Raw genomic sequence first — 57671 nt, forward strand, 5'->3', positions numbered from 1 at the left:
TCCTTTGCGTGCGATATGAATAAAAAAAGGTGTGCCGATTAAGGCGGTCATTACACCAACTGGCACTTCTTCTGGCATGATGATGAATCTGGCGCTAACGTCAGCTGCAATCAAAAGAATTCCGCCAAGAAGTGCCGCATAGGGAATGACCCAACGGTGGTCATTGCCAACAAGATAACGTGCGATATGGGGCACTACAATTCCGACAAAGCTGATAGGACCGGCAACTGCAACTGAACCGCCAGCGAGAAATACGATAAGGACGCCAGCCAGAAGTTTAAATAGGAGCGTGTGCTGTCCAAGGCTTTTGGCAACGTCTTCTCCGAGCAGAAAAATATTCAGCTGTCTGAACATCAGCATGGAACCCGCCCATGCGAGAAGAAGATAGGGCAATACAGGATAGAGCCATTCCAGCTTTCTCCCTTGTATGGACCCGGCGAGCCAGAAAAGCACTTCTTCGAGCGCCTTTTCATTGGCCACGAGCATCCCTTGTGTAAGAGAGGCAAACATAGCAGCGATAACCGCTCCTGCAAGTGTCATTTTAACCGGCGTTAAACCGCTGCGCCCGGCCGATCCCAATATGTACACGGCAAGAGCTGAAACCGCAGCTCCTGCAAAGGCGAGCCAGGTGAATTGCTGAAGGGAACTGATGTTGAAAAATGAAACGGCTATGACGATAAAGAAACCTGCCCCCGCATTCAGCCCGAAAATATCGGTTGAAGCGATCGGGTTCCGAGTGATGGCTTGCAGCATTACACCGGCCAGGGCCAGTGAGATACCTACTGCTGCGCCAATAACTGCCCGCGGCAGCCTTGCGTTTCGAATGATCAAATGTTCATTCGAACCATTAAAATGGGTAAAAGCCTCAAGCACTGTTTTCCAGCTCGTATTGGTATACCCGAGCACTACACTTAAGGCCATACAAGCTGCAAGAAGTACGGCCCCTGCAAAAAGGAAGACCGTCTTGTATTTGGTTGTTTGAATAATTCCGTTCATAATTACCTCAATAATTTGAATTTACATTTATAGTGTAGTAAAGGTGATCCCCCATGTCAATGATTTTGAAAATCATTATCAATTAGTATTGACAGTTGTTTTGGACATCAGGTATGATGCTAATTATAAATGAAAATCATTATCATTTGAAGGGGAGAAAGAAATGAAAGCGTTAAAATCTACATATTCAAAATTAGGAATCATACTTACGATTCTATCGGTCATGCTGTTGGCTGCTTGCGGCGGAACGGGTGAAAAAGAAAAAGCCGGAAGTGAGCCGAAAGGATACAGTGTTAAACATGCGATGGGAACGACAAAAGTTAATAGTGCAAAGCGTGTTGTTGTATTGACGAATGAAGGAACCGAAGCCGTATTGGCAATGGGGGTTAAACCAGTGGGTGCGGTGAAATCATGGCTTGGGAATCCCTGGTACGACCATATTAAAGCTGACATGAAAGGTGTAGAAGTCGTTGGGGATGAAAGCCAGGTTAACCTGGAGAAGATCGCTTCTTTAAAACCGGACCTTATCATCGGGAATAAGATGAGACAGGAAAAAATCTATGATCAGTTGAACAAGATTGCGCCAACCGTCTTTTCGGAAGATCTTCGAGGCAACTGGAAAAACAATTTCAAATTATATTCCAAAGCATTAAATAAAGAAAAAGAAGGAAACAAAGTGATCAGTGATTATGATCAGCGAGTGAAAGAGATCAAAGAAAAAGCGGGTGACAACTTGAACAAAGAGATTTCTGTCGTCCGCTTCATGCCCGGAGTTTCCCGCATCTATCTGACAAATACGTTCTCTGGTGTGGTCTTTGATCAATTAGGCTTCAAACGTCCTAAAGTGGAAAGCAAAGATGATTTTGTGGCTGAAGTGACAAAAGAACAAATCCCGCAAATGGATGGGGATGAACTGTTCTACTTCACGTATGAAGCAGGAGACGGCGGAGCGACAAAACAAGAAAAAGAATGGACGAACGATCCGCTTTGGAAGAACTTAAGCGCTGTGAAAAAAGGACATGTCCACAAGGTGTCTGATGCTATCTGGAATACAGCCGGTGGTGTTAAAGCAGCTAATCTTATGCTCGATGACGTCGAGAAATATCTAGTAAAGTAATAGAAGACATTCAAGTCCGCAATGATTTTAATGCGGGCTTTTCTTTATGTAGAAATGGAAGTATTTATGTTGGCTTTCCCGTTTTGTTTGCGTGCGAGTTTTGTGGATTTACGGTCCGCTTTTGGGAGTTTACGGTCCACTTTTCCAGGTTTACGTGCGAGTTTTCGCAGTTTACGTGCCAAACAAAGCACGTTACATGCCAGACAACGCATCAGCCTCACTAACGTCTCATCAGAAGGCAGTCCAGGCACTTGCGCTTTTCAATAAAATGTCACAATTTTCCTTAAGAAAGGATGTCAATTAGCGTATCATGAAGATATAGATACATCCTAAAACGGCAAGGGAGGTATAAATGGTATGAAAGAAAACGAGCTGGAAAAGGAACTTCAGAAGAAAGAAATTCTTATGAAGGATGAAGACACAGGCTGGTATTACGAAGACCATCTAACTGCCATTGTAAAACGTGCCGAAAAAGAAGGGGCCTTTGATAACCTTAAGGGAAAGGGCAAGCCGTTAGTTTTTGAGGACAATGATCTTACGTACAATCCGGAAAAACAGCTGAATAAAATCTTGAAGGAAAACAACATTCTGCCTAACTGGGTCAAGCTTGGAAAGGAGATTGAACAGTTGAAGGAAGAAGTTAAAACCTATACCGTGGAATATAATATCAAAAGAACAGTGGAAGAAATTAATAAAAAAGTTACAGCTTTTAATTTATCATGCCCGCCTTCTGTACAAAAACGCAAGGTTACGATGGAAGAATTTTTACAATGAGGAAAGCGATATCACGTCATCTACTGCCGGTTATGAGATAACCGGCAGTTTTTTTTGAATATTTTTATAAAAAGATAAAAATAGACGGTTGCTTTATTTTGTCTTATAGTTTACTGCAGAAGGAAAACATCCAGGAGGCAATCTATGCTCTTTTTATCACTGCCGCAATCGTTTTTGCAAATGAATACGATATTTATTTCGATTTTAATTGAGGCACTGCCCTTTGTTGTTCTCGGTGTTTTTATGGCGGGAATCATACAAATCTTTGTTTCGGAGGAATTGGTGGCAAGGGTTATGCCAAAAAATCCAATTCTTGCAGTTTTATTCGCCTCGTTTTTAGGCGCTCTTTTCCCAGCATGTGAATGCGGGATCGTGCCGATTGTCAGGAGATTGGTTTCCAAGGGAGTACCCATCTATGCGGGTATTGCCTTTATGCTGACAGGACCCATTATCAATCCGGTCGTCCTTTTTTCAACCTATGTCGCCTTTGGAAGCAACTGGACCATGCCACTATACCGTGCTGGCGGCGCTGTTGCTGTTTCAGTGGTGGTAGGTCTGATTCTTGCTTTCTTTTATAAAGGGGACGGTTTGAAGATCCGGATCGAACACCATCATTCTCTTAAAAAGCTAACGGTTAAACAAAAGATCGGGGAAACCCTGAATCATGCAGTTGAAGAATTCTTTTCGATGGGTAAATACTTAGTAATCGGCTCACTTATTGCAGCGGCTGTTCAAACGTATGTCAAGACATCTACATTGCTTGCCATCGGCCAGGGACAAGCTTCATCCTCTCTCGTTATGATGGGGCTTGCCTTTGTCTTATCCCTTTGTTCGGAAGCAGATGCGTTTATTGCATCCTCATTCAGAAGTACGTTTTCCACAGGCTCCATCGTTGCGTTTCTTGTATTTGGGCCGATGCTTGATATGAAGAATCTCTTGATGATGCTCGGGACATTTAAGACAAAACTGGTTCTGATCGTTGTTACATCCCTGTCTGTTGTTGTATTTTTATATTCATTGCTGTTCTAAGGAGGTGGCACTATGATTCGAGGATATCTATTGATGGGTTTTACATTTTTGATCATGCAGCTTCATGCGTCAGGCAACATCAGCAAGTACATTAATATGAAGTACTCGTACCTGTCATTCAGTGTCATGTTTGCTTTAGCGCTCCTGACCATTGTACAGTTTCGCAATGCCGTAAAAAATGATGGGAATGATGCCAGCTGCGATTGCTGCGATCACAGCCACTCCGTTGAAGATACATGGTATAAAAAGCTGTTCGTTTATTCGATTTTCGCATTTCCGGTGATTACGGGAATCTTCCTTCCTGTCGCTACGATGGATTCTAATATAGTTAAAGCGAAGGGGTTTCACTTTCCTGTAAATCAGGAATCCAAAGGCGATCCGTATGCCCAGAATCAATTTTTGCGGCCGGATACAAGCGTATATTATGGCAAGGATGCCTATGATAAATTGATGAGAAAAGAGAAAAAGAAGTACTCTAAATACGATACCCTTGCCTTAAATGATACGAATTATCTAAAGGGCATGGAAACCATCTATAATTATCCAGGTGATTTTGATGACAAGAATATTTCATTTAAGGGATTTGTTTATAATGATCCAGATACGAAAAAAAATCAGCTTTTCGTTTTTCGGTTTGGAATCATCCACTGTGTAGCAGACTCTGGGGTATTCGGCATGATGGTTGAGATGCCCAATGGTGTAAAGCTGAAAAATGATGAATGGATTACCGTTAAAGGCAAGATCTCGGAGATTTATTATCAGCCTTTTAAAACCAATATCCCTTATGTGAAAGTGGATTCCTGGTCAAAAACAACTGCACCGAAAGAACAATATGTTTATCGGGGCAATAATTAATCGTAAGAAAGCGCAGACCTGAAAAGGGTCTGCGTTTTTTTCAGCAATCAAGAAGTGATGTATAGCTCCAGCGATGAATGTTTTTTTCAATATGAAACAAGCTATAAGAAAAGAACAGGAGTGATGATGTTGGAAAAGCAGCCGTATTACGTCAATGTAGAAACAGGAGAGGTACATAGCGATAAAACAGCTTCCAGTTTTCAATTTGAGATTGAGGCGACAGCTGAGGAGGCAAGCCGGCTTACAAAACTGTTCAGAGAGTGTGACGAAGCAGCCACTGATACCTTTTTAAGATCTCATGTTCCATACGTTCCTTATCATAATGATGCTGATAACCACCGTTACGATCAGATGTTGAAGGACATATACCAATTCATACATGATCATGGACAGCCATTGACAAAAGAGCATATCGAGTCGATGGGGATTCTTGGCGAACGCCAATAAAGAAAAAGCTGCTCGTAACGCCAGGTTTAGCGTCAGGGAGCAGCTTTTCTTATCACGAGTACACGAAGAAAGCGGTGTAAATGATAATAATTACCGCAATTGAAAAGAAGATAAAAGCCAATAAAACTGGATTGAGGACAACGGTATGCCTTGCGATGGCAGCATTAACATTGCCATCTGCTGCATTTTTGGTCCGTTTGGACTGCAGTACTTTCCATGTCCAGACCAACCCGCCGCCGCATAGAATGAGGCCGGCAGCCATGAGTATCCATAATAACACGTGAGTTCAGCTCCTTGCTTTTGTGGTTGTTTCTAGTCTTTTAAAAGCAGGAGCTGATTATTCATAAGTTACAGATGGAAGGGCTCGTTAAACGGTCAGGGGTTCAAGAGAATAGAGTTTTTCCCTTACCAATGTAAGGACTTTCTCAGCATCCTGCTTGTTATGGACATTGTATTTTTTACTTTCGATGATCAAGACAGGCGTTTTCGTATAATTTTGAATCCAGTCTTTATACTTGCCGTGAAGCGTCTTATAATATTCCAGCAGCTCGGGATGGTTTTCTATCTGTTCATATTCCCGGCCGCGGTTTTTGATCCGGTTTAAGGCAGTATCCAAATCACTGTCCAAATAAATAAGGAGATCTGGACGCTGTTTCGGTGAAGAACTGATTTCATTCATTAGCGTTTCCAGCAGATCCACATACGTTTCAAATTCCAGTTTGGTCATATTTCCCGCTTCATAATTCAGTTCCGCGAAGATCAGGTCTTCGTAAAGACTGCGGTCAAGGACATGGTGCTGATCAGACATAGCCTGCCGAATAGTTTTAAAACGTGTATTTAAAAAGTAAATTTGAAGTGGGAAAGCCCACCGTTCAGGATTTACATAATAGTCAGGCAAAATGGGGTTATCGCCTACACTCTCGTAAAAAACCTGGCTTCCGAGTGATTCACTGATCAGTTCAGCGAAGGTTGTTTTGCCAGTTCCTATCATTCCAGCCATTAAAATCACTAAATAAGCCCCCTGTATGTATCCATTTCTTGTTATGTATATTGATTGTGTCTATATATGGTACTATAAGTGCAAACACCTCCTAAATATATCACTTTTGTGGAAAGCTGAATAGTACATTTCTGGCGGCTGCTTTGCTATTATAATAGAAAGAGTATGTTTTCATCACTGATTAACTGCAAGGAAGGTGTGTATCATGACCATCAAACTAAAAGTATACTCTGATTATACTTGCCCATACTGCTACTTGGCAGAAACAGCAATCAAGCGAGCAGTTGAAGGCAAGGACGTTAAAATGGAATGGAAGCCGTTTGAACTGCACCCTTTTCCTTCAGACCGAAAGGCAATTAAAGAATGGAGTGCAGACTGGGAAACTTCTGTATTGCCCCATGCTAGAGAGTTGGGAAGAACAATTCATACCCCCGATCTTCCAGCGTTACCTTATACCGGCTTAGCTCATCAAGGTTTTATATATGCAAAAGAACAAGGCAAAGATCAATTGTATTCACAGCTCGTCTTTTCTGCTTTTTTTGAAAAAGGCAAGGACATTGAAAAGAAAGATGTCTTAGCGGAGATCGCGATGGAAGCGGGGCTGGATCGCTCTGGATTCCTAAATGCTATTTCATCAGAGGAATTTAAAGGAAAATTAATAATTGAACAGAGAGAAGCGAAGGAAAACAACATCACGGCTGCTCCCACGATCGTAATCGGAGAGCGTGTATTAAAGGGGCTGTATCCACAGGCTTCCATTGAAAAAGCGATCCGATGCACGATCAGGGATCAGAAGATGCAATTCTGTGAAGGTGACGAATGCCAATAGAATCATTAACAAAAAAAGAGCCTCACAGGTATGGCCTGTGAGGCTCTTTTTTCATTCTACGATGAAAAAGGGGTTGATAGGGATGAGTACAATATATCAAAGCTTAAAATTGATATAGGGAATGTGTGATTTTTTTGATATGAGTATGAAATATCACGAAAAAATAGAGGTGTTTGTCAATGTTGAAGATATTTAAAGGTGTGATTGAACCGCCTGTCTGAAAAGCAGAAGGGTTTAAGCAAGTTTTTCCTATCTGCTTTTCAGGCGCTTCATTTGTTACACAAATCTGCGGCTCTTATCATCGCCAGCGATCACACCCTACTATATAAAGAAAAAGATTTGAGGGTCTCTTTCAAGCATCAGTATGCGTTAATTGAATAGAGCAAAAAAATAAAAAAAGCCCTGGTCAGAGGCTTTTTTTACGCTTCTATTTTAAAAAAGGGGGGTTACATTCTATTAGACGAATCAACTCTTAAAAAGTTTCAAATAAAGTAAAAAAAGATAGGTAAAGAATGTAAGTCATGTTAAATTAAATTAAAAAGAGAAAAAGCTTCACAATGTAAAAAGATATGGGGTATGCGCGATGAGCAGAAAAACATTTATGCAGCACTGGCATCCTATTGTAACTACTATTATAATGGGGACTTTTTTTTCAAGAGCAGCTTTTTTTATGACGATGCCATTTTTGGCTATTTTTTTATACAAGGAGAAGGGCATAGATCCTCAGACTGTCGGACTGATCATCGGCATCAGTGCACTGACAGGCACCTTTGGCGGTTTCATTGGCGGTTACTTGTCAGATCGTATCGGCAGGTTCCCGGTCATGATTATTGCGATCTTTACTTGGGGCGGTGTTTTCGCGGGTTTTGCGATGGCAGATGCTGTTTGGAGTTTTTTTGTGCTGAATTCCATAAACGGTCTGTGCAGATCGTGGTTTGAGCCCATCTCCCGAGCATTGTTGGCTGATGTGACAACAAAAGAAAACCGGTTGAGTGTGTTTAATGCCCGGTATTTTTCCATTAATGCGGGAGCCGCAATCGGACCAGTGGCAGGTACATATTTAGGCAGTTCAACTTCGATGGCCACCTTTTTTATCACTTCTGCCGTCTATTTTCTTTATGCAGTGATCGTCCTGATGCTAATGAAAAAATATAAAGGAAGTCTTCAGCCGCAGCAGGAGAATAAATTGACCATCAAGAAGGCTGTAAGTGTCATCAGCAAAGACAAAGTTTTGTTGTATTTTCTTCTTGGAAATATAGCAGTCCTGATGGCGCAATCTCAGATGGATTCCACGCTCGCCCAGTATATGGGGAACTCACCCCAATTCCATCATGGAGTGACCTTATTTTCTTATCTAATTGTTACGAATGCTGTGAGTGTTCTAATCCTGCAGTATCCGGTAACGAATTATGTAAAGAGATTTGATCCGATGTTTGCCTTGCGGATAGGAAGCGCTGCTTTCAGCCTGGCCCTGCTTGGTTTCGGATTATCCTCGAACTGGTTATTTCTCGTCCTTTCTATGGTTGTTCTCACTCTTGGGGAGATTATTGTATTTGTGATCAGTGATGTTTTGCTGGACGACTTGGCACCCGATCATATGAGAGGAACATATTTTGGGGCAATGTCCTTCCGCTCTATCGGCTTTAGTGCAGGACCCTGGATCGGCGGCCTTTTACTGAAAACATTTGGTTTTAGCCATGGTTTCTATGTATTCGGATGTTTAACGCTCCTTTCCCTTTTGGCCTTGCCTTTCTTTCAGATAGGACAGAAAGTAAAAAATAAAAACAGGACGGAAAATCAGCACACTTCTAATTTTGCTTGATGAATGGATCAAATGTATGAAAGTGACAGGAGGCGAATGAGATGGACGTTATCAAAGCAATTCTCTCCTTTTTAGATAAAATTGTAATGATTATCGCCTGCCTGTTCACTCTTTATCTGCGGCTGGACGGTATGATGGGGATACTATTAGCCGTAGTGCTTCTTGCCGTTTGTTTTATTTGGTTTATGCACGGATTTTTGGGGCTGATCGTCGGCTCACCTGATAAACGGAAAATGGTATCTCGGATGGGATTAGCGATTGGAGCAGGTGTGGCAAGTGCTGTTCTTTCTTTGTCCAATTATTCCTTTTACTCTTTTTTGCAAGACGGAACGATCAATGCCCAAGTAAAAAAGGATTATTATCAGGAAGCGTTCCTATACAAGTATGATTATTTGCAGCGGAGTATGAGGTATCTTTCTTCTCTCCAGAACAAAACGGAAAAGAATGTGGATATCTATTATCCTGCGGAAGATTCAATCTATGCCAAAGAACTGATCAACCAGAGCCAGGCCGTTGAAAAAGCAGTCAGGGCAGTCCTGCACTTAAATCATGTCCCAAAAGTCAGGGTGATTCTCTACCATAATCCTTTAATCATGAAGCAAAAATTACCGCCAAATCATTATGAATCGTTAAATGGGATGTACGTGCCTAAAGAGAGTACCATCCACCTTCTCGCTCCTCCTGCTCAAACTAAACATATGCGGACGATTAAAAAACTGTTTGCCCATGAATATGCCCACCATCTTATCATTGCGTATTTAACGGAGAGAGGCACTGATAATCAAAATGTTCCAAGATGGCTGGAAGAGGGTCTCGCTGAATATATCAGCTATAAAAGCATTGGCCGGGAACCGGTTTTCAGTCCTTTTGAACTGGTTCCATTCGAACAATTGCGTTCGGTCAAAGATTGGGAAAAAGCGAATAAAATCAATTCGCCTTATAATCCGTATGAGCAGAGTTACTTTGCTATCGACCAGCTGCTTCATGATTATGGAAAGAAAAGCATCTTAAAGCTGTTAGTTACTGGAGATCAGCAATCTTTTTTCCATGTTTTTGAGAAGGAGACGGGAAATACGCTCGCATTCTTTCAATCCAGGTTTCTAAAAGATGAAAATGACATCTATCGGATAAACCGCAAAAAAGTATTTCTGAACCGGTAAAAAAGGTGACCCTATTACAGGATCACCTTTTATTATGGCGGTTTTTAATTTTTCGAAGTACATAAGGAAGGACTCTTTTTTTCCCTTCTCTGATTAAAAAAGCAACCAGGATTCCTTTTACTCCATTTCTTACACGCGGCATACTATCTCTGCTTTCTCTACCATACCCTGAATTTGGCGGAGCAAACCCAGGCAAATACTTTACGGTTTGTAGCCCGATGCCTATACATACAGGACAGGGGGGCATAGGATGATAGGGTAATACAGAAAGGGAGTTGAGAGAATTTGAACGAAAGGCAATTTCAGTTTCCATCATATCCAGGCGGACAGGGGGGGCAGCAGTTTCCGTCATTTCCGGGTGGACAGGGAGGCCAGCAGTTTCCGCCATTTCCAGGTGGCCAGCAGCAAGGCCCAGGAAGCCAGCAAGCTGGGATGTATCCCCCAGGACCTCCTCCAACTGCTGTTCCTCAAGCTTCACCAGCATTGCTTTCCGGACAGCCAGGTACCTTTGCCATTGATCCAGGTGCTATAAGGCCTTGTTTATACCGGTATGTCTATATCTGGTTGAACAATGGACAAAGTTTTTGGGCATGGCTTACGTTTGCGGGATTCCGGTCGGTCGCAGGGTTCAGATGGAACGGATTCAGATGGAACTACTTTGGCATTGATTCAAACCGCATCGCATACTTTGTATGTTCCTAACACAGAGGAAGCCGTTTTTCGGCTTTCTTTTGCTATGGAGCTGACCATAGTTTAGCAGGATTAAAGACTGGATACATAACAGCCGATATAGAAAGAGAGGCACATGACAACACAAGAATGCTGTAACAAATCTTCAACGGATTCGTCTAACTCTATGAGGTGATAAAATTGAAAAATAAAATATGGATTGCGGGGCTGTGTGCAGGGACTCTTGTTTTCGGAGCTGCCGGCTGCAGTTCTGAAACAACAAAAAAAGATGAAGCGGCCCCATCAGAAATAAAAAAAGAAAATAAGAATAAAGAACAATCAGACAAACCAGCTGATACAAAAGCGCAAATGATTACCGATGAGGGAATCTATACAAAGAAAATGGATGATCAAACGATTGAAATAAAAACAGCTTCCAACGGGACTCTCCTCCTGCAGCTGACAGATGCATCCAAGGAGGCTATTGAAACAATAAAAACGGGTTCTACCGTTTCCATATCTTTTCAAGCAGAAGATCATCACTACACAGCCGAGACCATTAAATTGATTAAGGCTCCAAGAGCTCAGCCATCTAAGCCAAAGCCTCGGCCTGAGCAAACCGTTCTTCCGAAAACAAAAACACTTATTGTGAACGTTGAAGGAGAACAAGATAAACGAACTGCCAAATTGGCTGAAAGTGACCAAGGATATTACTTCTACAAATTTGATCATTTTGATTTTACAGCAGAGGAGCCGGGCCGGGACCTATTATACTCTCAGATGGATGAAGAATATTTTGTAAGGATCGAGCCTCTTGACGATGCTGCCAGTTTAGCAGACATTAAATCATTGGGAATTAAAGAGTTAGAAGAGATAGGAAAACCAGATGAGGTTAAGGGATCTGACGTAGATAGCGGAGCGTTCGGCGGGGCGAAACTCGTATTAAAGGCAGCTTCCGATGAACTCATCAAGTATATCATCGTTCAGGAAACAGACGGACATCTAGTGAAATACACCGTTCACTTGCCTGTCCGTGAACCAATTGAAGGAATCGAGCCGTCATTCTGGTCAATGCTTGGTTCTCTGGCGTTTAAAAAGTAAGATAGAGGAAGAAAGAAAGGGCATGAATCATGCTCTTTTTTTATTTTTAAATCTCTGTTACCTTTTTTCACAAATCTGCCGGTTCTTATCATCACCGGCTATCACCCCTTTTTATTGGAGAAAAAAAACTTGAGGGTCTATTTTAAGCATCAGTATGCGTTGTCAAATAAGATTGAAAATCGACAATATGCTTTAACTAAGCCATTTTAAAAAAAGTACAAGTTTGTTGAAAAGGTGTCCAATGTTTTGTTTTAAGCATATAGTGTTTATTAATATTAAAAAAGTTTCCTTGAGGAAAAAGGAGGAAAAGCATGAACTGGAGCAGCCGGATGTCCTTGAAGAAGGTTGAACATTATACCCGTTTTTTACACCGATTAGGTGTATTTAATGAGGTGGAAAAGAAAGAAATTCTGGATAAAATCCATCAATATAAACAGAAAAAGACGGTTTAATTCGTCTTCCTTAGACAGACACAAACGGAGGGCTGTCGGAATAGTTTGTTAGAAACGGTAGAGAGGGGAAATCCCGTATGCGTCAATGGATGTTTCATTTCTTTCTGGCTCTTCTGGCGATCACCTGTTTTGCTGTCTATTATTTTGTTAAGCATGCCAGCTCTTATTTCTACATTATTTCTATAGCCAGCAGCATTCTTTTGACATTGCTGAGTTATAGGCAAGCAAATGAAAATTCTGACTGAAGATGCATATTTTGTCAAAAAATTGAAGGGAAATAGGGAATTCTGAAGAATTATCTATATATTACCGGAGAGGGGGCAATACATGAATGATAGAACATTTGATCATTAACTTATTGGTCATCCTCGTTCCGATACTTTGCCTGCAATTTGTTTTATTCGAGAAAAACACCACAGTAAACCGGACTAGAGCATCGTTTCTGTTCCAAGTTATTAATGCAGGTGTTGTTCTCGTCTGTATGACATTCCCTGTTTCTTTTTCGGAAGGTGTTTTTTTCGATCTTCGTTACGTCCCGCTGTTCATCAGCTTTCTATATGGAGGAATCATACCAGGATGCCTGACAGCTGTTCTTTTGATAGGGTATCGGTTGTTCCTGGGAGGCGAGGGAATGATCATTGCAGTCCTCTTCACCCTGGCAGCCGGGCTAATAACGAGCAGTCAGTATCAAACGTATCATCTGCTTCCGATCAAGAAAAAATTAAAGAAAATTACAGGCATGACATTGGGAATTACACTTTCCAAACTGCTTTTTCTCATGCTTTACTTGGCATTATTCCATTCGTTCAGCTGGGATATGGAGAAGACTGTGATTTATGCATTATATCCTTTATTTCAAACAGCGGCACTTATTGTTGTCATTTCCTTGATTGAAAATATCCGTTATGCACTAAATTTTCGGCTGCAGCAATCTGAAATGCTTCATTCTGTAGGGCAGCTCGCAGCCTCTGTAACCCATGAAGTCCGTAATCCGATGGCTGTTGCGCGCGGGTTTATGCAGATTTTCCAAAAAGAAAAATACATACCTGAAGATAAAAAGATTTTCTTAACGATGATGATTGAAGAAATTGACAGGGCACAAATGATCATCTCTGATTATTTGTCTCTCGTTAAGACCAACTCTTCAAGGATTGAACGGTTGAATGTTTCCGAATTAATATCCTCGTTAAGAAGTGTCATGTTTCCATATGCTCTGTTAAAGGGTGTAGATCTTGTTCAAAAACCTGGGGATGTTATTCATGTGGTGGGAGATCCCGTAAAAATAAAACAAATTTTGATGAACATTATTAAAAATGGGATTGAAGCAACTCCGGAAGGTGGAACGGTAATGCTATCCGCTTTTATAGAGGACAAAGAAGTGATTATCAATATATCAGATACAGGGATTGGCATGGGAAGGGAACAGTTGAAGATGCTTGGGAATCCATTCTTTTCTACCAAAACAAGCGGGACAGGGTTAGGATTGATGGCAAGTTACCGAATGGCAGCTGAAATGAACGGAAGAATTGAAGCTGCCAGCGAAATCGGTAAAGGGACTCATTTTAAAATTGTTTTTCCAAAATAAAAAGGACTGGCTGACAAGCCAGTCCTTCAATTTAAGCTGATTATCTTTTTACAACGTTGGCAGCCTGTGGTCCGCGTGCACCATCAACGATTTCAAATTCAACTTCCTGGCCTTCATCTAATGATTTGAAGCCATCGGATTGAATTGCTGAGAAATGGACAAATACGTCGTCTCCGCCTTCAACTTCGATAAAACCAAAACCTTTTTCTGCGTTAAACCATTTTACTTTACCTGTTTGCATTACTATGCCTCCTAAAACTTTGCACGGTGTGCCTTTATTACCATAGAACCTTTCAAACATTTACTAACAGCACAAAAATATGTAATCAAAGTCTAAATGGTTGGAATTACTATATCATAGAAAAATATCATAGGCAAGTTGTTTTGTCAGAAAAATTAAAAAACCTTTACTCCTCTGAAGGATGATGATCTTCTGATGGACGGGAAAGAGGGTGAGAAGGTTGTACGGCTACTTTTCCTGTAGCTTTTACGATTTCGTTCAATATGTTTATTCTTGATTGATCATTAAAATTTTGTGCTTTTACGTAAGCATAGCCATTTTCATTGGAAACATATCTCGGGGGAAGCTGATTCAGTGTAATGGCATAAACATCGGTCTTGCATAGATCACATTTACATGGGAGTTCGAGCTGCTTCCAATAATAATTTAACGCTTCTTCAACAAGAATTTCCATCGCGTTTCTGACTTTCATGGCTTTATTTACCCCTTTAATAAGATAGAACTAGAATAGCTTATTTTTACTACATCTGTAAATTAATTAGTTAAAGGATGATTCCTTATACCTAAATTTACAAATAATATATGATTTTCTGAAAATTAGATTGAAATCATATATGATTTTCGATTATCATAAATTTATGGAAAATAACAACAAAATCAGCAAACAGCAGTATGCCTATAAGGTCATTAAGTCACGTATTCTGGATGGGCGTTATCCGCCGGGTTACAGGATTGTGATCGACCAGCTGGCAAGAGAACTGCAGACAAGTGCCATTCCAGTTCGTGAAGCCATTCGTAATCTGGAGGCTGACGGGCTCATTCATTTTAAACCCTACAGCGGCGCTGTTGTCACCCCTTTCAATGAAAAAGAGTACCTGGAAACGCTGTCTGTCCTGGCTGTTTTAGAAGGCCATGCTACTGCAATTTCAGCACAGCATTTCCCCCGCCACAAGATTACCGACCTCATTGCGATCAACAACCGGATGAAAGAGTCATTGGATGAATTTGATTTTCTCATGTTCGGAAACTGCAACCGGGAATTCCACAGCTTAACCTACCAATACTGTGACAACCACTTCTTAGTCGAAAACATCAAATCCACCTGGAACAGGCTCGACCGTGTAAGAAAGATGGGGGCGGCCACCAAGCCCTCTAGAGCAAAAAAATCCATAGAAGAGCATGAAAAGATTATTGAGATGCTTTATAACCTTCATTCTTTCTCAGAAATCGAAGCCTATGTCCGGACCCACAAATTAAACACCGTCCAGTCATTTTTGGAAGAAAAAAAGAATCAGGAAGAATTACGGAATTATCCATAAGGAGGAGAAGAACAGAAAGGTTGGCACTAAGCACTGCTGGTGTTCCGTCTTCAGTGTCTATGAGCACTTAACCGGACACTACAGCACTACTTACAAAGGAGAGATGATAATTTTGAAAACTGGTCAATTTGATGAGATAAAAAGCAGGTTGAAGGGGTCTGTTGCTCCAATTATTACGCCTTTTCAAGAGGATGACAGCCTTGATTTGGAAACTCTTCGTGATTTGATCAACTGGCATATTGAAAGCGGGAGCCATGGCATTTCGGTTACTGGCACAACAGGTGAACCGAGCTCATTGACGCTGCAGGAAAGAGAGCAAGTGATGGAAACGGCGATCCAGTCTGTTGCCGGGAGGGTGCCAGTCGTTCCGGGAACAGGGTCAACCAATCATCAGGAAACACTGCATCTGACCAAGAGAGCCCAGGAAATGGGAGCAGATGCCGCGATGGTTATTGTTCCTTATTATAACAAGCCCTCACAGCATGCCTTATATAATCATTTTAAAGCTGTTGCACAATCTGTTGATATCCCATTGATTGTTTACAACATTCCAGGAAGAACAGGTGTGAATCTGGAAGTTAATACACTCGCCAGGCTGAAAGAGGACTGCCCGAACATCATCGGGGTGAAAGAGTCGAACAAGGACTTTGAACATGTGAACCGTGTTCTTCTGAATTGCGGAAGAGACTTCCTGCTGTTCTCCGGGATTGAGCTGCTCTGCTATCCAATGCTTGCGATCGGCGGAAAAGGCTACATCAGCGCAACAGCAAATGTTCTGCCAGGGAAAGTTGCAGAAGTGTATAATGCCTGGGAAGCTGGCAACATTGAAGAAGCCATGCAGCTTCATTATGAAATGATGCCGCTGAATGATGTGCTGTTCAGGGATACCAATCCGGCACCATTAAAGGCGGCATTGGGAATGATGGGTAAAATTAAGCCAAGGCTGAGACTTCCGATGGATCTGCCGTCTGACAGCATTCAAGAAGAAATTCGTACGGTGTTAAACAGTTATGGTCTATTGAATAAAGTTGGGAGTGAGATGCAATGAAACACGCACGTATCATATTCGAGGGCAGAGAGCGGACTGCCACGGTGAAAGATGACCAGCTATTGCTTAGCTGCGGTAGGACCATCTCCCTGGATGAAGCAGAGGCTTGGCTTCCTCCGCTCAAGCCGAAAAAGATGATAGGCTTGGCATTAAACTATGCTGATCATGCGGAAGAACTCGGCTTGGATAAACCCGCTGAACCTGTTCTCTTTATTAAACCGAACAGTTCGCTTGTCGGACATAAAGCACCGGTATATTATCCGGATGGCGCTACCTATATGCATTATGAAAATGAACTGGCTGTGGTCATCGGCAGGGAAGGCAGAAATATTAAAGCAAAGGACGCGATGGAATTTGTAAGCGGTTACACAATTGCGAACGATGTAACGGTTCGGGATTTCGTAAACAACATGTACCGTCCGCCAGTCCGGGCAAAAGGACATGACACCTTCGGACCGCTTGGGCCCTATTTTGTCGATGCGGCGGATATCCCCGATCCTAACAATCTCGAACTAAGAACCTATGTAAACGGTGAACTGAGACAGCAGGGCAACACAAAGAATTTGATCTACACCATATCTGAGCTGATCGAGTTCATTTCTTCCTTTATGACCCTTGAAGTGAATGACATCATCTGGACAGGGACTCCAAAGGGGATTTCTCACATTCATCCAGGTGATACAGTAAGGCTTGAAATCGATTATATCGGAAGTTTGGAAAATAAAATTCTTGATGGCCGCACGACTGGTACCGCGGCAGGAGGGATGAAGCATGAGCAGCAGCTATGAAAAAACCGTCCTTCATTATATAAATGGTGAGTTTGTACCTTCAGCATCAGGAGAAACGTTTACAAATATCAATCCTTTTACAAATGAGGCGATTAATCCCGTAGCAGAAGGAACAAAAACAGAAATCGACTCGGCCGTTAAATCGGCGAAAGAGGCCTTCAAAACAGGAACCTGGGGAAAAATGAAGCTCAGTGATAGGCTGAAACACATTCATAGGATCGCGGACCTCATCGACCGGGATATTGAGCAGGTGGCACATCTGGAGTCCCTGGATACCGGCCTTCCGATCTCACAGACGAAGAAAATGGTTGCAAGAGCTGCGGACAACTTCCGTTTTTATGCCGAGATGGTAAAGAACAGAATGGTCGGTGAAGCCTATCATGTGGACGATGAATTTATCAATTACACCATCCAGAAACCTGTAGGTGTAGCAGGCTTAATCACTCCTTGGAACGCACCGTTCATGCTTGAAACATGGAAAGTTGCCCCGGCTCTTGCTACGGGGAACACGGTTGTACTCAAGCCCGCTGAATGGTCGCCGCTGACGGCCAACAAGCTTGGAGAGATTATTCATGAGGCAGGCCTTCCGGAAGGTGTGTTTAATATTGTTCATGGGTTTGGCGAGACTGCCGGTGCAGCATTGGTCGCACATCCGGATGTACAGCTGATTTCGTTTACCGGTGAGACGAAGACAGGTTCGGAAATTATGCGGAATGGAGCAGATTCTCTTAAACGCTTCTCCATGGAGCTTGGGGGCAAATCACCAATCATTGTGTTTGACGACTGTGATGTTGAACGTGCCCTTGATGCGTGTGTATGGGGGATCTTCTCTTTCAATGGTGAGAGGTGCACGGCGAACTCCAGACTGTTTGTTCAGGAATCTATAAGTGAAACCTTTATCAGCGCTTTAAAGAAAAGAGTTCTCAACATTATTGTTGGCGATCCTTCCCATCCAGATACCGAAGTAGGCCCTCTTATTCATAAGGATCATTACGAAAATGTAAAACGCTATCTGAAAATTGCTGAGGATGAAGGCAGTGAGGTATATGCTGCTGAAGTGCCAAAGCATCTTTCCAAAGGCAACTTTATTCCGCCGACCCTCCTGTTGAATGTGAAGAATGACATGAGGGTGGCACAGGAAGAAATATTCGGCCCGGTCTTAACGGTGATGACCTTTCAGACAGAAGAAGAAGTGGTCGAGATGGCCAATGATGTGAAATATGGTCTTGCAGGCTATGTCTGGACGAACGATATGAAAAAAGGTCATCGTGTAGCGGGTGCCGTTGACGCTGGAATGCTGTGGGTGAACTCACAGAATGTTCGTGATTTGCGAATACCATTTGGAGGTTCTAAATCATCCGGCATTGGAAGAGAAGGCGGGCATTATGCTTTTGAATTTTACACAGAAATGAAAGTCGTTCATGTGGCCGTCGGTGATCACCATATTCAGCAATTCGGAAAAAAGAACATAGCTGCTTCAGCGAATACCAACGCCTGAGGCCAGAACGCTGGCAAGCTACTAATATCCGGGAGGGAATGACATTGCCTGCACGCACGGGAGAACAATATATCAACGGTTTAAAAACGGCAAATAACAACGTTTGGATTCATGGAAAACGAGTAACAGATGTAACAGAACATCCTGCCTTACGGAACGTGGTACGTTCGATTGCCAATCTATTCGATCTCCAGCATGAAAAAGCGGATAAAATGCTCTACACCTCAGATACAACAGGAGATAAAGTCGGTTTATCTTTTATCGCGCCTAAAACCAAGGACGATTTAATCGCGCGCCGTGAAATGTTTACAGAATGGGCGCGGTACACGGGCGGAATGATGGGGCGCACACCAGATTACTTGAATACGAGTGTCATGGCGTTTGGTACAGCAGACTCGTTTTTTGCTCAGGGAGACCCGATGTTTGCGGAGAACGCCAGAAACTATTATCACTATTGCCGTGAAAACGATATTAGCCTCACACATACGCTCATCCATCCGCAGACAAACCGTTCGAAAAAACAATCAGAACAAAAGGATCCTTTTCTGTCTGCAAGAATCGTAGAAAAGAACAAAGAGGGAATCGTGATAAAAGGGGCGCGTCTGTTAGCCACGCTGGGTGGTGTGACGGACGAGATCGTCGTGTTCCCTTCTACCCTGAACAAAGCCGCATCTGAGGATGATCCATACGCAATGGCTTTCGCGATTCCCAACAACACAGAAGGCTTGAAGTTCCTGTGCCGTGAATCATTTGACCAAGGAAGAAACCAGTGGGATCACCCATTGAGTTCAAGATTTGAAGAGAGCGATGCGATCGTTGTGTTTGATAACGTGCTTGTTCCGTGGGACCGTGTGTTTGTCGGGGGAAGCTCTGACATCTGTAATCGTACGTACGTGGAAACAAATGCGATCGTGCATATGGCCCATCAGGTAGTAGCTAAAAATACGGTAAAAACGGAATTCGTTCTGGGCATCATCTTAAGCATTATGGATGCGATCGGCATCGATGTGTTTCCGCACGTAAAAGAAAAAGCGTCAGAGGTCATGCTCATTCTTGAAACGATGAAATCTCATCTGTTCCGTGCTGAACAAAATGCATCCCTTGATGCCTATGGAAACATGACCCCGGATTTTGCTCCGCTCAATGCAGCTCGAAACTGGTTCCCTAAAATGTATCAGCGGATGGTGGAAATCGTACGAATCTTAGGGGCATCCGGCTTAATGGGGATACCGACAGAGTCTGATTTTGAAGCGGAAGACATCGGGGAACTCGTACACCGCTACACACAGGGAGCGAACATCAATGGCTATGAAAGGGTACAGCTTTTCAGGCTTGCATGGGATGTTTGCATGAGCTCCTTTGGCGGCAGGCAGGCGCTTTACGAATATTATTTTTTTGGCGATCCTGCACGCATGTCCAACATTTATTATGATGGCTTCAACAAGGAACCGTACAAACAAATGGTCCAGGAATTCTTGAGCCGAGTGAAAACCGCCGACCACAACTATGCTCGTATTTAAGGAGGTGCTTTATGGACTTTAATATCATTCGAGTGGCCCGGATAGTCATGAACGTGACCGACTTGAACGCTTCCCGAGATTTCTATGTCAATGCGTTAGGCTTTATTGAGACGGAAAGCGACGGGCAGCACATTTATTTAAGGGGCCTGGAAGAACACTGTCATCATTGCCTCGTACTGAAGAAAGCGGATCAGCCAGGTGTCCATTCCATCGGGTATAAAGTTTGGCATCAAGAAGATCTTGAGAAGATTGAGAGACTTTTCAAAGAAAGAAATCTTTTTACGCAGTGGGAGGAGGCGGGTAAGCAAAGAGCGCTGGGCCGTGTTCTTAAGGCAACAGATCCTTCTGGTATGCCGCTTGAATTCTTTTCAAAAATGGAAACGGTGGAACGCTGCCTGCAAAAGTACGATCTATACAAGGGAGCACGTATCCAGAGGATTGACCATGTTAACTGTATGGTACCTGATGTGGAGAAGGCTGTCGCTTTTTATACTGATGAACTTGGCTTCCGCTGTTCAGAGTATACGGCTACAGAGGACGACAGAACATGGGCTGCCTGGCTCCATCGCAAACCGTCTGTCCACGATATCGCCTTTATGAATGGAGAAGGGCCCCGTCTGCATCATGTCGGTTTCTGGCTTTCTGATCCCATGAGCCTTATTCATTCCTGTGATGTGCTGGCAAGCATGGGATATGCCGACTGTATCGAAAGGGGACCTGGCCGCCATGGCTTATCGAACGCCTTTTTCCTCTATATTCGGGATCCAGATGGAAACCGGCTGGAACTATATAATGGAGACTATTTAACGTGCGACCCTGATTTTGAGCCGGTTAAATGGGATATTAATGACCCCCGGCGCCAGACGTTCTGGGGGCATAAGGCACCTGACAGCTGGTTTGAAGAAGCAACGGAATTTATTCAGCAGGAGAGCGGATTGCCTGTCGGACAGTCTAAAGCCGTTCTTGCTCAGCAAAAACCCGATTTTGTGACATGATTCAGCGTGAAAATAGAGAAGAGCTGTCATAAGAGTAGTTATCTTATGACAGTTTTTTTGAAATTTCTTGCTGCATCCGTTACTAACCAAACCTGTTTATGAGAAGATAGAATGGTACATAAAAATTCTCGGATGAAGAAGGGAGCACTTTCAAATGGCCAAACCGGAAATACCTGCTCAGCTTTCCACAGAACTTTTTGAATATCTGCAGGGGGAGAAACTTGTGCTGCTCGGTACGGTTGATGCAGAAACGAAGGCCCCAGGAATTTCTGCCATATCATGGGTAAAAAGCTGTGACGAAAAAAGAATCAGGTTTACAGTAACGAACAACTCGAGAATTGTGGCTAACATTAAGAAGAATCCACAGGTTGTCTTAACCGTTGTCGGACTGGAGAGCGTGTATTCCATCAATGGGAAAGCTGCTGTTCTAGAGGAAAAAATGGAAGGTGTGCCACTAAAGCTTGCCAAGATTGAAGTGGTGATCGATCATGTCTTTGAAAGTATGTTCTGGGGAGCAAAGATTGTTCAGGAACCGGAGTATGAAAAGACCACGAACGCGGAAAAGGCAAAAGAACTCGATCTGCAGGTATACGAAGCACTAATGAAATAAGATAGCGAAAAAACGATCCGTTCGTTCTGAAGTGACCCCAAAAAGCTGTCTAACTTTTTGGGGTCACTTCAGAATGGATGGTTTTTTTGTTGCGTGCTTACTAGGACTAATTTAGTGAATATGGTAAACTAGGTGAAAAGTCTGTCTAATTTTGGCGATAATTTAGATGGTCATAATGAGATTAAATAAAGGCCGAAATGGAAACGATGATAGCTATATAGAAGGGAGACCGGGCTATGAATTGGAGTGAGTGGAAAACTTATCTTTCGCAGGAAAACATACTGCACTTTTTAGAGCAATACCGGGACTTAGGCTTCTTGCCCGGCGTGCTTCTCCCGCTGCTTGAGTCCATTATTCCCGTATTGCCGCTGTTCATTATCGTAGCTGGAAACGCTGCGGCTTACGGATTCTGGCTGGGAGCCCTCTTTTCCTGGCTGGGCGCAGTAATCGGTTCGATGATTGTGTTCTTTTTGGTACGGAAATTGGGCCAGCAAAGATTTCTTCATTTTATTACAAAGCATCATAAGATTGAAAAGCTGCTGGGATGGATGGAACGCCGTGGTTTCGGCACACTCTTCCTCATCTACTGTTTTCCATTTACGCCTTCTGCTTTGATCAATGTCATTGCCGGTTTGTCCCGGATCAACCAAAAGACATTCGTTTTATCCGTAGCTCTTGGGAAGCTCGTAATGATCGCCATCATCTCCTTCATCGGCTATGATTTTTTGGATGTGATAAAAAATCCATTGAAACTAGGGCTCGCGGTATTTGGCATCTTAGTCCTCTGGCTTGGCGGAAAAGTTGTCGAATCGAGAATGAAACAAAGCCATCAGGCGTAAATCAAACATTGATTTGCGCCTTGCGCTGTTTTTAGCAAGTTTGCTGGGAACAAATAGATAAACAAAGAATATAGTAAGTTTACACCTTACTTATTTGCAGGATGGGAAAGGATACGCATGATTACTTATAAGTCAAAAAGAGATATTGAACAAATGCACAAAGCCGGACAGCTGCTGGCGAATTGCCACAAAGAGATCAAGAAAATCATCAAGCCGGGTATTTCAACACTTGAAATTGATGCTTTTGTGGAGAGGTTTCTTAAAGAACACGGAGCAACTCCTGAACAAAAAGGTTATCAGGGATATCCTTTTGCCACTTGTGCTTCGGTGAACGATGTCATCTGCCACGGCTTTCCGAACAAGAAGAAACTGAAATCAGGAGACATCGTGACGATTGACATGGTCGTGAAATTAAACGGCTGGCTTGCTGATTCCGCATGGTCGTATACAGTAGGGGAAGTATCTGAAAAAGCTCGCCATCTGATGGAGGCCACCGAAAAATCACTTTATCTCGGCATTGAAAAAGCTGTGATTGGCAATCGGATCGGAGACATCTCTCATGCCATCCAGCAGTATGCAGAAGGAGAAGGGCTTTCAGTCGTCCGGGAGTTTATCGGACATGGGATCGGACGGGTGATGCATGAGGATCCTCAAGTGCCGCACGCCGGTACAAAAGGAACAGGCCCGCTCTTAAAAGAAGGAATGGTCCTTACGATTGAGCCGATGCTGAACACAGGCAAACGCTATGTGAAAATAGATAATGACGGATGGACCGCCCGTACGTTTGATGGCTCGCTATCCACTCAATATGAGCATACGATTGCCATAACAAAAGAAGGTCCGCTCGTTCTGACGGCTCAATAATATGAAATGTAAATAAAAAGAAAAAAACACGAGGAACCGGCTGGAAAAGCACCGGTTCCTCGTGTTTTTTTATCTTATAACTTCAGTAAGTGCATATGTCCACCTGAGACGGGAGATTTCATATTGTTGTATGCCTGAAAAGCATACACTCAGCTATTGCTTTGTTTAAGATGAAAATACCCGCGAAAATAGAGCATTTACCCGCCGAAACGAAGAAAATACCCGCCAAAACACCATTATGGTAAACTAGGTGGCTCTTAGCGGTCCACAAAAAAACTGATCCACGAAAATTCACGGATCAGTTTTTTCTATATTACTTATTCTCGAGTTTTTTCTCAGCTGCATCCACTGTATGTTTCAGCAGCATCGCGATAGTGACTGGACCGACACCGCCTGGAACAGGGGTGATGGCTCCGGCATTTTTCTCGCATTCTTCGTAATCAGCATCGCCAATGTTGCCCGGATTATAGCCGGCGTCCATGACAACGGCCCCTTGCTTGATCCAATCTCCTTGGATGAACTTAGGCTTTCCAACGGCCGCTACAACAATATCGGCCTGTTTTACGATCTCATTCAAATTTTGAGTGTAGGAATGGCAGGTGGTTACGGTAGCGTTTCGGTTAAGGAGCAGCATGGAAACCGGTTTGCCCAATATAGGGCTCCTGCCGACAACGACAGCGTGCTTACCTTCAATCGAAATGTCATAGAAATCCATAATGGCCATAATGGCTGCAGGCGTACAGGATGGATAGCTGCCAAATCCGAACGAAGTCTGTCCAAATCCCCAGCTCGTTACACCATCCACATCCTTTTCAATGTCGATCGCTTCAAACGCGGCTCTTTCATCAATATGGGAAGGTACAGGATGCTGAAGAAGGATGCCATGCACGTTCTCATCCTGATTCAATTCATGGATAGTGTTTAATAGATCTTCCGTGGTAATCTCTGCTGAAAGATGAATCCTTTTTGATAGGATTCCTAGCTTTTCACAAGCGTTGCCTTTCATTTTTACGTATGTAGCAGAAGAAGGGTCTTCTCCTACTAAAACAGTCGCCAGACAGGGTATGGTGCCTTGGGTGGTTAATGACGAAACTCTTTCTTTTAGCTGCTCTTTAATTTCTGCTGCGACACGGGTGCCATCGAGTATTAGCTTGTTTTCCATCCAATTACCTCCTGAGAATAGAAAAAAGGCAAGGAATATACACAGTGATTCCTTACCTTTGCCCAGACGAACGGCTTTTTAGGTTAAAAATTGCAGCTTCCTTGTGGTCAATTCCACACGTTCTCGTCAGTTGCTGCCCTCTTATTTCTTATGTTGCTTTGATTATACATCAAGTTTTCCCACAGATTCAATACATCAGAACACGTTTTTTGAAAATCAATGTTGCATTCGCAGTTTCTTGGAGATTCTTATATAATAAGAACGATATCAAGGGGGTGACATTCGTGTTCAAGGAAATGACGGGAAATCAGATCCTGCTTTTTGTTATAAAAAGTTTAAAAGAACTTCGAAAGAAAGAGTTCCAGGAATTAATGGACGAACTGCACCCATACGACATCGCGGAAGTCTATAAGACACTGCCGGAGAAACACCGGCATAAATTTCTTACGTTCCTGACAACAAGGCAGCTTGCTTCTCTCATTCAGGAACTGGACAGCCATTTTCAAATCGAGATTCTTCATAAATTAGGAATCGAACGATCATCCCATATCATGAATGAAATGGAAAACGATGACCTGGCGGACTTGCTAAGTAATTTCTCATTTGAAGAGATTCAGGATTTTCTAGCATCCATGAAGGCGGATGAATCCCGTACGGTCCAATCACTCATGCAATATCCTGCCGACACCGCCGGCGGGATTATGACCAATCGGTTCGTCTGGATCCCGCAGATGTTTACAGTTCGCGATGCGGTCGATAAACTGAAGACGTTCGCCGGATTTGCTGAAAATATTTATTATCTGTATGTCATTAATGAAGAAAAGCAGCTTGCCGGCGTCGTTTCCTATCGTGATCTGCTGCTGGGAGACCTCAACGACCGGATTGAAGACATCATGTTTACCCGGGTCATCTCTGTTGCTGCTGACATGGACCAGGAGGAAGTGGCTCGCACGATTGAAAAATACGATTTCATTGCTGTTCCGGTAGTGGACGATAATGATGTTTTGCTTGGAATCGTAACGGTAGACGATGTGCTTGATGTTTTGATCGAAGAAGCGAATGAGGACATTGAAAAGCTATCAGCTTCGGGAAAATCCATTGATTTTAACACCAGTGCCTTCGTTGCTTCTTACCGCCGGCTTCCGTGGCTGATCTTGCTCCTGTTCATCGGCATTATCTCCGGAAGTATTATTTCTGCTTTTGAGGATACGCTGTCAAAGGTCGTATCGCTCGCATTCTTCATGCCGATGATCGCTGGAATGACCGGAAATACGGGTACACAATCACTCGCTGTAGTGGTCCGTGGGCTTGTTTCCAATGACATCGATAAAAAGGTCGTCTGGCGCCTCATCTTCCGTGAATTTGGAGTCGGGCTGATCATTGGCACTACCTGCGGAATTCTTATCGCACTCGTTGCTTTTTTCTGGCAGGGAAATGCCATTTTGGGATTGGTCGTTGGAAGCTCACTGTTTTTGACTCTTATTATTGGAACCCTTGCAGGAACGCTGATTCCACTTCTTTTATATCGTTTTAACGTCGACCCAGCCGTCGCTTCAGGGCCGCTGATTACAACACTCAACGATATTTTTTCATTGCTTGTCTATTTTGGGACTGCGTCGATCTTTATTTCTCATCTAATATGAAACAAAACCCGCCGGCTGATCGGCGGGTTTTTACTCTGCTTTATCTGGTTTCAACGAGCCGGTCCACTTCTTCTTTCCAATCTACAATCTTGTTGGAGAACTCACTGAACGGAACATCAAAAGGATAAGACTTATTCAGAAGGAGTTGTTCTTCTTATAAAAGTTTATAAGAAATTGCCCTGATATTGGTAATGAAACATCTTTTTTACTATGTGAAAGGATTAATAATGGAAGTGTCGTATACGTGTCAATGTAGGAAGGAGAGATTAGATGAATCATGTCATAGTGTACTGCCACCCGGCTAAAGAAAGTTTCAACATGGCTTTGGTGGAGACATATACAGAGGAATTAAAGAAGAGCGGGCACACAGTGGCTGTCAGAAATCTGTATTCTTCTGGATTTCAGCCGGTTCTGACACAAGAGGAATATGAACAGTCCCTGGCTTTTATGTACAGCACTGATATTAAAAAAGAACAGGAGTTGCTTACCTGGTGTGACTGCCTTACGCTCATCTATCCGGTCTGGTGGGGAGGCATGCCTGCGTTGCTTAAAGGGTATATTGACAGGGTATTCAGCTACGGTTTTGCTTATGAACTGGATGGAGAAGAACCCATTCCGCAGTTGAAAGGAAAATCCGCAGTTTCAATCTGCACGACTGGAACGCCTTCTGAGATCTACGAAAAGAACGGTATGCATCATGCAATGAATCTCGCGCGGGATCATAGTATTTTTGAATTTTGCGGAATGGAGGTCAAGCGGTCCATCTATTTTGGCAACGTAATCCATTCTCCCGAATCAGAGAGAGAAAGAATGCTGCAATGCGTTCGAAGCCTAGGTTCGTCTTTCTAAAGGTGCGGATAAGAATTGAATTTAAAATCTCTGCACTGAAAACGGCAAAAACACTTTATGGTTAAGTGTTTTTGCCGTTTCTAAGACTAAATCATTCGGTTTAAGTAGTCTACCATTCTTTCCATTTCCTCATCAGAGAGCCCGGAGAACTTTTCTCTGAAATAGTCCCGGCGGATGGAAGCCAGTTTTTCTGCAACAGAATGGCCTTTTTCTGTTATTTTAACGTATACGATTCTTCGGTCAGTAACTGAACGTTCTCTTGTGATCATACCTTTTTTTATTAGACGGTCTGTTACTCCGGTAATGTGGCTTGAAGACACCTTCATTTCTGCTGCCAGTTCAGATGCAGTAAGAAAATCTTTATCTTTTAACAGATTCAGCACTCCGAACTCATTGGAGGGGACATCATCAGAAAAAAGGTCATTGATGTCTTTCCTGAATGTCCGAAAGACGGTTTGGAAGCTGGTTTCGAGCTCTGCAATAGATTCCGTGCGTTTATCACTCATATCATTCACCTATTCTACGTTTAGTTCAATATTGACGCTTCTATTAAATATAGTATACTGTGGCGGCCATTTACTCAAACATTTATCTGTTATTGACACAAAGTTTCCTGTTTTGGAACTTCTTTTCTCGTTTCCGATATGGTACCCTCGAAGTGGAAATGAAATAAGAATGAGGTTGGAAGATGAAAAACAGTACATTATGGTTTTTGCTGCTTGGAATTGGTTTTCTCGCAGGAATCATCTACTGGGTGTGGGTGTTCGCAGCGAATTAAAAGGCGGAGGAGTTGTCTGTAAAGGCAGCTCCTTTTGTTTTTTTTTGCCTACTTATAGGTAAAAAGGAAATGAGGGATAGGTTTGATAGGGAATCGTTACAGTATCACTTCTATGCTGATTGATAAAAAGTGGAGGCACAGGCCAGGCGGCAACAGAATACCGAGGTACGCGGTGGCCCATGATACTGGAAATGAAGGCTCCACTGCCCTGCAAAATTTCAACTATTTTAACAGCAGGCATTTAGCCGCTTCTGCTCATGTATTTATTGATGATCAGGACATCCTGATGATCATCCCGCTGCGCGAGAAAACCTGGCATGTCAGAAGACAGGTGTCTGATGCGAACGACTGGGCTATAGGAGTGGAGTTATGCTATGGCGGAAAGATTTCATGGGTAGAAGCATATAAACGATATGTCTGGTTTTTTTCCTGGCTGTGCCAAACCTATGAATGGAATCCCACTCTGCATATTAAAGGACATTTTCAGCTGGATCCGGGCAGGCGGAAAGACCCTGTGAACGCGTTAAAAAGGAATGGGAAGAGTTTTGAAGATTTTCTTCAGGATGTAAAAGATCAATTGGAAATCATAAAAAGGGAAGGAGAAGGCGTGCATCGGGTTAACGAAAAAAAGCGTGACAGGCTCTATCGTGTTCAAATCGGCTGTTTTAGACAAAAAGGGAATGCAGAAGAGGCAGCACAGAAAGCCATTAAAGCAGGATTTGATGCGATTATTCTTGTGGATGAATCTTCATAAAATGGCGCGCTGCCTATTGCAATACAAAATTTAAAAATGGTATAATTGGAACAAATATACTTTTGGATGAAAGGAGGGGTAGGAATGCTGAATGGTGTACGTTGTATGGTGGATTGGCTGACGGTTGAAGTACGCTCTATTACACATGTAATAGCTGTCAACGGGAGAAGTCTGTCCAAATTTCATACAACATTAGTGCATCAGTAAGTTTTCCATACCCATTCCTCATCAACGGATCAACCATGGGCAGGTATGCTTGCCCATGGTTTTTTGTCTTTTAATTTATTTGAAGAATGGGTAACCACCAAATTTGAGGAGTGTTTACCTATGATTATTTGTTCCGCGAACGGACTCACAAAAAGCTTCGGAGGACATACCGTATTTAATAATATATCTCTGGAAATCCATAGCACAGACCGGATAGGCCTGATCGGGCGTAACGGAACCGGAAAAAGTACTTTATTTAAACTGCTTGCGGGTACAGAGCATCCGGACGAAGGAAGTGTTCATCTCAAGAAAGGATCGGCGGCGGGCTATTTGGAGCAGGTGCCGGTCCGATCGGATAATGCCTCGGTTTATGAGGTGTTTATGCAGTCCTTTTCTGAACTTCATGAAATTCAAGAAAAAATAAATGCTCTGACTGCAAAAATGAGTGAGAATCCAAATGAAAAGCAGCTGGATAAATGGCTGAATCAGCTATATGGCCTTCAGGAGACATATGAAGAAATGGGAGGGTATTCCATCGAATCCAAGATTAGCGGAATCGTAAAAGGCCTCGGTCTTGACGCTGTAAAAGACCAGCCATTCTCTTCCATCAGCGGAGGTGAAAAGACAAAGGCAGGGCTCGGATGCCTGCTTCTGCAGGAGCCGGATCTGCTTTTGCTTGATGAACCGACCAACCATCTTGATTTAAGTACGATGGAATGGCTTGAAGACTATTTGCTGAAATACAAGGGGGCTGTCGTCATCATCTCCCATGACCGCTATTTCCTGGATCGTACCGTGAACAAAATTTATGATCTGGAAGACGGAGAAGTGATCCTCTATCACGGGAATTATAGTGCTTTTTCAGCTGAAAAAGAAAAACGCCTGCTTGCTGAATTTGCTCAGTATCAGGAACAGCAAAAAAGAATAAAAAAAATGCAGGAGGCCATTAAGCGTCTGCGCGACTGGGCGATCAGGGGTGACAATGGCGATCTTCACAGACGGGCCCGCAGCATGGAACGGGCTATAGAAAGGATGCAGAAAATCAAACGTCCGGTACTTAACCGCAGAAAGACAGAAATCTCGTTTCAGATGAAGGATCGAAGCGGAAAAGAAGTCCTTTCTATGCTGGATGTGACGGCAAGCTATCCTGGCAGGGAGATACTGAAACAAGTTGATCTTTTTATCCGTTTTGGTGAAAAGGTTGCAATTGTAGGCAACAATGGGACAGGAAAGTCTACCTTGTTAAAAGCGATCTTAGGGGAGCAGGAAGTCACTGGTCTTATCGAGATTGGAAGATCCGTTAAACTTGGGTACCTTTCCCAGACCGGACTGAACAGTCACCCGGATGAAACGGTATTGTCTGCTTTTCGCGAAGCTGTTCCTGTTGATGAAGGGACAGCAAGGCATTTGCTTGCCAAGTTTTTATTTTATGGACAGTCCGTGTTCAAGAAGGTGAGGGATTTAAGCGGAGGAGAGAATACCCGCCTTCGCTTTGCACAGCTCGTCAACCAGGATGTCAATCTGCTGCTGCTTGATGAGCCGACCAACCATCTGGATATTGATTCACGTGAAGTCCTGGAGGATGCCCTGGAAGAATATAACGGAACTGTGGTAGCTGTATCGCATGACCGGTATTTCTTAAATAAGCTCTTCAACCGTGTGGCCTGGGTTCATGAAGGAGAGATCAAAGAATATTTAGGCACTTATGATGAGGCTCGGCTTCAAAGGTAGGAAATCGTTTATTGTAAGCCTGCGATAGTGTATGATGATAGGACAATATAAACGATATGAGAGATAGAGGGGTAGACGATGGACAAGGACTTAAGAGCTCTGGGAGACCGCATTGTTCAGCATAAAGTGGAACTTGCTGAGGCCGTAACACAGAATCGGATAAAGAATGGGATCAATCCGCCGAATGACCAGCAAAAGCAGCTTTTAATCGATTGGCGCATTGAACTGTTTCAATTCATCGGTGAAGCATTATTCTCAAACCTCGAACAATCAGAAAAAAGATTTTTAGAATGGGGAAAAAAAAGCGGGGAAATTGCGGTAGAAATCAATTTGTCCCTTGATACAGCCCTCGATTCTACACGGCTTTACCGGACGATCATCTGGGAATTCATTGGAAAAGAAGTGGAAAGAAATGATTACGATAACCATACAGTCATGAAGGCTGTGACTATTATTGATCCATTATTGGATAAGGTGGTTTATTCTTTCAGCGTGGCCTATGTGGACTATAATCATCATCTGCTCGACTTGGCCAGAGATGCACTTGAAGAGCTGTCTGTTCCTGTTGTCCGCCTTACGCAGACGGTCGGGGTCCTGCCTCTCGTCGGTCCCATTGATACACACCGCTCGAAATTGATCATGGAGATCGCTCTTAATGAATGTATGGAGATGCAGATTGAGCACCTTTATATTGATTTATCAGGTGTTCCAATCATTGATACGATGGTCGCCCATAACCTTTTTCAAGTGATTACATCCTTAAAGCTTCTCGGTGTGGATGTAACATTGACAGGCATGCGGCCAGAACTTGCTCAGACCGTTGTTGCTCTGGGAATTAGCTTTGAGGGATTTTCCATCGCAGGAAGCCTTCATCAGGCACTGGGACAGAAAGGATTATTGCAAAGCGTGTAATATTATTAGGGTATATGCCTATCCTTACTAAGGATAGGCATATTTTTCTAGTTGCATAAAGAACGTTTGTTCGCATATACTGTGAATAAATAAATGGTAAGGCGGTGGCTAAAATGAATCGATTGCTGATGCGTTGTGTGTCTGAACGTTCTCCCTTTATGATGATCTATCAGTCTGGCGGCGGGCAGTTTACTCAGCGTTACGTTTTTCCGATTTCTTGTGAAGGAGAAACGTTAACCGCCTATTGCTGTCTTCGAAAACAAATCCGTACGTTTAAGCTGTCTAATATTTTGTCGGTTGCCGGAAAAACGGCCTGAACGGCGATCGGGAGGAACAAAAATGTTATATGGCGATGAAAGAGATCGTATACTAGTAGATAAATATATTATGTATCCTATGCTGCTTACCATCTTTAACCGTGATTTAAAAGTGATTGCCGTTTCTCCTTTCAAATTAAGGCAGCCGTATGTCACACTCATCGAGAATGTGATGAATGCCATCAGTTTTGAATTAAAAGATGTGAAAAAAGAAATGATGGCCCGTAAAATTAAAGTAACGGATGGAAGGCCAGTGGATGACATCACAGAATATCAGATTTTTATCCGGGGATATCAGGAAGTTATGAGATTCCCGAACGTCCATCTTCGAAATAAAGCAGAATTGCTGATGAAACATTTTCTTTTTGGTACGCTGATAGAGCGCAAATAGCAAAGCTGTTCAAAGCTTTCGGCGAGAGACTTAGGAATCGGGCCAGGTGAATCATGAAAAAGTATACGCAGTTAGCAGAGGAGTTAACACAAGAAGTAAAAATAATTAGCAGGAATCCCGGTGATCCTGTGGAAGTTCTGTTCGCTCCTGAACCGTGGGAGCTTCTGGGCTGCGGCAATTATGCTGCCGTTTTCGTCCGTCCTGATTTCCCTGACCAAGTCGTTAAGATTTATGGCAGAAATCATGAAGACCTGCTTGAAGAGATATCTGTTTACCGGCAGCTGGGGGAGCACCCTGGATATTCACGCTGTTACGGATATGGAGAACGCCACTTGATCCTAAAGCGAATCGAAGGAATAACACTTTATGATTGCCTGCATAAAGGGGTGAAAATTTCCGAAAACGTGATTCGTGACGTGGATGAAGCACTGTGCTATGCTCGAAACCGCGGCCTTTTTCCCCGGGATGTTCACGGGAAAAATGTAATGATTTCTAATGGGCGGGGAATCATTGTGGATGTTTCAGATTTTTGCAAGAAAGAGGAATGCTATAAATGGAGAGATTTAAGAAAGGCTTATTTTAAGATCTATCAGCCGTTCTTTTATAGATTCCCTCTTAGAGTTCCTTATCCGGTGCTGAATGGTGTACGAATCGGCTATCGATGGTACAAAAGATGGAAAATGAAAAAATAGGTCTAAGGTTCGTGTTTGGTGTTGGTAAAAATAGGTTATATGGTATATAATTACTATATCGGATAAATAGAAGAGACCTTTGTCTCAGAGCAAACCATCTGAAAAGGTGGGACGCAAAGCCGCGGGCCTAACGTTTGTAGAAACTATGGCAGCCGGGTTGCCAAAGGGGAAAGAGCGATTTCCCTGCAGGGGAGATGGCTTTTTTTGTTATGTTCGGCCAAATACATCTTGTTCAAAGCCGGTCACTTCTTAAATACTATATTGAATAGAGGGATCCAACCTATGCCAGAAACGGACATCGCCGACCTCAAAAGCCGTCTTTATAACCTTCATATCGAATCCATTCCCAGCATTATCGAGAGGCATCTTCTTCATCTGGAAAAGAATGAACTGTTTGTTCCCTTCCTGGCCTATACAGATTCAGAATACCAGATGCATCTTAAATGGATGTTAACTGCCTTGATAAAAGGCATTTTTATACATAATGAAGAATTTAACTCCTGCATGGAACGAATTGAAGATCGGGGTTTCAAGCAGGGACATGATTTTGCCGGGCAAAGGGCTATCCCCCATCAGCTCCTTCCTCTTTTAGCAAAGAGTCTGAGGCAGGCGGGCAACAGTGTTATTCAGAACCTGATTAAGGAAGAAACAGCTGAAAACAAACTGTTTTTTCTGGAGAGATGGGGACATGCTGCCAATTCTTTAATGATCGGGGTTTTAAGCGGTTATTTTTCAAAACAAGTAACCGATCTGAAAGAACTGAGCATCAGAGACCCATTGACGAACCTATATAACAGGCGTTACTTTTATCATTGCCTGGAAACAGAGGTCCTGAAGGCAAAAAGGGGCCAATATCCACTGTCACTGATTATGATGGACATCAATGATTTTAAAGAGATCAATGACCAGTTCGGGCATCATATGGGAGACGAGCTGCTGCAGCAGATCGCTTTCTTTGCGGAAAAGCTGCAAATGGATCTCGGCTTCCGGTTTGGAGGCGACGAGTTTGTATTCTTGATTCCCGGCCATACAGAACAAACAGCCTATCAGCTGGCCGGCCAGATTGATCTGTATTTGCGTTCGTGGAATGAAAAGGTCTCGCTGGCCTATGGAACCATTCGCCTGCATGCGGATGCGGTTGACAATATTGATCATTACCTGCGTCTTGCGGATGAAAGAATGTACATGAATAAAAGAGACATAAAGCAATAATGAATAGAATGTTCAGTGCCTGCCTTGTTCCAGTTAAAGGCAGGCTTTTCTGCAGTCGTTATCATTCTTTTACATACTGTTTTATGAGATAATAGGTTTAAGATTATTAGGTTGACAGAGGTGAGGATATGAGTTTGCGCTTTATTCTTGGAAGAGCCGGAAGCGGAAAGAGTGACCGCAGTTTAAGCGAGATCAGAGAGTCTCTTTTTGCAAATCCGGAGGGAAAACCCATTATCTATTTGGTGCCCGATCAGATGACATTTCAATCCGAATATGAGTTGGCAAAGACACCTGGCCTCGAAGGAATGATGCGTGCCCAGGTGTTCAGTTTTTCCCGTCTGGCATGGAAAGTCCTAGGTGATGTCGGAGGGATGACCAGACTTCATATTACAAGTGTCGGTATGAACATGATGCTCAGAAAAATAATAGAAAACAAAAAACAGTATCTAAAGGTATTTAAAAAAGCGTCAGATCAGAATGGATTCTATGAACTTATGGAAAATATGATCACTGAATTCAAGCGATACTGCGTGGATGCCGAGCAGCTCGACTGGAACGCTCAGACGCTGCTGCAATTTAACAGCGATGAAAAAGGAAATGTTCTTCAGGACAAGCTTACGGACCTCGCCCTGATCTACGGAGAATTAGAAAAAGCATTGGTTCATAAATACGTGGATACCGAGGATTATTTAAGGCTGCTGGCAGAGAAGATTCCTTATTCAGAGTATATAAAAGAGGCTGAATTCTACATAGACGGTTTTCACCAGTTCACGCCGCAGGAACTTGAAGTCATTCGGATGCTGCTGAAACATGCAGATCATGTAACAGTTGCCCTGACTCTTGATTCATACGAAAGTGCTGGACATCCCCATGAGCTTGATCTGTTCTATACTCCGAAAAATACACTTCTCTCCATTAAAAAAATAGCACAGGAAGAGGGTGTGTTTGAAAGAGAGCCGGTTATTCTGGAAAAAACGCCAAGGTTCAGCGGTACACCCTCTCTGGCTCATTTAGAAAGCCAGTTCGACCGCAGGCCAGCTATGGAACTTGATGCGTCAAACGGCATTTCTGTTCAATCTGCCGTTAATCGGAGAACGGAAATCGAAGCCGCTGCCAGGGAGATCATCCGCCTTGTCCGTGATGAAAACTACCGATACAGGGAGATCGCCCTCTCCATTCGAAACATGAATGATTATTACGACTTGATTGAAACGGTCTTTGAGGAATATGAAATTCCTGTCTTTTTAGATCAGAAGAAACCGATGCTTCACCATCCGCTCGTTGAATTGATCCGTTCGTCGCTGGAAGCTGTGACAAGCAACTGGCGGTACGAATCGGTTTTCCGTGCTGTAAAAACAGATCTGCTTTATCCTGTAGACAGTGATTTTTCATGGGCGGAACTTCGCCATGAAATGGATGAACTGGAGAATTATGTGCTCGCATACGGTATTCAGGGGTATCGCTGGATAGAGAAGAAGCCGTGGAAGGTGCAGCGTTTTCAGGCGCTGGAAGAACATGAATTCGTCCAGACAGATGAGGAAAAAGAAAAGCAGGAGCGGCTGAACGAAGTCAGGCATATGGTTGCGTCTCCGCTGGACAAACTTTCACATGACTTGAACAACGCGGACAATGTCCGGGGGTTCTGTGAGGTGCTGTTTCTTTATCTTGAACGTCTGCATATCCCGATGAAGCTTGAACGTCTCAGTCAAAGAGCACAGCAGGAAGGCAAGCTCAGGATTGCACGTGAACATGATCAGGTCTGGGATGCAGTTGTAGAGCTTCTAGATGAGATGGTAGAGATTACGGGTGAAGAAAGCATCAAGCTTGATCTATGGATCAAAATGCTGGATACAGGCTTAGAAAGCCTAAAGTTTGCCCTTGTACCGCCTGCCCTCGATCAGGTGCTGGCCGGAACGATGGACCGCTCCCGTTACTCAGGCGTAAAATGCCACTTCATTATGGGTGTCAATGACGGGGTTCTGCCGGCAAAGCCGAAGGAGGAAGGAATACTTTCAGAAGATGACAGGGATGTTCTTGAAAAGAACGGCCTGCCTCTTGCTCCTGGTTCAAGAAGGCAGCTTTTAGATGAACAATTCCTCATCTATCTTTCACTGGCGAATGCCACAGACAAGCTGTATATCTCTTATCCGCTGGCAGATGAGGAGGGGAAGAATCTGCTTCCTTCCATGGTGATCGGCAGGGTGAAATCATTGTTCCCTGGACTTAAAGAAGAATTGATTCAAAGCGATCCGGAAAACGGCAACGATTTGGTTTATATCCAGCATCCTCAAAAGGCGATTTCCTATCTCAATACCCAGCTGCGTGAATGGAAGAAAGGCTATCCCATCTCAGGGGTTTGGTGGGATGTTTATAATTGGACTACCGTTCAGGATAGGTGGAAATGGCTGGGGGAAACCGTGCTGGGAAGTCTATTTTATTTTAATCAGGAAAACAACCTCACACCGGCTGTAACGAAAGAGTTATACGGAAGTGAGATTACGGCCAGCGTTTCAAGGATGGAACTGCACCAGTCATGTCCTTTTTCACAGTTTCTTTCCTATGGGCTGAAGCTCCAGGAAAGAAAGCTGTATAGATTGGAAGCACCTGATATCGGTCAGCTGTTTCATGCTGCTCTAAAGAACATGGATGATTTTCTGGGCTCCAACCACATGAGCTGGCGCGATCTTTCTAGGAAGGATTGTTACCGCATTGCGGGAGAAATGGTGGAAAGCCTCGCATTAAAGCTTCAGAGCCAGATCTTGCTCAGTACGAAACGCCATTTATATATAAAGAGCAAATTAAAGGATATTGTCGGCAGAGCGTCCCATATGTTAAGCGAGCATGCGCGAGCCAGCGGCTTTGCTCCAATCGGCCTTGAGCTGGGGTTCGGCAAACAGCAGCCCCTTCCACCGCTTAAATATCAATTGCCAAACGGCACAACCATGGAGATTATCGGAAGAATTGACCGTGTGGATTCCGCCGAAGGGTCAGACGGACTGATGTTAAGAATCATTGATTATAAATCAAGCTCGACAGGGTTAAACCTCTCAGAAGTTTATTATGGGATCGCCCTGCAGATGCTTACGTATCTTGATGTTGTCATCAGCCACTCCAAACAATGGCTCGGAAGGGAAGCACATCCGGCCGGTGTTCTGTATTTCCACATCCATAACCCATTAGTTACAAACAAAAAGCTGCTGACTCTTGAAGAGGTGCAGCACGAACTTTACAAGAAGTTCAAGATGAAAGGCTTGGTGCTGGCAGATACTGAGACGGTGCAATTGATGGATACGGTCTTTGAAAAAAAATCAGATATCATACCTGTTTCCATTACTTCGAAAGGTTTTCATCCTACTCACTCATCTGTAGCAACCGAGGAAGAGTTTTCAACGATGACGAATTATGTTCGAAAGGTCATTAAGGATGTCGGCACAGACATTACGGAAGGGGTCATAGATATCTCCCCTTATCAAATGAAAAGTAAAGTGCCATGTACCTTCTGCTCCTATCGTTCGGTATGCCAGTTCGACCAGTCGCTCGAAGAAAATCAATACAGGCTGTTAAAAGACGAAAGTGATGAGAATATATTAGCCAAAATGAACGAGGAAGGAGGAAGGAGAGATGATTAAAATAGCAGAAAAGCCCGCAGACAGCTTATGGACAGATGACCAGTGGCAAGCGATTCAATCGAGAGGGCAGGATATTCTTGTTGCTGCTGCAGCAGGGTCGGGAAAAACAGCCGTGCTTGTTGAGCGGATTATTTCGATGATCAGAAAAGAAATCGCTGATGTCGACAGACTGCTCATCGTTACATTTACAAACGCCGCCGCTGCTGAGATGCGAAAAAGGATAGGAGATGCGATTGAAAAAGAGCTTTCTCTGCATCCGGCATCGCTCCATCTGCGAAGGCAGCTCGGTTTGCTGAATAAAGCTTCCATTTCCACGCTTCACTCCTTTTGTATTGAAGTATTGAGAAAGTATTATTATCAGATCGATCTGGATCCGGGCTTTAGGATTGCCGATGACACCGAAGCAGAATTAATCAGGCAGGAAGTATTGGAAAATCTGTTTGAAGAAGAGTACAGCAAGGGAGAGGGCCATGCGTTCTTTGATGTGGTTGATGCATACAGTTCAGATCGGAATGATATTGAACTGCAGCGCCTAATTCTAAAGCTCTATGATTTTTCAAGAAGCCATCCTGAACCGGCACAATGGCTGCAGCAAATGGCGGCTCAGTATGATGTTGGTGAAGAGGCGATAATCGATGATCTGCCTTGGACGAAAGAGCTGCTGGAAGATGTGGCGATGCAGCTGAAAGGCTTAGGAACCGTACTTGAACGTGCCCTAGACACAGCACGGTCTCCTCTAGGACCTGCCGCATACGGAGAAACGATTGAAAACGATCTGGTTTTTGTAAAGCGCCTTGTAGCCGCTGCTGTCTTATCCTGGCAAGAGCTTTATGACGTGTTTCAATCCGGTGCTTTTGCAACGATGAAACAGGTGCGCGGAAAAGAGGTAGATCCTGTTCTCAAAGAAAAAGTAAAGAAGATGCGGGACCAGGTAAAAAAGAAAGTCTCTCAAATTAAAGAAGATCTGTTCAGCAGGCCGCCGGAGTCGTATGTGATTCACTTGCAGGAGATGGCCCCGGTTGTAAAATATCTTGCAGAACTGGTTCAAGAGTTTGGCCGCCGTTTTTTAAAAGAAAAGCAGGAAAAGGGGTTGCTTGATTTTGGGGATCTTGAACATTTTTGCCTGGAGATCTTGAGCGCGCCCTCTTCAACAGTTGAGAACCCTGTACCTTCTTCTGCAGCTCTTGAATACAGAAACCGTTTTGTAGAGGTTCTGGTTGACGAGTATCAGGACACGAACCTCGTGCAGGAAACCATTGTCAGGCTGGTCAGCAAAGGAAAAGGAGAACAAGGGAACCTGTTTATGGTCGGGGATGTGAAGCAGAGCATTTATCGTTTCCGCTTGGCTGAACCAGGACTTTTCTTATCGAAATACAAGCAATTTTCCAAGCAGGGTGATGGAGGAAGCGGACTGCGGATCGACCTGGCCAAAAACTTCAGGAGCCGTTCAGAAGTGCTTGATGCTGCTAACTATATTTTTAAGCAGATCATGAATGAGTCTGTTGGAGAAATCGCATACAGCAAGGAAGCTGAACTTTCTTTTGGCGCAAATTATTATCCGGAAACGGCCCAAGTGGAAGCAGAACTTCTGCTCATCAATAAAAGTTCCCCTGTACTTGATGAAGAGGGTGAGGCGACTGGTGAAAGCGAGAAATCGGACAGTGAAACAGTACTGCTTGAAGCAAGGGTAATGGCAGAGAAAATTAAACAGCTGATCGGCACAGAGAGCAATGCCTCTTATCAGGTTCTTGATAAGACAACAGGAAACATGAGGCCGGTAAAATATAAAGATATCGTGATTCTGCTCCGTGCAACGAGCTCCTGGGCTCCCATCATCCTGGAAGAATTCAAGCGCCAGGGCATCCCTTCTTACGCGGAGCTTTCTACCGGCTATTTCGAAGCTGTGGAAGTCAACATTATGCTTTCCCTGTTAAAAGTCGTTGATAACCCGCTGCAGGATATCCCGATCGCTTCTGTACTGCGTTCTCCAATTGTAGGATTCACTGGGGATGAAATGGCCGCTGTCCGGCTGGCAGATAAAAAAGGGACCTATTTTGACGCAGTGACAGAATACATCGCCAGCGGAGAAGATGAAAACATCATCAGCCGGCTGCAGCACTTTACGAAGAAGCTTGGACAGTGGCGTGAAACTGCGAGACAAGGTTCTCTCGCAGACTTAATTTGGAGAATCTACCGGGAAACGGGCTATTTTGATTTCGTAGGGGGCCTTCCTGGTGGCAAACAGCGGCAGGCTAACCTTCGGGCGCTATACGACCGGGCGAGGCAATACGAAAAAACATCTTTTCGGGGGCTCTTCCGATTTCTTCGATTTATCGAACGGATGCAGGACCGCGGGAAGGACCTGGGTGCGGCCCGTGCACTTGGAGAACAGGAAGATGTCGTGCGGGTAATGACGATTCATAAGAGTAAGGGTCTGGAATTCCCGGTTGTTTTTGCAGCGGGGTTAAATAAGCAGTTTAATACGATGGACCTGAAGGAGAGCGTTCTTCTGCATAAAGAACTCGGGCTTGGCACACGGTATATTAATCCGAGATTCAGGGTGGCCTATCCTACGCTTCCGCAGCTAGCGATTCAGCGCAGTAAGAAAATGGAGCTGCTGGCAGAAGAGATGAGGGTATTGTATGTCGCCTTAACACGGGCGAAAGAAAAGCTTTATCTGCTGGGGACACTCAATGATTTGGAGAAGTCTGTCAATCAATGGGGAGAAGCATTGGGAAGCGAAGAATGGCTTCTCCCGGACTATGACCGCTCACAGGCAAAAAGCTATTTGGACTGGATTGGCCGTGCGGTAATCAGACACAAAGACAGCGGCATTCTGAGAAACCATTTGCAAAATGCAGAACAAGGAAGAGGCGAACCGTATATTGACCCGGCGAAGTGGCGGATCGATATCTTTGATGCTGCGGATTATGAAGAAGAACACCAAGGCAGAAAAATTCTTCAGGAAGAAATTCTATCAGCTATTAAAGAATACAAGTCTGTCGATCTCGTTTCTGAGGAAAAAGAAGAAGCAGAACGGCGCCTGAACTGGGAATATGGCTACAAACTATCGACGGCGACTTTATCGAAGCAGTCGGTCACCGAAATTAAAAAACAGTATCAGTTCCTCGATGAGTACAGCGATCGTCCGTTGGCTGGCGGCTTTTCGTCGGCAAATGCGAGCCGGCCTAGGTTTATGCAGGAAAAAACGCTGACAGCAGCAGAACGGGGAACGGCCATGCATGCTGTTATGCAGCATATTGATCTGTCTTTGCAGACTGAACCTGAACAGATTAAAGAGCTGCTTGCAAAAATGGTGAACAAGGAACTTTTAACAGACGAACAGGCTGCTCATATTGACATTGGCGCCATTTCCAGATTCTTTGAAACCGACATTGGAAAAAGGGTAAGCGAGGCACCAAACATCATAAGAGAGATGCCGTTCAGCATGGCGCTCCCCGTGGAGGAAGCCGCGTTGACATGGCAGGGTACAGCCAAGGAAACTATTCTTGTACAAGGTGTTATCGATTGTATGATCGCTGAAGAAGATGGGTTTATTTTGATAGATTATAAGTCGGATACCATCAGCAGCCGCTTTGCCGGAGGATTTGATGGAGCAAAGCAGATCTTGCTTGAACGGTATCGTGTGCAGCTGGAGCTATATGGAAAAGCGATAGAGCGGATTTTAAAGAAGCCGGTTAAAGAGAGTTATTTGTATTTCTTTGACGGAGGCCATTTATTGCAAGTGAAATAGAATGGCAAAAAAAGGAAAAGGGGGGGAGCAGAATGAGGCTGCTTCACACGGCAGATTGGCATTTGGGAAGAACACTGGAAGGGCGCAGCAGACTGGAAGAACAGCAGCAGTTTCTCGATGAACTGGTCAGCATCGCAGAGGAAGAAAAAGTAGATGCAGTGATCATGGCGGGTGATGTGTTTGATACAGTCAACCCGCCGGCTGCAGCGGAACAGATGTTTTATGATACGATGGCCCGGCTGAGCGATAAAGGAAAACGGCATGTGATCGCCATTGCGGGAAATCATGACCATCCTGACCGTCTTTCCGCTTCCTCACCCCTTGCAAGAAATCTCGGCATTACACTTGTCGGTCTGCCTGGGGCGGAAATGTATTCATATGGCATTAAGCGCACACAGGAGAAATTGAATGTCTGTGCTTTGCCTTACCCCTCTGAATCAAGATTAAGAGAAATGCTTTCTGATTCCGGAGAAGAACTGCAGTTACGAAATGAGTACGATAGCTGGGTCGGAAAATATTTTCAAATGATGTCGGGCCATTTTTCACCTGAATGCGTCAATATCGCGATGAGCCACTTATATGTTGCAGGCAGCAACGAGAGTGACTCAGAACGGCCAGTACATATAGGCGGAGCTTATACAGTTGCGGCTGAAACACTGCCGGAAGCTGCACAATACGTAGCTCTTGGCCATCTCCATCGGCCCCAGAACGTCAAGAGGGCCAAAACGGCCGCGCGGTATTCCGGTTCGCCGCTCAGTTACAGTTTTTCGGAGGCAGGCCACACGAAATCCGTCACTATTGTTGATGTTGAACCAGGTAAAGCTGCAGAGATAAAAGAGATTCCGCTGACATGCGGAAAGCCGCTGGTCGTCTATCAGGCAAAAGGAGTAGCAGAGGTTTACCGCTGGCTGGAGGAAGGGCTGAACAGCAGCGCCTGGGTGGATCTCTCTATCTCTGTACAGGACAGCATTGCGATGGAAGATATACAATACATCAGAAAAGCCCATAAAGGCATTATTCATATCAAACCCATATTTGAAAACAGCACTTCACAGGAAATGGCTGTACAAAAGAAGCTGCCCATCGACGAGCTGTTCAGTAAATTTTACGAACGTCAGACAGGCGGCGGTATTCCGGATGAAAAGGTGATGTCCCTTTTTCTCGAGCTGATTTCAGATGAAGAAGAGGAGAGGAGTGCTGCAGAATGAGGCCGATCTTATTGCAGGTGGCAGGTTTGCAAAGCTTTCGCGAAAAACAGAGCATCGATTTTGATACGCTGTGCGGGGGAGGGGTCTTCGGAATCTTCGGCCCAACCGGCAGCGGCAAATCCAGCATTCTTGATGCCATTACCCTTGCGCTGTATGGAAAAGTAGAACGGGCAGCTGGCGGCACACAGGGCATACTGAACCATGCCGAGGACACACTTTCTGTATCGTTTACATTTGAGCTTGGTGTGGGATCAGCTCCTTCACGGTATAAAATTGAACGGAACTATAAGCGGACGGGAGAGCACACGGTTCGCACCAGCACTTGCAGGCTCCTCGAAAAAGAGAATGATAACTGGGTGGTCCACGCTGATAAAGAACGGGATGTTACCCAGCAGGTGCAGCAGCTTCTGGGACTTACCATTGAAGATTTCACGCGTGCGGTTGTCCTGCCCCAAGGAAAATTTGCTGAGTTTTTATCGTTAAAGGGAGCAGAACGGAGACAGATGCTTCAGCGGCTGTTTCAGCTTGAAAAGTACGGAGACAGTTTAAACCAGAAATTAAAGAAACGTGTGGAAGAGGCAAAAGGGATCATGGATCATCTGTCTGCAGAGCAGGCGGGTCTTGGCGATGCCTCCAAGGAAGCCCTCAAGGATGCTGAGATGGCCTGGAATCAAGCTCAGCAAGATGTAGCTATAAAGAGGAAAGAGACAGAGGCACAAGAACAAAGCTACGAAAAAAACCGACAGATCTGGCAGGCACAGGTACAGTTGAAAGCTTTGGAAGAGGAAGAAGCACGGCTTCAAACAAATGCCGGCAGGATTCAAACCTTTGAACAAAAATTGCAGAACGCAAGGACAGCAGATCTGTTGATGCCCTATGGTGATGCCGCTGAAAAGGCCGAGCAAGAATGGGCTTATTATATAAAAAGAGAAGAAGAACTGCGCGTTCAGACCTATCAGGCAAAAGAACGAGCGGATGATACGGATCATAGGCATGAAGAAGCAAAAAAAGAAAAAGAGAACCAAGAACCGCTTCTGATCGCAAGGAAAGAACAGCTTCTTACAGCCATAGAAATGGAAAAAGAAGCGTGTTTGAAAAAGAAGAGCGCACAAGAAAAAGAGCAAATTTTAACAGAACAGAAGCAACAGCAGCGTTCGGTCCACAGCCAGCAGAAAGCGGCAGAAGAATTATTGCATAAAGCCATTAACCGGCAGAATGAACTGCAAATGCAGTTAAAAGCAACAAGTGTATCTTCCGCAGACAGAGAGAGGATTAACCGTGCAGTAGAGTATGCTTTGGAAATGGACTATACAGCCAAACAGTTCAGGGAAGCAAATGCAGCCTTTGATAAAACCATTAAACTCCTGGGTAAAAACAAAGACGAATCAGAGCGGCTGAACGAAAAGAAAAAACAGCTTGAAAACAAGATTCAGCAAACAGGAGACCGCATTCTTGCACTTTATAATGAGCTGTCCGATCTTCAGTATGGTCAAGAACTGATGACTCATACGGCCGAGGAAATGGAAGAGCAGCTCGTGTCTAAAAGAGAGCAGGACCAGGCGAAGGTCCTGGCGGCAAAACTTTCTGAACAGTTAATGGACGGTGAGCCATGCATGGTTTGCGGATCACTGGACCATCCTCATCCAATGGAACATTTTAAACCTGACGAAGAGGCAGCCGGACAGATCCAGCAGATGAAAGGAATACAAAGGGATTCTGCAGAATTGAAAAATGAAATTCTATTGATGAAAAGCAGGATGGAACGGATGTCAGAAGATCTCTATCAATATCTAGAGAAATCTGAAGCTGCAGCGAGCCTGTTTTCTTCTCCATCAGAAAAGCAGATATCTCTTCATTCCCTTTCGGATCTGAATCAGCAGCTGCAGGCTGCACAGGTGAGTGTCAAGGGATTGCGCCAGGACATCCTTCAGATCGAAGATGAAACCAGAAAGATCCGTTCTGAATTCCATGAATTATCTTCCGTTGAACATACAGTAAATGCACAGCTTGATAATTTAAAGAAGGAAGCAGAGGAATGCAGAGAGAAGCTTGATGAGCAGGAGTCTGCGCTGAAGCAGCAGCAGACCAATTGGCAGGACCGTTTTCCAGACCTTCCTCCCGAACAGGTTAAAGAAGAAAAAGAACGGGTACGGACCCTGGATGCCCAGCGGGAGAAGATAGAAGAAGGTCTTCTAAAAGCAGTGCCTTTTATTGAAGAAAAAGAAAAAATCATCGAGGATTGCCGAAAACAGATCATCGATATCGACCGCAGCATCACTAAGCTTGAAATAGAAGATAGCAGCCTGGTTCAGGAATACAAGAGATTAATTGAAAAGGCAGAACGGATTACGGGCGGACAGGATGCGGGGGCTTTTCTTCAGCAGACGGAGCAAAAAATCAGCAGTCTATCGGAACAAGTAACACGGTTTGAAGCACAAAGAAAAGCGGCCTTGGATCATTATCATACAAAAGATAAAGAATGGCGTTCTGCGTTGGACGCCAAAGAAAAAAGTAAACAAAGAAAAGAAGAATCTCTTATCGCATGGGAAGAAAAAAGAAAGTCTTCGCCATTTGAATCACTGGAGAAATTAAGAGAATGTCTGGCATCTGAACAGGATCAGAAAACATGGAAGTCAGAGATTGATGTGTATTATGATCAATGTAAACGAACAGAGTCAGAGAAACGAAAGATTGCACATGAATTAAATGGAGCATCGCTAACGCAGGAGCAATGGGATGAAATCACTGCTTCTTTACAGCGTATGAAGGAAGAGCTTCAGACCGCCATTCAGAAGATGGGAGAAGCAGGACAGTATCATAAGGGTCTGGAAATGAGACATGTCCGCTACAATGAGCTTGAAACAGAAAAAAGAGAAGTAGAAGAACAGCTCAAAACTCTCGGTAAACTGCAGGCCGTCTTCAGAGGCAACAGCTTTGTTGAATATGTTGCAGAAGAGCAGCTTGTTCAAGTAAGCCGTGATGCGTCAAACCGTCTAGCACAGCTGACTCGCGGCAGGTATGCGATCGAAGTGGACTCGTCTAATGGATTTGTCATAAGGGATGATGCCAACGGTGGTGTTAAACGACCCATTTCAACGCTTTCCGGCGGTGAAACGTTCCTGACCTCCCTTGCGTTGGCGCTTTCCTTGTCCACACAAATCCAGCTTAGAGGGAAATATCCGCTTGAGTTTTTCTTCTTGGATGAAGGGTTTGGCACGCTCGATCAGGAGCTGCTGGACACGGTCGTCACGGCTTTGGAAAAGCTTCATACAAACGCTTTGTCTGTCGGCATCATTTCTCATGTGCCGGAACTGAAAGCAAGATTAACAAAGAAACTGATTGTCACCCCTGCAAATGCCGAAGGAAATGGCAGCAGGACAGCAATCGAAAATACGTAAAGAAACGCGTTCCGGTATCGGAACGCATTTTTTTAGTTGATGATCCCGTGATCCACGATATTTACAGTTACCTTTGCTGATAGATCAATTTGAGGAAAGTCCTTCTCCCAATCGGTTTTTTTCACAGATCTGGATGATAGGCGATCAGATCACGGCCGATGCCCATCGTGTAAGAAATTTCCTTTTAAGATTATTCGGAATAGAGGTTTTTGTAAAAAGAAAAATACGTTATTTGCCAAATCAAGACAAAATTGATAAAAAAATTGTGATATGATGGAGGAAAAAGAAAGTAATGGAGGGGGACCATAAGTTGCCGGGTGAAGTGCATATTTTAAAAAGTCTGGTTCAGCCCAGGGAGCAATTTGGTTATTTCCGCCGGTTTAACAGAGCGGAAGGATTTTTTCTGCGGTTTTTGATGATCTGTATCTTAAGTGCCTTTATGACTGCGATCAGTTATTTTCTTTCAGCAGAACATCTGCTGAATATGCCGATTGTAAAAGAAGTGAAATTAACAGAAACCAAACTGCAGGCAAGCAAATATTTATTAATGGTGGCAGGGGGCTTGATCGGCTTTATAACGCCTGCTGTTGTTATAACTTTGATGTCGATTGTTTTTCTTCCCTTCTTTAGAGAGGTTGGTTTTAAGAAACTCTTTGTGCTTCAATCGATTGTTTATTGTGTTTTCTTAATTTCCGCCCTCATTAAGCTTCCGTTTCAAGGGATGCTTCATACGAATGAAGTACTCAGCCCGTTAAGTCTTGGAGTCATCGCCAATTACATGACCAATAACGCGTTTATCATATCCCTTTTTGGATTTATATCGCTATTTACCGTTTGGGCGTTCTATTTAACGTATACCGGATTAAAACAGGCGAGCTATAAATCGAAGACCTATATCATTGCTGCTGTATCGCTTTTATACATAGGGTTCATACTGTTGTCCTCACTGACCTATGCAATGCAATATGGCCAGCTTACTTTATAATGGGGGCCTACATTGTGAACAAAAAAAATATTTTTTTAGGAATTGGAGTGTTCTCCGTTCTATTACTGGCATTGAATGGCTGGATTTTCTCGAAAGACAAAAGTGCATTTGCCAGAGTCCAGAATGTTCACCTTGCGCCTGCAAAGGTGATGGATATTAAACGGACAGTCATGGCAAAAGGTGTTGTCGTTCCGGCAGAAAATGAAGCATTCTATGTCCAGGATAGGCTAGGATATGTTAAAGTGATGGAAGTAAAAGCAGGAGACGAAGTTACACCTGGCACTGTCCTTTTTACATATGAGAATCCGGAGCTTGAGGAAGAAGTCCGCAGCCTGGAACAGAAAAAGGAAGAAACTGCAGTAAAAGAAACGTATTATAAAGATCTGCAAACAAAGCTTCAGGCACAGGCTGATGCGCTTGGTACAGATAAAAAAGAAGAAACAAAGAAGAACCAGCTTGAAAAAGAACAGGCGAAAGCAAAAATGGAAAGTGAACTGGCCGCTGCAAGGAACTCTTCCATCGATGAGCAGCTTACAAAGCTTGCTGAAGAAAAAGAAAACTTATCCATTAAGAGCAATACTCAGGGAGTAGTGAAGAGCGTCAATCAAGGCGCCTCTGAGGGAAGTATGCCGATCGTAGAGATCGTTTCCAAAGATGATGTTCAGATTAAAGGAAATCTGACAGAAGAAGATTCCCTGATCGTAGAGGCAGGTGAAAATGTGGTCATCCTTTCTCCCGCTATGGAAGACAAGCAGTGGAAAGGAACTGTTTCACAATTTCAAGATGCCAAGAAAGGCAATGAAGGATCAGCTTTTCCTTTTACGGTAAAAATGGATCAGGCGAATAACTTAAAGATTGGACAGCATCTGCAGCTGAAGTTGAAACCTGTTATTAGAGAAAAAGCTGTTGTCATCCCAATGTCATCCCTTATAAAAAGCAAAGGAAAGCCATTTGTTTACACGGTGCAAGAAGGATACTTAAAGAAATGGGCAGTACGCACAGGTTTAGCGTACGGGAAATGGATAGAGATTAAAGCAGGAATCCGCCCGGAGGATAAAGTTGTCTCAGACCCAACGTCATACTTGACGGAAAATACGGAAGTCAACGTTCCTACGAAAAAAGCTAAGGACAGCAAAAAGGATGCCCCTCATTAAGGGCATCCTTTTAAATTTATACAGAATGCTGTTCTTCAAGCATAATGCGCTCAAGCGGAATGGTGTAGTGTTCCGGTTCATGGGTCTTCGGATGGTAATAGATCAAAGAAAGAACAGGGTTTTCGTTAATTTCACGTGTCTGGAGGTAGTGCTGCAGATCAAATGGAACTAGATCGAGAACGGTATGCTTTACAAGATCCTTCTCACTTAAACCATACACTTCGAACTCTTCCGAAACAAGTTCAGGATGATTTTTAATCCAGCGGTTGTATTGGTCTGTTTCTGTTTTAGAAAGGGTTTCCTTCCACCAAGAGCGGTGCGGACGGTGTTTTTTACGAGAGAAATAATCGTATTTCATCAGACTCTCGATCACCTCTTCATGTACTGTCCCGCGATGCTGCAAGAACTCCTTAAGCCGCGCAAATAAATCCTCCAGCTGGTGTCCAATACGTGACCAGCCTTTGCTTTCCCAATAATCTCCGTATTCCTGGAAAAAATCGAACGGGGATTCGAACACATGATGGATGAGATAGTGAAGCGTCTCGTCCATTCGGTGGTCGTTCCAGTATTTTTCCAACACATCTTCTACACGCTTAATCTTTATGATTTCGTCAAACGAAAGCACGTTATTGCCCAAAATCTCATAAGGAGAGTGATTCATATAAACATACTCATGGCGGTCAGCAGTCAGGCGCAAACCGGTTCCCCGAAGCATCTTTAAGAAGCCGAGCTGTACTTCTTCCACACCGAATGCGAAAACATCATTAAACGTTTTACGGAAGGAAGCATAGTCTTCTTCTGGAAGCCCGGCGATGAGATCAAGATGCTGTGCAATCTTTCCGCCTTCTTTAACGGTCATTACCGTCCGCGTAAGCTTTTCGAAGTTTTGTCTTCGCTGTACAAGTTCGTTGACATGATCATTGGTGGATTGTACGCCGATTTCAAAACGGAAAAGCCCTGCAGGTGCATTTTCATTAAGATAGGCAATGACCTCAGGGCGCATGATATCTGCTGTGATCTCAAATTGAAATACAACGCCAGGTCTCCTGTTTTCAATAAGAAACTGAAACATTTCAAGAGCGTAGTCACGTTTGATGTTAAAGGTCCGGTCGACGAATTTGATCGTCTTCGCCCCATTATCCATAATAAAGATAAGATCGTCCTTTACTTTTTGGATGTCAAAATACCGGACACCTACTTCAATGGAAGAGAGACAGAACGCACAGGAATAAGGACAGCCTCTGCTTGTCTCAAAATAGGTCACCCGCTTGGAGAGCTGATCCAAATCTTCTTGGAAACGGTAGGGGCTCGCAACGGTTTTGAGATCTAATTTTTCGCGCGGCGGGTTAATCGTTGGCTTTCCTTCTTTTCTCCAGGCCAAGCCCGCTACTTTTTCATAGCGTTTTTCTCCGGAGTGCTCTGAAAGAAAATGTTTAAACGAGATTTCACCTTCGTTTACGATAATGAAATCAGCATCTGGAATTCTGTCGAGCCAATGGGCCACGTCATAGGAAACCTCAGGACCTCCAAGGATAATGGCTGTTTCTGGGCTGATCTTTTTGATCATCTCGATGACTTTTATCGTTTCTTCAATATTCCAGATGTAGCAGCTGAAGCCAAGAACATCGGGCTTTTTCATATAGAGGTCACTCACGATGTTAATCGCGGGATCTTTAATGGTATACTCGGCCATTTCTACTTGGAAATCCGGTTCGCTATAAGCCTTTAAATACCTGAGTGCCAGGCAGGTATGAATATATTTTGCATTGAGTGTGCTCACTACAATGTTCACAGCAATCCCTCATATCTGTTAATTTTATTCAACAAATTATTTTATCATAAAAAAATAGGGAAATAAAACGGATCTGTTGACCGAATATTTTGACGTTTAAACAATCGCTCAGTTATAGTTTTAATAAGGGGCAGAAAGGCGGATTTCGGATGGATGAAGTGCTGTCGGAAGAAGTGATTGAACGATTTATTGAGAGGCATCCGGATTGGAAGCTGACAAACGGAAAATGGCTGGTGAAAAAATACCGATTCGAAAACTATCTGAACGGGATTGAATTTGCCAGTGAAGTGGGACAGCTTTCAGAAAGTTTTCAGCATCATCCTTATATTACAGTGAACTACAAGCTTGTCACCGTTAAGCTTACAACGTGGAGTTTGAGCGGGCTAACGCAGACAGACCTCAAGATGGCTGTCCTTTTTGATGAAGCATTCAGTAAACTCTAAAGAAAGAAACGGAAGGTGAAACCTATGAAATTAGTAGCTGCTTGCTATCAGAATGACTTGTTTTTAGGCAAACTGATAGAGGAACAAAATGTAGTGTTCAATCTTAGTATGGCTGCGAAAGAAAAAAACATGGAATTTCCAGCAACCATGCTGGAAGGAATAAAGCTCGGTACTGTGTTTTTGGATAAAATCAATCAATTATTAGACACTTTTCACGAAAACCTGCTCTTTACATACGGTCTTGACGACCCTGATCTACAATGGCTCGCTCCTATTCCGCGGCCGGCAAAGAATATCTTTTGTGTTGGAAAAAATTATAAGGACCACGCCATTGAGATGGGCAGTGAAGCCGATATCCCAGAACATGTCATGATGTTCTCTAAAGCTCCTACGTCTGTTATCGGCCATGGAGCAGGCATTCCCAGGCATGAGGGTATCACAGAGGAGCTCGATTATGAAGGTGAGCTGGCAGTTGTCATAGGGAAGATAGGAATCGGCATCACGGCGGAAGAAGCGATGGACCATGTTTTCGGCTATACGATTATCAACGATGTAACGGCCAGAGACTTGCAGAAGCGCCATAAGCAATTTTTAATCGGAAAAAGCCTGGATGGTTCCTGCCCGATGGGGCCATGCATCGTGCCGAAGGAATACCTGGGTGATCCCCATGAACTGAAGCTGATCACCAAAGTGAACGGCGAGGTCAGGCAGGATGGCAATACGAAAGACTTTATTTTCACCATACCAGAAATTATTAAAGCGCTTTCGGCGGGAACAACCCTTGAACCTGGTGATATCATCGCAACGGGCACACCGGCTGGAGTCGGTAAAGGATTTAAGCCGCCAAAACTTCTTAACAGCGGAGATCAAGTGGAAATCACCGTAGAAGGAATCGGAACCCTCAGCAATGAAGTAATCTAGGACGTTTTAAGGTCATGGAGAAAAGGAAGAGTAGAAAGAAATTCAATGATTGAGGAGGCATGACCGATGGAAAAAGTACTGTATATTAATGGAGAATGGACCGGCAGTGATTTGAAAAAAATTGAAGTGTTAAACCCCGCAAACGGAGAGCTTGTTGGAACGGTTGCTTCGGCCGGCAAGGAGGAAACCCGTGCAGCGATCGAAGCCGCACATGAAGCTTTTGGCCCCTGGTCCCGCTTAACATCCTATGATCGTTCTGCCTATTTGGACAGGCTTTATGATCTGATGATTGAACAGAAGGAAGAGATAGCGGAAATCATGACAAAAGAAATGGGTAAACCATTGAAGGAGTCGCTGGGTGAGGTTCAGTATGCAGCTTCTTTCATTCAGTGGTACTCAGAGGAAGGGAAGCGTGTGTATGGCCGCTCTATACCGGCTTCCGCTGAAAACAAAAGGATGCAGGTGATCAAACAGCCGGTTGGTGTCGTGGCAGCGATAACGCCATGGAACTTTCCGGCGGCGATGATTACCCGAAAGCTCGGCCCGGCTTTGGCTGCAGGCTGCACATTTATCGTAAAGCCACCGAAAGAAACTCCGCTGACGGCTATTAAACTGGTAGAACTCTGTGAAAAGGCTGGTTTTCCAAAAGGTGTTGTGAATCTGCTTACTGGTCCGTCTTCGGTAATTGCCGAACAGATTATGGACAGTGACAAGGTGAAAAAGGTGACTTTTACAGGATCGACGGAAGTTGGAAAAATGCTGATCGAGCAAAGTGCCAGGACCGTAAAAAATGTATCCATGGAACTTGGCGGCCATGCCCCTTCAATCGTCCTGGATGATGCGGATCTTGATAAAGCGGTGAAAGGCATCGTCGCTTCCAAATTTAGAAACGCAGGCCAGACCTGTATTTGTATCAACCGCGTGTATGTCCATGAGAGCATATATGAAGAGTTTATAAAATTGCTTGTTGAAGCGACGCGCAAGTTGAAAGTCGGAAATGGGATGGATGAGGCCACAGACATTGGTCCGATCATCAACAGGGACGGCTATGAAAAAATCAAAGAGCATGTTGATAATGCGGTTGAAAAGGGAGCAGCTTGTGTTCTGGGGGGAAAAGGTAAGGACGAAGGCAATGCCTGCTTCTATGAACCTACTGTTCTAAAAGATGTAAACCATGACATGCTTATTATGAATGAAGAGACATTCGGGCCTGTGCTTCCTGTGCAGAAAATCAATTCAGACGAAGAGGGAATCAGGCTTGCAAACAGCAGTCCATTTGGCCTTGCGGCGTATGTTTACACAGAAAGTATGTCGAGAGGCACACGTTTGATCGAAGGGCTTGACTACGGCATCATCGGCTGGAATGATGGTGTCCCTTCCGCTGCTCAGGCACCATTTGGAGGATTCAAGGAAAGCGGCATCGGCAGAGAAGGCGGTACGGAAGGCATGGAAGCGTATCTTGAAACGAAGTACGTTAGCATTGTCATCTGATTAATTTTCAGTGAGAGCAGGAAGTGGGAGGAGATTAATTATGGATTTAGGATTAAGAGATAAAGCAGTGCTCGTGCTGGCCTCCAGCAAAGGACTTGGACGGGCAACAGCGATGAAATTTGCCGAAGAAGGTGCGGCCGTCATGATTACAAGCCGTGATGAACAAGCATTAATGGCTACGGCTGATGAAATCAGAAAGAAAACAGGAAGCCGGGTAGAATATGCAGTGTGTGATATTACTCAAAAAGAAGAGATTTCGCGGCTCGTGAAAGCAGCCGCAGACGCGTTCGGGAAAATTGATGTCCTTGTAAACAACGCTGGTGGACCGCCGGCTGGGACTTTTGATTCGTTAAGAGATGAAGAGTGGGAGTTTGCGTTCAACCTGACTCTTATGAGTTTGGTTCGTACGGTTCGAGAGGTTCTTCCTTACATGAGGGAGAATGGCGGAGGCAGAATTGTTAACATTGCCTCTTCTTCATTTAAACAGCCGATCGATGGGCTCATTCTATCCAACACGTTCAGGACTGCCATTAATGGCTTGTCCAAAAGCTTATCTCAGGAGCTGGGCAAGGACGGCATCCTCATTAACACGATCGGCCCTGGCCGTATCGGTACCGACCGGGTGGCGGAGCTCGATGGCAAAGCAGCAGCTTTACACTCTGTGAGCCCTGAACAGGTGAAGGAACAGGTGGAAAAGAGCATTCCGCTCGGCCGTTATGGTACACCAGAAGAATTTGCTAAGACCATTGTTTACTTAGGCTCGGAAGCCAACACTTACATTACAGGACAATCGTTCCTGATCGACGGAGGTATGGTGAAGGCGCTATAAAGAGAGGAAAGCATGGGCTGCTTGAAGAGCAGTAACCATGCTTTTTTTTGGTCTTTTAAACCGAATTGAGAGAATTGGGGCAGTCATTGAGCGAAACAAGGGAATAATTGTGCCAAAAACCCAGGGAATTGAGCCTAACTCGAAATAATTGATCATTACTGAATTTTTTGTCTTTTTCGCGCGTCAATTCACATGTGTGGCCTCACCTCACTCCGCCCATCCTTTCAGATCAGTAGTCCAACAAAAAAACAGGCTGGAAGTACTTCCAGCCTGTTCCTTCTTATTGTGTTAAACAGATAATACTTTTTTTATGCGATCGATCGCCCAGTCCAAATCTTCGTTTGAAATGATGAGCGGTGGAGCAAAACGGATAACGTTTTCGTGTGTTTCTTTGCAGAGGAGCCCTTCTTCTTTCAGCTTCTCGCAATAGGGGCGGGCCGCTTCGCTAAGCTCAACCCCAATGAATAATCCACGGCCGCGGACTTCTGTAATGACCGGATTATCAATCGATTTTAGTTCGTTCAAGAAGTGCTCTCCTAGCTGCAATGAACGCTCAACCAGATTTTCTTCTTCAATAACTTCAAGAGAAGCAACAGAAACAGCAGATGCAAGCGGGTTTCCGCCAAATGTTGATCCGTGGCTGCCTGGATTAAATACGCCAAGAATATCTTTATCAGCAGCTACACATGAAATTGGCATAACGCCGCCGCCCAATGCTTTTCCGAGAATGTACATGTCTGGAACAACTTCTTCCCAGTCACAGGCAAACAGCTTGCCTGAACGGCCTAAACCAGATTGAATCTCGTCCGCTACGAAAAGGACGTTGTTTTCTTTACAAAGCTCTCGTGCTTGTTTTAAGAAACCTTCGGGCGGGATCACGATTCCTGCTTCACCCTGGATCGGTTCCATGATGAAAGCTGCCGTATTCGGTGTGATCGCTTGCTTCAACGCTTCAAGATCACCGTAAGGAATCAGTTTGATGCCAGGGAGCATCGGCCCGAATCCGCGTTTGTACTCTTCATCAGAAGACATGGAAACCGCTGTCATTGTACGGCCGTGGAAGTTGCCTTCACAAGCGATGACTTCTGCCTGGTTGGCAGGAACGCCTTTTACGTCATACGCCCAGCGACGGACAGTTTTAATAGCTGTTTCAACCGCTTCAGCACCTGTGTTCATCGGAAGAACCATGTTCTTTCCTGTGAGATCAGTTACTTTTTCATAAAAGTTACCAAGCTGATCATTGTGGAAAGCACGAGATGTTAACGTGATTCGGTCTGCCTGATCTTTTAAGGCTTCAATAATTTTAGGATGTCTGTGCCCCTGGTTTACCGCAGAGTAGGCACTGAGCATATCCATATATTTGTTTCCTTCCGGGTCATAAACCCAAACACCTTCGCCTTTGGAAATGACTATTGGAAGTGGGTGATAGTTATTCGCCCCGAATTGTTCTGTTTTGGAGATGATGTTTTCTGTTTTAATCATATCTCTCACTCCAATCTGTAGTTTATGGTGAATCCTTTTTACATTATAGCAATGAAAAGGCTTTCTTCCTACCTTAAATTCTCGTATTTCCCGAGCTGAAAAAGTTCGTGGTATAGTAAAGTGGAGGATTATACATAGGAGGAAATAAATATGTTGCATATGCATGTCTTTTCGTGGGGTATAGCGCTTATTCTGTTCTTTGTGACTTATAGCCTATACAAAAGAAAAAATAAAAAATTTTCTAAAATTCTTCATATGATTTTGCGCCTGCTCTATGTAACGACCATTTTTTCGGGTGCTGCTCTCATTTATTTGTGGATTCAGGCCGGTGCCGTGAATATTGGTCCGCTTATTGTTAAAGGTGTACTTGGGCTGGCTGTCATTGGACAGATGGAGGTTATGCTTTACGGTGAAAAACGCAATGAACTGAAAAAAACCCGCTGGATCACCTTTGTGCTTGCGCTGGCTCTTGTGTTTTATTACGGCTATTCTGTATTGCCGATGAGCTTTTAATGAAGCGATGAAGTTTGTGTAAACAAATGAGCAGCCGATGCCGATAAAGAATACAGAGAACTGTATATTGGCATTTGAATAGATCGAGGTGCTCATGATGAAGAATGATAACGAAGAAATAATGGCACTGTCTCACTTAGTGAAGGCATCAACTGTTGAAATGATTAAGCTAAATGCCAGCCTTCAAGAATCTGAACAGCGCTATAAATCTCTGTTTGATCATAACCCTGACTTGATCTACTCTATGGATCTCACAGGCATGATTACGAGTGTGAACGCCTCTTTGACCAGAATGCTTGGGTACAGACAGCCTGAAGTATTGAAAACGACGGCGATCACCTATGTTTCAGAGGAAGATAAATTAAAGGTAAGCAACTGCTTTAACCTCACCATACATGGGCAGACGCAATGTTTTACAGCTAAGCTTTATCATAAAAAAGGGCATCCGCTCGAATTCTGCATCACCAACCTTCCGATTATCGTTAACGGAGAAGTGGTTGGTGTTTATGGGATCGGTAAGAATGTTACAAAGCAAAAGGAAGCAGAAGAAAAAATCGCTCACCTTGCGTTTCATGATCTATTGACCGGACTTCCTAACCGAATGCTCTTTGAACAGCATCTGGAAAACTGCTTAAGGAAAACCAGGGAAATCGGAGAAAAAACTGCGGTTGTTTTTATTGATCTTGATCAGTTCAAAATGATTAACGAGAGTCTTGGGCATCAAGCCGGAGATCATTTTCTTAAGTATGCGGCAAAACAGCTGAAAAAAAGAATCGGGCGGCAATGCATGCTGTCACGATATGCCGGAGACGAATTCATGGTTGTCATCAACGAGCTGTCAGGTGTGGAAGAAGCCGGAAGGGTAAGTGAGAAACTATCAGAAACTCTGGCTGTTCCTCTTATTTATAATGATCAGGAATTTGTTCTGACAGCTTCGATGGGAATCAGCATCTATCCGGATGACGGACTGACTCCGGATGTTTTGATCAAAAATGCCGGAATTGCTCTTCACCGGGCAAAAGCAAAAGGCAGGGGAGAGCGGGAGTTCTTTAAAGGCGAGATGAACGAGTTCACGATTGAACGGCTTGCCATGGAGAGCTTTCTCCGGAATGCCATTCCAAAAGGTGAACTGTCACTGTATTTTCAGCCCCAGATTAGTTTGGATGATGGCAAGGTCATCGCACTCGAAGCTTTGGTCCGCTGGAACCATCCTCGTCTTGGAATTGTTTCCCCGGGGAACTTCATCCCTCTTGCTGAAGAGACCGGACTGATCGGGAACATTGGGAGATGGGTATTAAATGAAGCATGCCAGCAGCTGAAAAAATGGCATGAGACGATGAACAGTGAGATCTCTATATCCGTGAATGTTTCTGGTAGGCAATTTCAAAAGCTGGATTTTGTGTATGAAGTGAAAGAAGCGCTTCAGCGATCTAAAATTGATCCAAGGTTCCTTCATTTGGAGCTGACAGAAAGCATGATGGTGGAAAATGTACAATATGGCATTAACATCATGAAAGAACTGAAGGAGCTCGGCATTAAAATATCCATCGATGATTTTGGCACGGGATATAGTTCATTGAGCTATTTAAAAGATTTTCCGATCGATATTCTTAAGATTGATCAATCATTCATCCGCAACCTTACGAAATCTGATCACAGTTCCACAGATGCAGCCATCGTCAGAGCGATCATCACGATGTGCAAAGGGCTTTCCGTAACTGCTCTTGCTGAAGGGGTGGAAACAAAACAGCAGCTTCTTGTCCTGAAGGATTATGGCTGTGATCATGTACAGGGGTTTTTCATCGGAAAGCCGGTCTGTGCGGCAGAAATTGAAGAATTGTTTCATACGTACCATACAAAAAGCTC

Annotated in this window: 53 protein-coding genes and 2 riboswitches (2 of these 55 running past the window's edge); of the genes, 44 read left to right on the plus strand and 9 right to left on the minus strand. The window is 43.9% G+C overall.

All coding sequences use genetic code 11. The annotated features are described in order from the left end of the window. Nucleotides 1-996, minus strand: the 5' portion of a protein-coding gene (locus tag LCY76_RS08470; RefSeq protein ID WP_248252269.1) for a FecCD family ABC transporter permease. The gene continues 12 nt to the left of window position 1, outside the view; 996 of the gene's 1008 nt are visible here — the first part of the coding sequence; it begins with the start codon at nucleotides 994-996; its stop codon lies off the left edge, out of view. Nucleotides 997-1159: 163 nt separating this feature from the next. Between LCY76_RS08470 and LCY76_RS08475 the strand changes: the two genes are divergently transcribed. The 5 genes from LCY76_RS08475 (at nucleotide 1160) to LCY76_RS08495 (ending at nucleotide 5218) form a co-directional block, all read left to right on the plus strand. Then, the gene (locus LCY76_RS08475; RefSeq protein WP_248252270.1) at nucleotides 1160-2113 is read left to right on the plus strand and encodes an ABC transporter substrate-binding protein; all 954 of its coding nucleotides are present in this window, start codon (nucleotides 1160-1162) and stop codon (nucleotides 2111-2113) included. Between the two features lie 357 nt (nucleotides 2114-2470). Beyond that, the gene (locus tag LCY76_RS08480) at nucleotides 2471-2887 is read left to right on the plus strand and encodes a DnaJ family domain-containing protein (RefSeq protein ID WP_248252271.1); all 417 of its coding nucleotides are present in this window, start codon (nucleotides 2471-2473) and stop codon (nucleotides 2885-2887) included. Nucleotides 2888-3031: 144 nt separating this feature from the next. Continuing rightward, nucleotides 3032-3916, plus strand: coding sequence for a permease (locus LCY76_RS08485; protein WP_248252272.1), 885 nt, complete (start codon nucleotides 3032-3034; stop codon nucleotides 3914-3916). 12 nt (nucleotides 3917-3928) lie between these two features. Next, nucleotides 3929-4771 (plus strand): TIGR03943 family putative permease subunit, encoded by an 843-nt coding sequence (locus tag LCY76_RS08490; protein WP_248252273.1) that lies wholly within the window; start codon nucleotides 3929-3931, stop codon nucleotides 4769-4771. Nucleotides 4772-4900: 129 nt separating this feature from the next. Continuing rightward, nucleotides 4901-5218: a hydrolase gene (locus LCY76_RS08495; protein WP_248252274.1), complete on the plus strand. Its 318-nt coding sequence runs from the start codon at nucleotides 4901-4903 to the stop codon at nucleotides 5216-5218. A gap of 52 nt (nucleotides 5219-5270) precedes the next feature. On the opposite strand, the gene LCY76_RS08500 is transcribed toward LCY76_RS08495, so the two are convergent. Then, a complete protein-coding gene (locus tag LCY76_RS08500; protein WP_248252275.1) occupies nucleotides 5271-5498 on the minus strand; it encodes a hypothetical protein in 228 nt (75 codons plus the stop codon). Between the two features lie 87 nt (nucleotides 5499-5585). Then, entirely contained in the window at nucleotides 5586-6218 is a 633-nt protein-coding gene (locus LCY76_RS08505; protein WP_248254629.1) for a deoxynucleoside kinase, read from the minus strand. 205 nt (nucleotides 6219-6423) lie between these two features. Between LCY76_RS08505 and LCY76_RS08510 the strand changes: the two genes are divergently transcribed. The 8 genes from LCY76_RS08510 to LCY76_RS08545 all read left to right on the plus strand — a co-directional run bounded on the left by LCY76_RS08510 (nucleotide 6424) and on the right by LCY76_RS08545 (nucleotide 13836). After that, nucleotides 6424-7047, plus strand: coding sequence for a DsbA family oxidoreductase (locus LCY76_RS08510; RefSeq protein ID WP_248252276.1), 624 nt, complete (start codon nucleotides 6424-6426; stop codon nucleotides 7045-7047). Nucleotides 7048-7630: 583 nt separating this feature from the next. After that, nucleotides 7631-8869: an MDR family MFS transporter gene (locus LCY76_RS08515; RefSeq protein WP_248252277.1), complete on the plus strand. Its 1239-nt coding sequence runs from the start codon at nucleotides 7631-7633 to the stop codon at nucleotides 8867-8869. A 41-nt stretch (nucleotides 8870-8910) separates the two neighbouring features. Next, nucleotides 8911-10029 carry a DUF2268 domain-containing putative Zn-dependent protease gene (locus LCY76_RS08520; RefSeq protein WP_248252278.1) on the plus strand — a complete coding sequence of 373 codons (1119 nt, stop codon included), beginning with the start codon at nucleotides 8911-8913 and terminating at the stop codon, nucleotides 10027-10029. Between the two features lie 285 nt (nucleotides 10030-10314). Continuing rightward, on the plus strand, nucleotides 10315-10731 hold the full coding sequence (locus tag LCY76_RS08525) for a hypothetical protein (protein ID WP_248252279.1): 417 nt from the start codon (nucleotides 10315-10317) through the stop codon (nucleotides 10729-10731). Between the two features lie 168 nt (nucleotides 10732-10899). Continuing rightward, a complete protein-coding gene (locus tag LCY76_RS08530) occupies nucleotides 10900-11799 on the plus strand; it encodes a hypothetical protein (RefSeq protein WP_248252280.1) in 900 nt (299 codons plus the stop codon). A gap of 311 nt (nucleotides 11800-12110) precedes the next feature. After that, entirely contained in the window at nucleotides 12111-12251 is a 141-nt protein-coding gene (locus tag LCY76_RS08535) for a hypothetical protein (protein WP_248252281.1), read from the plus strand. Nucleotides 12252-12328: 77 nt separating this feature from the next. Next, the gene (locus LCY76_RS08540; RefSeq protein WP_248252282.1) at nucleotides 12329-12496 is read left to right on the plus strand and encodes a hypothetical protein; all 168 of its coding nucleotides are present in this window, start codon (nucleotides 12329-12331) and stop codon (nucleotides 12494-12496) included. Nucleotides 12497-12582: 86 nt separating this feature from the next. Next, a complete protein-coding gene (locus LCY76_RS08545) occupies nucleotides 12583-13836 on the plus strand; it encodes an ATP-binding protein (RefSeq protein ID WP_248252283.1) in 1254 nt (417 codons plus the stop codon). Nucleotides 13837-13876: 40 nt separating this feature from the next. Here the strand turns inward: LCY76_RS08545 and cspD are convergent, their stop codons facing one another. Both cspD and LCY76_RS08555 read right to left on the minus strand, forming a co-directional pair. After that, nucleotides 13877-14077, minus strand: coding sequence for a cold-shock protein CspD (gene cspD / locus LCY76_RS08550; protein ID WP_053354844.1), 201 nt, complete (start codon nucleotides 14075-14077; stop codon nucleotides 13877-13879). 166 nt (nucleotides 14078-14243) lie between these two features. Continuing rightward, the gene (locus LCY76_RS08555) at nucleotides 14244-14549 is read right to left on the minus strand and encodes a late competence development ComFB family protein (protein ID WP_053354843.1); all 306 of its coding nucleotides are present in this window, start codon (nucleotides 14547-14549) and stop codon (nucleotides 14244-14246) included. Between the two features lie 142 nt (nucleotides 14550-14691). Here LCY76_RS08555 and LCY76_RS08560 point away from each other — a divergent pair, with 142 nt between their 5' ends. From LCY76_RS08560 to map, 9 genes are all read left to right on the plus strand, one after another. Further along, nucleotides 14692-15396: a GntR family transcriptional regulator gene (locus LCY76_RS08560; RefSeq protein WP_419714932.1), complete on the plus strand. Its 705-nt coding sequence runs from the start codon at nucleotides 14692-14694 to the stop codon at nucleotides 15394-15396. 112 nt (nucleotides 15397-15508) lie between these two features. After that, nucleotides 15509-16444 carry a 2,4-dihydroxyhept-2-ene-1,7-dioic acid aldolase gene (gene hpaI / locus LCY76_RS08565; RefSeq protein ID WP_248252284.1) on the plus strand — a complete coding sequence of 312 codons (936 nt, stop codon included), beginning with the start codon at nucleotides 15509-15511 and terminating at the stop codon, nucleotides 16442-16444. Beyond that, the gene (locus tag LCY76_RS08570) at nucleotides 16441-17232 is read left to right on the plus strand and encodes a fumarylacetoacetate hydrolase family protein (protein WP_248252285.1); all 792 of its coding nucleotides are present in this window, start codon (nucleotides 16441-16443) and stop codon (nucleotides 17230-17232) included. The genes hpaI and LCY76_RS08570 overlap by 4 nt, the downstream gene beginning before the upstream one ends. Beyond that, nucleotides 17216-18730 (plus strand): 5-carboxymethyl-2-hydroxymuconate semialdehyde dehydrogenase, encoded by a 1515-nt coding sequence (hpaE, locus tag LCY76_RS08575; RefSeq protein WP_248252286.1) that lies wholly within the window; start codon nucleotides 17216-17218, stop codon nucleotides 18728-18730. Before LCY76_RS08570 ends, hpaE begins: the two co-directional genes overlap by 17 nt. Before the next feature lie 44 nt (nucleotides 18731-18774). Continuing rightward, a complete protein-coding gene (gene hpaB / locus LCY76_RS08580; protein WP_248252287.1) occupies nucleotides 18775-20250 on the plus strand; it encodes a 4-hydroxyphenylacetate 3-monooxygenase, oxygenase component in 1476 nt (491 codons plus the stop codon). 11 nt (nucleotides 20251-20261) lie between these two features. Beyond that, complete coding sequence (hpaD, locus tag LCY76_RS08585) at nucleotides 20262-21245, plus strand: 3,4-dihydroxyphenylacetate 2,3-dioxygenase (RefSeq protein WP_248252288.1); 984 nt, start codon at nucleotides 20262-20264, stop codon at nucleotides 21243-21245. A gap of 154 nt (nucleotides 21246-21399) precedes the next feature. Continuing rightward, nucleotides 21400-21855 (plus strand): pyridoxamine 5'-phosphate oxidase family protein, encoded by a 456-nt coding sequence (locus tag LCY76_RS08590; RefSeq protein ID WP_248252289.1) that lies wholly within the window; start codon nucleotides 21400-21402, stop codon nucleotides 21853-21855. Between the two features lie 236 nt (nucleotides 21856-22091). Then, nucleotides 22092-22694 (plus strand): TVP38/TMEM64 family protein, encoded by a 603-nt coding sequence (locus tag LCY76_RS08595; protein ID WP_248252290.1) that lies wholly within the window; start codon nucleotides 22092-22094, stop codon nucleotides 22692-22694. A gap of 117 nt (nucleotides 22695-22811) precedes the next feature. Next, complete coding sequence (gene map, locus LCY76_RS08600) at nucleotides 22812-23558, plus strand: type I methionyl aminopeptidase (RefSeq protein WP_248252291.1); 747 nt, start codon at nucleotides 22812-22814, stop codon at nucleotides 23556-23558. Nucleotides 23559-23871: 313 nt separating this feature from the next. Here the strand turns inward: map and LCY76_RS08605 are convergent, their stop codons facing one another. Next, on the minus strand, nucleotides 23872-24720 hold the full coding sequence (locus LCY76_RS08605; RefSeq protein ID WP_248252292.1) for a bifunctional 5,10-methylenetetrahydrofolate dehydrogenase/5,10-methenyltetrahydrofolate cyclohydrolase: 849 nt from the start codon (nucleotides 24718-24720) through the stop codon (nucleotides 23872-23874). A gap of 53 nt (nucleotides 24721-24773) precedes the next feature. Then, nucleotides 24774-24864: riboswitch (ZMP/ZTP riboswitch) on the minus strand. A gap of 140 nt (nucleotides 24865-25004) precedes the next feature. Here LCY76_RS08605 and mgtE point away from each other — a divergent pair. Together mgtE and LCY76_RS08615 are read left to right on the plus strand one after the other, a co-directional pair. Then, entirely contained in the window at nucleotides 25005-26363 is a 1359-nt protein-coding gene (gene mgtE, locus LCY76_RS08610) for a magnesium transporter (protein WP_248252293.1), read from the plus strand. 270 nt (nucleotides 26364-26633) lie between these two features. After that, complete coding sequence (locus LCY76_RS08615; RefSeq protein ID WP_248252294.1) at nucleotides 26634-27212, plus strand: NAD(P)H-dependent oxidoreductase; 579 nt, start codon at nucleotides 26634-26636, stop codon at nucleotides 27210-27212. An 86-nt stretch (nucleotides 27213-27298) separates the two neighbouring features. Here the strand turns inward: LCY76_RS08615 and LCY76_RS08620 are convergent, their stop codons facing one another. Further along, a complete protein-coding gene (locus tag LCY76_RS08620; protein WP_248252295.1) occupies nucleotides 27299-27718 on the minus strand; it encodes a MarR family winged helix-turn-helix transcriptional regulator in 420 nt (139 codons plus the stop codon). Nucleotides 27719-28072: 354 nt separating this feature from the next. Here LCY76_RS08620 and LCY76_RS08625 point away from each other — a divergent pair, with 354 nt between their 5' ends. The 14 genes from LCY76_RS08625 to LCY76_RS08685 all read left to right on the plus strand — a co-directional run bounded on the left by LCY76_RS08625 (nucleotide 28073) and on the right by LCY76_RS08685 (nucleotide 48334). Beyond that, complete coding sequence (locus tag LCY76_RS08625; RefSeq protein WP_248252296.1) at nucleotides 28073-28744, plus strand: N-acetylmuramoyl-L-alanine amidase; 672 nt, start codon at nucleotides 28073-28075, stop codon at nucleotides 28742-28744. An 84-nt stretch (nucleotides 28745-28828) separates the two neighbouring features. Beyond that, nucleotides 28829-28951 carry a hypothetical protein gene (locus LCY76_RS23820; protein ID WP_256225522.1) on the plus strand — a complete coding sequence of 41 codons (123 nt, stop codon included), beginning with the start codon at nucleotides 28829-28831 and terminating at the stop codon, nucleotides 28949-28951. A gap of 120 nt (nucleotides 28952-29071) precedes the next feature. Continuing rightward, on the plus strand, nucleotides 29072-30682 hold the full coding sequence (gene abc-f, locus LCY76_RS08630) for a ribosomal protection-like ABC-F family protein (protein ID WP_248252297.1): 1611 nt from the start codon (nucleotides 29072-29074) through the stop codon (nucleotides 30680-30682). A 78-nt stretch (nucleotides 30683-30760) separates the two neighbouring features. After that, complete coding sequence (locus tag LCY76_RS08635; RefSeq protein WP_248252298.1) at nucleotides 30761-31594, plus strand: STAS domain-containing protein; 834 nt, start codon at nucleotides 30761-30763, stop codon at nucleotides 31592-31594. Nucleotides 31595-31707: 113 nt separating this feature from the next. Beyond that, nucleotides 31708-31911: a WYL domain-containing protein gene (locus tag LCY76_RS08640; RefSeq protein WP_248252299.1), complete on the plus strand. Its 204-nt coding sequence runs from the start codon at nucleotides 31708-31710 to the stop codon at nucleotides 31909-31911. Between the two features lie 22 nt (nucleotides 31912-31933). Next, on the plus strand, nucleotides 31934-32302 hold the full coding sequence (locus tag LCY76_RS08645; protein ID WP_248252300.1) for a YhjD family protein: 369 nt from the start codon (nucleotides 31934-31936) through the stop codon (nucleotides 32300-32302). 53 nt (nucleotides 32303-32355) lie between these two features. Next, nucleotides 32356-32994, plus strand: coding sequence for a serine/threonine-protein kinase (locus tag LCY76_RS08650; protein WP_248252301.1), 639 nt, complete (start codon nucleotides 32356-32358; stop codon nucleotides 32992-32994). 78 nt (nucleotides 32995-33072) lie between these two features. Further along, nucleotides 33073-33159: riboswitch (cyclic di-GMP riboswitch) on the plus strand. Nucleotides 33160-33276: 117 nt separating this feature from the next. After that, complete coding sequence (locus tag LCY76_RS08655) at nucleotides 33277-34206, plus strand: GGDEF domain-containing protein (protein WP_248252302.1); 930 nt, start codon at nucleotides 33277-33279, stop codon at nucleotides 34204-34206. A 128-nt stretch (nucleotides 34207-34334) separates the two neighbouring features. Beyond that, a complete protein-coding gene (gene addB / locus LCY76_RS08660; protein ID WP_248252303.1) occupies nucleotides 34335-37835 on the plus strand; it encodes a helicase-exonuclease AddAB subunit AddB in 3501 nt (1166 codons plus the stop codon). Further along, the gene (gene addA, locus LCY76_RS08665) at nucleotides 37828-41589 is read left to right on the plus strand and encodes a helicase-exonuclease AddAB subunit AddA (RefSeq protein ID WP_248252304.1); all 3762 of its coding nucleotides are present in this window, start codon (nucleotides 37828-37830) and stop codon (nucleotides 41587-41589) included. The genes addB and addA overlap by 8 nt, the downstream gene beginning before the upstream one ends. A gap of 32 nt (nucleotides 41590-41621) precedes the next feature. Further along, a complete protein-coding gene (locus LCY76_RS08670) occupies nucleotides 41622-42797 on the plus strand; it encodes a metallophosphoesterase family protein (RefSeq protein WP_248252305.1) in 1176 nt (391 codons plus the stop codon). After that, nucleotides 42794-46195, plus strand: coding sequence for an SbcC/MukB-like Walker B domain-containing protein (locus LCY76_RS08675; RefSeq protein ID WP_248252306.1), 3402 nt, complete (start codon nucleotides 42794-42796; stop codon nucleotides 46193-46195). The genes LCY76_RS08670 and LCY76_RS08675 overlap by 4 nt, the downstream gene beginning before the upstream one ends. A 310-nt stretch (nucleotides 46196-46505) precedes the next feature. Then, on the plus strand, nucleotides 46506-47180 hold the full coding sequence (locus LCY76_RS08680) for a YIP1 family protein (protein ID WP_248252307.1): 675 nt from the start codon (nucleotides 46506-46508) through the stop codon (nucleotides 47178-47180). 14 nt (nucleotides 47181-47194) lie between these two features. Next, on the plus strand, nucleotides 47195-48334 hold the full coding sequence (locus LCY76_RS08685; RefSeq protein WP_248252308.1) for an efflux RND transporter periplasmic adaptor subunit: 1140 nt from the start codon (nucleotides 47195-47197) through the stop codon (nucleotides 48332-48334). A gap of 16 nt (nucleotides 48335-48350) precedes the next feature. Here the strand turns inward: LCY76_RS08685 and LCY76_RS08690 are convergent, their stop codons facing one another. Next, nucleotides 48351-50120: a B12-binding domain-containing radical SAM protein gene (locus LCY76_RS08690; protein WP_419714986.1), complete on the minus strand. Its 1770-nt coding sequence runs from the start codon at nucleotides 50118-50120 to the stop codon at nucleotides 48351-48353. 155 nt (nucleotides 50121-50275) lie between these two features. Here LCY76_RS08690 and LCY76_RS08695 point away from each other — a divergent pair, with 155 nt between their 5' ends. The 4 genes from LCY76_RS08695 to LCY76_RS08710 all read left to right on the plus strand — a co-directional run bounded on the left by LCY76_RS08695 (nucleotide 50276) and on the right by LCY76_RS08710 (nucleotide 53810). After that, the gene (locus tag LCY76_RS08695; protein WP_248252310.1) at nucleotides 50276-50569 is read left to right on the plus strand and encodes a 4a-hydroxytetrahydrobiopterin dehydratase; all 294 of its coding nucleotides are present in this window, start codon (nucleotides 50276-50278) and stop codon (nucleotides 50567-50569) included. Between the two features lie 24 nt (nucleotides 50570-50593). Beyond that, nucleotides 50594-51490, plus strand: coding sequence for a fumarylacetoacetate hydrolase family protein (locus LCY76_RS08700; RefSeq protein ID WP_248252311.1), 897 nt, complete (start codon nucleotides 50594-50596; stop codon nucleotides 51488-51490). A 66-nt stretch (nucleotides 51491-51556) separates the two neighbouring features. Next, nucleotides 51557-52981 carry an NAD-dependent succinate-semialdehyde dehydrogenase gene (locus LCY76_RS08705; protein WP_248252312.1) on the plus strand — a complete coding sequence of 475 codons (1425 nt, stop codon included), beginning with the start codon at nucleotides 51557-51559 and terminating at the stop codon, nucleotides 52979-52981. Between the two features lie 40 nt (nucleotides 52982-53021). Next, nucleotides 53022-53810, plus strand: coding sequence for an SDR family oxidoreductase (locus LCY76_RS08710; protein ID WP_248252313.1), 789 nt, complete (start codon nucleotides 53022-53024; stop codon nucleotides 53808-53810). Between the two features lie 288 nt (nucleotides 53811-54098). On the opposite strand, the gene LCY76_RS08715 is transcribed toward LCY76_RS08710, so the two are convergent. Continuing rightward, nucleotides 54099-55292: an ornithine--oxo-acid transaminase gene (locus LCY76_RS08715; protein ID WP_272885586.1), complete on the minus strand. Its 1194-nt coding sequence runs from the start codon at nucleotides 55290-55292 to the stop codon at nucleotides 54099-54101. Between the two features lie 150 nt (nucleotides 55293-55442). On the opposite strand from LCY76_RS08715, the gene LCY76_RS08720 reads away from it, so the two are divergent. After that, a complete protein-coding gene (locus LCY76_RS08720; RefSeq protein ID WP_248252315.1) occupies nucleotides 55443-55805 on the plus strand; it encodes a YisL family protein in 363 nt (120 codons plus the stop codon). 97 nt (nucleotides 55806-55902) lie between these two features. Further along, on the plus strand, nucleotides 55903-57671 hold the 5' portion of the coding sequence (locus tag LCY76_RS08725; protein WP_248252316.1) for an EAL domain-containing protein. Its footprint extends 4 nt past the window's final position; only the first 1769 of its 1773 coding nucleotides appear in the window; it begins with the start codon at nucleotides 55903-55905; its stop codon lies off the right edge, out of view.

Origin of the sequence: Fictibacillus marinisediminis, assembly GCF_023149135.1 — a bacterium.
In the GTDB taxonomy this organism is placed as follows: domain Bacteria; phylum Bacillota; class Bacilli; order Bacillales; family Fictibacillaceae; genus Fictibacillus_C; species Fictibacillus_C marinisediminis.

Bases quoted from the DNA above. Each gene is read 5' to 3' on its own strand.
- LCY76_RS08635 (WP_248252298.1), top strand. From the start codon at position 30,761: ATGGACAAGGACTTAAGAGCTCTGGGAGACCGCATTGTTCAGCATAAA.
- hpaD (WP_248252288.1), top strand. From the start codon at position 20,262: ATGGACTTTAATATCATTCGAGTGGCCCGGATAGTCATGAACGTGACC.
- LCY76_RS08640 (WP_248252299.1), top strand. From the start codon at position 31,708: ATGAATCGATTGCTGATGCGTTGTGTGTCTGAACGTTCTCCCTTTATG.
- LCY76_RS23820 (WP_256225522.1), top strand. From the start codon at position 28,829: ATGCTGAATGGTGTACGTTGTATGGTGGATTGGCTGACGGTTGAAGTA.
- LCY76_RS08475 (WP_248252270.1), top strand. From the start codon at position 1,160: ATGAAAGCGTTAAAATCTACATATTCAAAATTAGGAATCATACTTACG.
- LCY76_RS08615 (WP_248252294.1), top strand. From the start codon at position 26,634: ATGAATCATGTCATAGTGTACTGCCACCCGGCTAAAGAAAGTTTCAAC.
- LCY76_RS08560 (WP_419714932.1), top strand. From the start codon at position 14,692: ATGATTTTCGATTATCATAAATTTATGGAAAATAACAACAAAATCAGC.
- LCY76_RS08605 (WP_248252292.1), bottom strand. From the start codon at position 24,720: ATGGAAAACAAGCTAATACTCGATGGCACCCGTGTCGCAGCAGAAATT.
- LCY76_RS08695 (WP_248252310.1), top strand. From the start codon at position 50,276: ATGGATGAAGTGCTGTCGGAAGAAGTGATTGAACGATTTATTGAGAGG.
- LCY76_RS08570 (WP_248252285.1), top strand. From the start codon at position 16,441: ATGAAACACGCACGTATCATATTCGAGGGCAGAGAGCGGACTGCCACG.
- addB (WP_248252303.1), top strand. From the start codon at position 34,335: ATGAGTTTGCGCTTTATTCTTGGAAGAGCCGGAAGCGGAAAGAGTGAC.
- LCY76_RS08715 (WP_272885586.1), bottom strand. From the start codon at position 55,292: ATGATTAAAACAGAAAACATCATCTCCAAAACAGAACAATTCGGGGCG.
- LCY76_RS08510 (WP_248252276.1), top strand. From the start codon at position 6,424: ATGACCATCAAACTAAAAGTATACTCTGATTATACTTGCCCATACTGC.
- LCY76_RS08595 (WP_248252290.1), top strand. From the start codon at position 22,092: ATGAATTGGAGTGAGTGGAAAACTTATCTTTCGCAGGAAAACATACTG.
- abc-f (WP_248252297.1), top strand. From the start codon at position 29,072: ATGATTATTTGTTCCGCGAACGGACTCACAAAAAGCTTCGGAGGACAT.
- LCY76_RS08720 (WP_248252315.1), top strand. From the start codon at position 55,443: ATGTTGCATATGCATGTCTTTTCGTGGGGTATAGCGCTTATTCTGTTC.
- LCY76_RS08485 (WP_248252272.1), top strand. From the start codon at position 3,032: ATGCTCTTTTTATCACTGCCGCAATCGTTTTTGCAAATGAATACGATA.
- cspD (WP_053354844.1), bottom strand. From the start codon at position 14,077: ATGCAAACAGGTAAAGTAAAATGGTTTAACGCAGAAAAAGGTTTTGGT.
- LCY76_RS08515 (WP_248252277.1), top strand. From the start codon at position 7,631: ATGAGCAGAAAAACATTTATGCAGCACTGGCATCCTATTGTAACTACT.
- LCY76_RS08655 (WP_248252302.1), top strand. From the start codon at position 33,277: ATGCCAGAAACGGACATCGCCGACCTCAAAAGCCGTCTTTATAACCTT.
- LCY76_RS08505 (WP_248254629.1), bottom strand. From the start codon at position 6,218: ATGGCTGGAATGATAGGAACTGGCAAAACAACCTTCGCTGAACTGATC.
- LCY76_RS08555 (WP_053354843.1), bottom strand. From the start codon at position 14,549: ATGAAAGTCAGAAACGCGATGGAAATTCTTGTTGAAGAAGCGTTAAAT.
- LCY76_RS08700 (WP_248252311.1), top strand. From the start codon at position 50,594: ATGAAATTAGTAGCTGCTTGCTATCAGAATGACTTGTTTTTAGGCAAA.
- LCY76_RS08590 (WP_248252289.1), top strand. From the start codon at position 21,400: ATGGCCAAACCGGAAATACCTGCTCAGCTTTCCACAGAACTTTTTGAA.
- hpaE (WP_248252286.1), top strand. From the start codon at position 17,216: ATGAGCAGCAGCTATGAAAAAACCGTCCTTCATTATATAAATGGTGAG.
- LCY76_RS08540 (WP_248252282.1), top strand. From the start codon at position 12,329: ATGCGTCAATGGATGTTTCATTTCTTTCTGGCTCTTCTGGCGATCACC.
- LCY76_RS08480 (WP_248252271.1), top strand. From the start codon at position 2,471: ATGAAAGAAAACGAGCTGGAAAAGGAACTTCAGAAGAAAGAAATTCTT.
- LCY76_RS08705 (WP_248252312.1), top strand. From the start codon at position 51,557: ATGGAAAAAGTACTGTATATTAATGGAGAATGGACCGGCAGTGATTTG.
- LCY76_RS08490 (WP_248252273.1), top strand. From the start codon at position 3,929: ATGATTCGAGGATATCTATTGATGGGTTTTACATTTTTGATCATGCAG.
- LCY76_RS08545 (WP_248252283.1), top strand. From the start codon at position 12,583: ATGATAGAACATTTGATCATTAACTTATTGGTCATCCTCGTTCCGATA.
- LCY76_RS08670 (WP_248252305.1), top strand. From the start codon at position 41,622: ATGAGGCTGCTTCACACGGCAGATTGGCATTTGGGAAGAACACTGGAA.
- LCY76_RS08520 (WP_248252278.1), top strand. From the start codon at position 8,911: ATGGACGTTATCAAAGCAATTCTCTCCTTTTTAGATAAAATTGTAATG.
- LCY76_RS08675 (WP_248252306.1), top strand. From the start codon at position 42,794: ATGAGGCCGATCTTATTGCAGGTGGCAGGTTTGCAAAGCTTTCGCGAA.
- map (WP_248252291.1), top strand. From the start codon at position 22,812: ATGATTACTTATAAGTCAAAAAGAGATATTGAACAAATGCACAAAGCC.
- LCY76_RS08710 (WP_248252313.1), top strand. From the start codon at position 53,022: ATGGATTTAGGATTAAGAGATAAAGCAGTGCTCGTGCTGGCCTCCAGC.
- LCY76_RS08650 (WP_248252301.1), top strand. From the start codon at position 32,356: ATGAAAAAGTATACGCAGTTAGCAGAGGAGTTAACACAAGAAGTAAAA.
- LCY76_RS08645 (WP_248252300.1), top strand. From the start codon at position 31,934: ATGTTATATGGCGATGAAAGAGATCGTATACTAGTAGATAAATATATT.
- LCY76_RS08535 (WP_248252281.1), top strand. From the start codon at position 12,111: ATGAACTGGAGCAGCCGGATGTCCTTGAAGAAGGTTGAACATTATACC.
- LCY76_RS08620 (WP_248252295.1), bottom strand. From the start codon at position 27,718: ATGAGTGATAAACGCACGGAATCTATTGCAGAGCTCGAAACCAGCTTC.
- addA (WP_248252304.1), top strand. From the start codon at position 37,828: ATGATTAAAATAGCAGAAAAGCCCGCAGACAGCTTATGGACAGATGAC.